The 55362-nt window shown below is 66.6% G+C and carries 56 protein-coding genes (1 of these 56 running past the window's edge); 30 read left to right on the plus strand and 26 right to left on the minus strand.

Annotated features, from left to right (window positions below; translation table 11 throughout):
• The first annotated feature begins 31 nt into the window (after positions 1-31).
• Together AC56LU_RS02155 and AC56LU_RS02160 are read left to right on the plus strand one after the other, a co-directional pair.
• Positions 32-2854 (plus strand): bifunctional diguanylate cyclase/phosphodiesterase, encoded by a 2823-nt coding sequence (locus tag AC56LU_RS02155; protein ID WP_497173947.1) that lies wholly within the window; start codon positions 32-34, stop codon positions 2852-2854.
• Between the two features lie 143 nt (positions 2855-2997).
• Positions 2998-5538: a penicillin-binding protein 1A gene (locus tag AC56LU_RS02160; RefSeq protein WP_497173948.1), complete on the plus strand. Its 2541-nt coding sequence runs from the start codon at positions 2998-3000 to the stop codon at positions 5536-5538.
• On the opposite strand, the gene AC56LU_RS02165 is transcribed toward AC56LU_RS02160, so the two are convergent.
• From AC56LU_RS02165 to AC56LU_RS02175, 3 genes are all read right to left on the minus strand, one after another.
• The gene (locus AC56LU_RS02165; protein WP_497173949.1) at positions 5531-6049 is read right to left on the minus strand and encodes a M23 family metallopeptidase; all 519 of its coding nucleotides are present in this window, start codon (positions 6047-6049) and stop codon (positions 5531-5533) included. The two genes, AC56LU_RS02160 and AC56LU_RS02165, sit on opposite strands and share 8 nt — an antisense overlap.
• A 73-nt stretch (positions 6050-6122) precedes the next feature.
• Entirely contained in the window at positions 6123-7994 is a 1872-nt protein-coding gene (locus AC56LU_RS02170) for a sensor histidine kinase (protein ID WP_497173950.1), read from the minus strand.
• A gap of 187 nt (positions 7995-8181) precedes the next feature.
• Entirely contained in the window at positions 8182-8361 is a 180-nt protein-coding gene (locus AC56LU_RS02175) for a DUF3606 domain-containing protein (RefSeq protein WP_497173951.1), read from the minus strand.
• Between the two features lie 186 nt (positions 8362-8547).
• On the opposite strand from AC56LU_RS02175, the gene AC56LU_RS02180 reads away from it, so the two are divergent.
• Together AC56LU_RS02180 and AC56LU_RS02185 are read left to right on the plus strand one after the other, a co-directional pair.
• Entirely contained in the window at positions 8548-8907 is a 360-nt protein-coding gene (locus AC56LU_RS02180; RefSeq protein ID WP_497173952.1) for a thioredoxin family protein, read from the plus strand.
• The gene (locus AC56LU_RS02185; protein WP_497173953.1) at positions 8904-10190 is read left to right on the plus strand and encodes an MFS transporter; all 1287 of its coding nucleotides are present in this window, start codon (positions 8904-8906) and stop codon (positions 10188-10190) included. Before AC56LU_RS02180 ends, AC56LU_RS02185 begins: the two co-directional genes overlap by 4 nt.
• Before the next feature lie 58 nt (positions 10191-10248).
• Here the strand turns inward: AC56LU_RS02185 and AC56LU_RS02190 are convergent, their stop codons facing one another.
• Both AC56LU_RS02190 and AC56LU_RS02195 read right to left on the minus strand, forming a co-directional pair.
• A complete protein-coding gene (locus AC56LU_RS02190; RefSeq protein ID WP_497173954.1) occupies positions 10249-11058 on the minus strand; it encodes a DUF481 domain-containing protein in 810 nt (269 codons plus the stop codon).
• 98 nt (positions 11059-11156) lie between these two features.
• Positions 11157-12449 carry an NCS2 family permease gene (locus AC56LU_RS02195; RefSeq protein ID WP_497173955.1) on the minus strand — a complete coding sequence of 431 codons (1293 nt, stop codon included), beginning with the start codon at positions 12447-12449 and terminating at the stop codon, positions 11157-11159.
• A 111-nt stretch (positions 12450-12560) separates the two neighbouring features.
• Between AC56LU_RS02195 and AC56LU_RS02200 the strand changes: the two genes are divergently transcribed.
• Both AC56LU_RS02200 and AC56LU_RS02205 read left to right on the plus strand, forming a co-directional pair.
• Complete coding sequence (locus AC56LU_RS02200) at positions 12561-13802, plus strand: hypothetical protein (RefSeq protein WP_497173956.1); 1242 nt, start codon at positions 12561-12563, stop codon at positions 13800-13802.
• Positions 13803-14252: 450 nt separating this feature from the next.
• Positions 14253-15434: a glycosyltransferase family 1 protein gene (locus AC56LU_RS02205; protein ID WP_497173957.1), complete on the plus strand. Its 1182-nt coding sequence runs from the start codon at positions 14253-14255 to the stop codon at positions 15432-15434.
• A 188-nt stretch (positions 15435-15622) separates the two neighbouring features.
• On the opposite strand, the gene AC56LU_RS02210 is transcribed toward AC56LU_RS02205, so the two are convergent.
• Together AC56LU_RS02210 and AC56LU_RS02215 are read right to left on the minus strand one after the other, a co-directional pair.
• Positions 15623-15943, minus strand: coding sequence for a KGG domain-containing protein (locus AC56LU_RS02210; protein WP_497173958.1), 321 nt, complete (start codon positions 15941-15943; stop codon positions 15623-15625).
• Positions 15944-16030: 87 nt separating this feature from the next.
• Complete coding sequence (locus tag AC56LU_RS02215; RefSeq protein ID WP_497173959.1) at positions 16031-17125, minus strand: mechanosensitive ion channel family protein; 1095 nt, start codon at positions 17123-17125, stop codon at positions 16031-16033.
• A 287-nt stretch (positions 17126-17412) separates the two neighbouring features.
• On the opposite strand from AC56LU_RS02215, the gene AC56LU_RS02220 reads away from it, so the two are divergent.
• A complete protein-coding gene (locus AC56LU_RS02220) occupies positions 17413-18273 on the plus strand; it encodes a phytanoyl-CoA dioxygenase family protein (protein WP_497173960.1) in 861 nt (286 codons plus the stop codon).
• Positions 18274-18333: 60 nt separating this feature from the next.
• On the opposite strand, the gene AC56LU_RS02225 is transcribed toward AC56LU_RS02220, so the two are convergent.
• The 4 genes from AC56LU_RS02225 to AC56LU_RS02240 form a co-directional block, all read right to left on the minus strand.
• Positions 18334-18606: a hypothetical protein gene (locus tag AC56LU_RS02225; RefSeq protein WP_497173961.1), complete on the minus strand. Its 273-nt coding sequence runs from the start codon at positions 18604-18606 to the stop codon at positions 18334-18336.
• 79 nt (positions 18607-18685) lie between these two features.
• The gene (locus AC56LU_RS02230; RefSeq protein ID WP_497173962.1) at positions 18686-18955 is read right to left on the minus strand and encodes a DUF5985 family protein; all 270 of its coding nucleotides are present in this window, start codon (positions 18953-18955) and stop codon (positions 18686-18688) included.
• A gap of 4 nt (positions 18956-18959) precedes the next feature.
• On the minus strand, positions 18960-19217 hold the full coding sequence (locus AC56LU_RS02235; protein WP_497173963.1) for a DUF5985 family protein: 258 nt from the start codon (positions 19215-19217) through the stop codon (positions 18960-18962).
• The gene (locus tag AC56LU_RS02240) at positions 19217-19609 is read right to left on the minus strand and encodes a hypothetical protein (protein WP_497173964.1); all 393 of its coding nucleotides are present in this window, start codon (positions 19607-19609) and stop codon (positions 19217-19219) included. Before AC56LU_RS02240 ends, AC56LU_RS02235 begins: the two co-directional genes overlap by 1 nt.
• Before the next feature lie 171 nt (positions 19610-19780).
• Here AC56LU_RS02240 and AC56LU_RS02245 point away from each other — a divergent pair, with 171 nt between their 5' ends.
• The 5 genes from AC56LU_RS02245 to AC56LU_RS02265 all read left to right on the plus strand — a co-directional run bounded on the left by AC56LU_RS02245 (position 19781) and on the right by AC56LU_RS02265 (position 24468).
• Entirely contained in the window at positions 19781-20563 is a 783-nt protein-coding gene (locus AC56LU_RS02245) for a DNA/RNA non-specific endonuclease (RefSeq protein WP_497173965.1), read from the plus strand.
• 25 nt (positions 20564-20588) lie between these two features.
• Complete coding sequence (locus AC56LU_RS02250; protein ID WP_497173966.1) at positions 20589-20846, plus strand: hypothetical protein; 258 nt, start codon at positions 20589-20591, stop codon at positions 20844-20846.
• A 134-nt stretch (positions 20847-20980) separates the two neighbouring features.
• Positions 20981-21415, plus strand: coding sequence for a DUF2382 domain-containing protein (locus tag AC56LU_RS02255; protein ID WP_497173967.1), 435 nt, complete (start codon positions 20981-20983; stop codon positions 21413-21415).
• A 16-nt stretch (positions 21416-21431) separates the two neighbouring features.
• A complete protein-coding gene (locus AC56LU_RS02260; protein WP_497173968.1) occupies positions 21432-22589 on the plus strand; it encodes a YsnF/AvaK domain-containing protein in 1158 nt (385 codons plus the stop codon).
• Positions 22590-22818: 229 nt separating this feature from the next.
• Positions 22819-24468 (plus strand): hypothetical protein, encoded by a 1650-nt coding sequence (locus tag AC56LU_RS02265; RefSeq protein ID WP_497173969.1) that lies wholly within the window; start codon positions 22819-22821, stop codon positions 24466-24468.
• A gap of 64 nt (positions 24469-24532) precedes the next feature.
• Here the strand turns inward: AC56LU_RS02265 and AC56LU_RS02270 are convergent, their stop codons facing one another.
• Entirely contained in the window at positions 24533-25525 is a 993-nt protein-coding gene (locus AC56LU_RS02270; protein ID WP_497173970.1) for a sensor domain-containing diguanylate cyclase, read from the minus strand.
• Between the two features lie 130 nt (positions 25526-25655).
• Complete coding sequence (locus AC56LU_RS02275) at positions 25656-26618, minus strand: sensor histidine kinase (protein ID WP_497173971.1); 963 nt, start codon at positions 26616-26618, stop codon at positions 25656-25658.
• 134 nt (positions 26619-26752) lie between these two features.
• Between AC56LU_RS02275 and queE the strand changes: the two genes are divergently transcribed.
• The 9 genes from queE (at position 26753) to AC56LU_RS02320 (ending at position 34617) form a co-directional block, all read left to right on the plus strand.
• Entirely contained in the window at positions 26753-27388 is a 636-nt protein-coding gene (queE, locus tag AC56LU_RS02280) for a 7-carboxy-7-deazaguanine synthase (RefSeq protein ID WP_497173972.1), read from the plus strand.
• 11 nt (positions 27389-27399) lie between these two features.
• Entirely contained in the window at positions 27400-27846 is a 447-nt protein-coding gene (gene queD / locus AC56LU_RS02285) for a 6-carboxytetrahydropterin synthase QueD (protein ID WP_497173973.1), read from the plus strand.
• The gene (gene tadA, locus AC56LU_RS02290) at positions 27839-28339 is read left to right on the plus strand and encodes a tRNA adenosine(34) deaminase TadA (RefSeq protein WP_497173974.1); all 501 of its coding nucleotides are present in this window, start codon (positions 27839-27841) and stop codon (positions 28337-28339) included. The genes queD and tadA overlap by 8 nt, the downstream gene beginning before the upstream one ends.
• A 142-nt stretch (positions 28340-28481) precedes the next feature.
• Positions 28482-29408: an alpha/beta fold hydrolase gene (locus AC56LU_RS02295; RefSeq protein ID WP_497173975.1), complete on the plus strand. Its 927-nt coding sequence runs from the start codon at positions 28482-28484 to the stop codon at positions 29406-29408.
• Positions 29405-30355: a muramoyltetrapeptide carboxypeptidase gene (gene ldcA / locus AC56LU_RS02300; RefSeq protein WP_497173976.1), complete on the plus strand. Its 951-nt coding sequence runs from the start codon at positions 29405-29407 to the stop codon at positions 30353-30355. Before AC56LU_RS02295 ends, ldcA begins: the two co-directional genes overlap by 4 nt.
• A 139-nt stretch (positions 30356-30494) precedes the next feature.
• Positions 30495-32096, plus strand: a complete 1602-nt coding sequence (locus AC56LU_RS02305; RefSeq protein ID WP_497173977.1) for an ABC-F family ATPase — start codon at positions 30495-30497, stop codon at positions 32094-32096.
• A 159-nt stretch (positions 32097-32255) separates the two neighbouring features.
• Entirely contained in the window at positions 32256-33401 is a 1146-nt protein-coding gene (gene nadA, locus AC56LU_RS02310) for a quinolinate synthase NadA (protein ID WP_497173978.1), read from the plus strand.
• Positions 33398-34297, plus strand: coding sequence for a carboxylating nicotinate-nucleotide diphosphorylase (gene nadC / locus AC56LU_RS02315; protein ID WP_497173979.1), 900 nt, complete (start codon positions 33398-33400; stop codon positions 34295-34297). Before nadA ends, nadC begins: the two co-directional genes overlap by 4 nt.
• Positions 34294-34617: a hypothetical protein gene (locus tag AC56LU_RS02320; RefSeq protein WP_497173980.1), complete on the plus strand. Its 324-nt coding sequence runs from the start codon at positions 34294-34296 to the stop codon at positions 34615-34617. The genes nadC and AC56LU_RS02320 overlap by 4 nt, the downstream gene beginning before the upstream one ends.
• A 32-nt stretch (positions 34618-34649) precedes the next feature.
• Here the strand turns inward: AC56LU_RS02320 and AC56LU_RS02325 are convergent, their stop codons facing one another.
• The 4 genes from AC56LU_RS02325 to nadB form a co-directional block, all read right to left on the minus strand.
• Positions 34650-35708, minus strand: a complete 1059-nt coding sequence (locus AC56LU_RS02325) for an alpha/beta fold hydrolase (protein ID WP_497173981.1) — start codon at positions 35706-35708, stop codon at positions 34650-34652.
• Positions 35705-36598 (minus strand): NAD-dependent protein deacetylase, encoded by an 894-nt coding sequence (locus tag AC56LU_RS02330; RefSeq protein WP_497173982.1) that lies wholly within the window; start codon positions 36596-36598, stop codon positions 35705-35707. The genes AC56LU_RS02325 and AC56LU_RS02330 overlap by 4 nt, the downstream gene beginning before the upstream one ends.
• Before the next feature lie 85 nt (positions 36599-36683).
• The gene (locus AC56LU_RS02335) at positions 36684-37583 is read right to left on the minus strand and encodes a DMT family transporter (protein ID WP_497173983.1); all 900 of its coding nucleotides are present in this window, start codon (positions 37581-37583) and stop codon (positions 36684-36686) included.
• Positions 37584-37644: 61 nt separating this feature from the next.
• Entirely contained in the window at positions 37645-39285 is a 1641-nt protein-coding gene (gene nadB / locus AC56LU_RS02340; protein ID WP_497173984.1) for an L-aspartate oxidase, read from the minus strand.
• A gap of 159 nt (positions 39286-39444) precedes the next feature.
• Here nadB and AC56LU_RS02345 point away from each other — a divergent pair, with 159 nt between their 5' ends.
• On the plus strand, positions 39445-39945 hold the full coding sequence (locus tag AC56LU_RS02345) for a pyridoxamine 5'-phosphate oxidase family protein (RefSeq protein WP_497173985.1): 501 nt from the start codon (positions 39445-39447) through the stop codon (positions 39943-39945).
• 68 nt (positions 39946-40013) lie between these two features.
• The gene (gene pnuC / locus AC56LU_RS02350) at positions 40014-40622 is read left to right on the plus strand and encodes a nicotinamide riboside transporter PnuC (protein WP_497173986.1); all 609 of its coding nucleotides are present in this window, start codon (positions 40014-40016) and stop codon (positions 40620-40622) included.
• On the opposite strand, the gene AC56LU_RS02355 is transcribed toward pnuC, so the two are convergent.
• Positions 40619-40957 (minus strand): hypothetical protein, encoded by a 339-nt coding sequence (locus AC56LU_RS02355; protein WP_497173987.1) that lies wholly within the window; start codon positions 40955-40957, stop codon positions 40619-40621. The two genes, pnuC and AC56LU_RS02355, sit on opposite strands and share 4 nt — an antisense overlap.
• Before the next feature lie 62 nt (positions 40958-41019).
• A complete protein-coding gene (locus AC56LU_RS02360; RefSeq protein ID WP_497173988.1) occupies positions 41020-41463 on the minus strand; it encodes a DUF411 domain-containing protein in 444 nt (147 codons plus the stop codon).
• A gap of 120 nt (positions 41464-41583) precedes the next feature.
• Here AC56LU_RS02360 and AC56LU_RS02365 point away from each other — a divergent pair, with 120 nt between their 5' ends.
• The gene (locus tag AC56LU_RS02365) at positions 41584-42747 is read left to right on the plus strand and encodes a tyrosine-type recombinase/integrase (protein ID WP_497173989.1); all 1164 of its coding nucleotides are present in this window, start codon (positions 41584-41586) and stop codon (positions 42745-42747) included.
• A gap of 21 nt (positions 42748-42768) precedes the next feature.
• On the opposite strand, the gene AC56LU_RS02370 is transcribed toward AC56LU_RS02365, so the two are convergent.
• Entirely contained in the window at positions 42769-43047 is a 279-nt protein-coding gene (locus AC56LU_RS02370; RefSeq protein WP_497173990.1) for a hypothetical protein, read from the minus strand.
• A 170-nt stretch (positions 43048-43217) separates the two neighbouring features.
• Between AC56LU_RS02370 and AC56LU_RS02375 the strand changes: the two genes are divergently transcribed.
• Positions 43218-44099 carry a hypothetical protein gene (locus AC56LU_RS02375; RefSeq protein ID WP_497173991.1) on the plus strand — a complete coding sequence of 294 codons (882 nt, stop codon included), beginning with the start codon at positions 43218-43220 and terminating at the stop codon, positions 44097-44099.
• Between the two features lie 15 nt (positions 44100-44114).
• On the opposite strand, the gene AC56LU_RS02380 is transcribed toward AC56LU_RS02375, so the two are convergent.
• A complete protein-coding gene (locus AC56LU_RS02380; protein WP_497173992.1) occupies positions 44115-44720 on the minus strand; it encodes a lipid-binding SYLF domain-containing protein in 606 nt (201 codons plus the stop codon).
• Between the two features lie 191 nt (positions 44721-44911).
• A complete protein-coding gene (locus AC56LU_RS02385) occupies positions 44912-45634 on the minus strand; it encodes a DUF3313 domain-containing protein (RefSeq protein ID WP_497173993.1) in 723 nt (240 codons plus the stop codon).
• Between the two features lie 127 nt (positions 45635-45761).
• Here AC56LU_RS02385 and AC56LU_RS02390 point away from each other — a divergent pair, with 127 nt between their 5' ends.
• From AC56LU_RS02390 to aqpZ, 5 genes are all read left to right on the plus strand, one after another.
• Entirely contained in the window at positions 45762-47945 is a 2184-nt protein-coding gene (locus AC56LU_RS02390) for a patatin-like phospholipase family protein (RefSeq protein ID WP_497173994.1), read from the plus strand.
• 227 nt (positions 47946-48172) lie between these two features.
• Positions 48173-50230, plus strand: a complete 2058-nt coding sequence (locus AC56LU_RS02395; RefSeq protein ID WP_497173995.1) for an MASE1 domain-containing protein — start codon at positions 48173-48175, stop codon at positions 50228-50230.
• Positions 50227-50865 carry a response regulator transcription factor gene (locus AC56LU_RS02400; protein WP_497173996.1) on the plus strand — a complete coding sequence of 213 codons (639 nt, stop codon included), beginning with the start codon at positions 50227-50229 and terminating at the stop codon, positions 50863-50865. The genes AC56LU_RS02395 and AC56LU_RS02400 overlap by 4 nt, the downstream gene beginning before the upstream one ends.
• 63 nt (positions 50866-50928) lie before the next feature.
• Entirely contained in the window at positions 50929-51330 is a 402-nt protein-coding gene (locus AC56LU_RS02405; protein WP_497173997.1) for a response regulator transcription factor, read from the plus strand.
• 124 nt (positions 51331-51454) lie between these two features.
• Positions 51455-52201: an aquaporin Z gene (aqpZ, locus tag AC56LU_RS02410; RefSeq protein ID WP_497173998.1), complete on the plus strand. Its 747-nt coding sequence runs from the start codon at positions 51455-51457 to the stop codon at positions 52199-52201.
• Positions 52202-52238: 37 nt separating this feature from the next.
• Here the strand turns inward: aqpZ and AC56LU_RS02415 are convergent, their stop codons facing one another.
• The 4 genes from AC56LU_RS02415 to AC56LU_RS02430 form a co-directional block, all read right to left on the minus strand.
• A complete protein-coding gene (locus AC56LU_RS02415; protein ID WP_497173999.1) occupies positions 52239-53735 on the minus strand; it encodes a patatin-like phospholipase family protein in 1497 nt (498 codons plus the stop codon).
• Positions 53720-54112 (minus strand): hypothetical protein, encoded by a 393-nt coding sequence (locus AC56LU_RS02420; RefSeq protein ID WP_497174000.1) that lies wholly within the window; start codon positions 54110-54112, stop codon positions 53720-53722. The genes AC56LU_RS02415 and AC56LU_RS02420 overlap by 16 nt, the downstream gene beginning before the upstream one ends.
• 19 nt (positions 54113-54131) lie before the next feature.
• Positions 54132-54599, minus strand: a complete 468-nt coding sequence (locus tag AC56LU_RS02425; protein WP_497174001.1) for a glycine zipper domain-containing protein — start codon at positions 54597-54599, stop codon at positions 54132-54134.
• 198 nt (positions 54600-54797) lie between these two features.
• Positions 54798-55362 carry the 3' portion of a MipA/OmpV family protein gene (locus AC56LU_RS02430; protein ID WP_497174002.1) on the minus strand. It continues 284 nt past the right edge of the window, so only the last 565 of its 849 coding nucleotides appear in the window; its start codon lies beyond the right edge, outside the window; the stop codon is at positions 54798-54800.

Below are 55362 nucleotides of genomic sequence, written 5' to 3' on the forward strand. Positions count from 1 at the left end.
GAGTGCACCGGCTTTTGCTAGGATAGGCCGCATGAACCCCCGCGGCATGCATCGGCTGCTCGCCCCTCCGCTTCGACGTCGGCGCACCGTCTCGCGCGCCGCCGTGGCAACCCTGCTGGCCGGCATCGCGTTGACGTCGATCCTGTTTGGCGTGGCGCGCGAGCTTGAAGCCGACAGTGCGCGCGCCGATTTCGAGCAGCGCGCCGCCATGCGCACGGCGGCGGTCACGCGCGCGTTCGCCAACGCCGTGCACGACCTGCGCGCGCTGAACCTGCTGTTCACGGCCAGCGGCGGCGAGGTCTCGCGCGCGTCCTTCGAGGCGTTTGCCCTGCCGCTGACAGCCAGCGACGGCTACGTCCAGGCGCTCGAGTATCAGCGCTTCGTCAGCGCGGCCGAGCGTCCGGCCTTCGAGGCCGAGCGTCGCGGATTCTGGCCCGGTTTTGTCATCCGCGAGCGCGACCCTGCCGGCCGGTTGGTCGCGGCGGGCCCGCGAGCGCGCTATCTCGTCAACGACTATGTCGTGCCGGGCGCCGGCAATGCGGCCGTGATCGGCCTCGACGTCTGGTCACGGCCAGACCTGCGCTCGTATATTCAGCGGGCCATCGACACGGGCCAGCCGACCGGCAGTCCGGTGTTGCGCCTGGTCCAGGGCGACGGCGCGCTGCGCGGGATGGTGGTGGCGATGACGGTCTACCGTGCCGGCGCCAACCTCGCGAGCGTACCGGCACGGCGCGCGGCCGCGCTCGGCAACACGGTCGTGGTGATCGACGCCGGGCTACTGGTCGGCGGCAGCCTGCATGCCGCCCACCTCCTGACCGAGACCGACTATGCATTCACGCTCCACGGCCGCAGCTTCGATGGCGAGCGTGTGGCCGTGTTCAGTCATCCCGGCGCACCGGAACCCCAGGCTGCATGGGAGCGCTGGCTCGGCGGCGGCCCGGCACGGCTCACCCACAGCTTCGACGTGGCCGGTTCGCAATGGGACCTCACCGCGGTGCGCCTGGCGCGCCGGCTCGACGGCCAGGCGGGGTCGCTGTCGATCCTGGGTTACGGCTTCGTCCTGAGCCTGGCCGCCGCCGCCCTGGTCCAGCAGCGCAGCGCGCGCACGCGGCGCATCGAGTCGCTGGTGGAGCGCCGCACCGCCGACCTGGCCCTGACCGCTGGCGCACTGCGCCTGCATCAGCGCGCCATCCAGGCCGCCGCCAACCCGATCCTCCTGATCAGCGCAACCCGCCACGGCTACCCCATCGAATACGCCAACCCGGCCTGCGAACGCACGCTCGGCTACGGGCCGGGCGAACTCAACGGCAAGCCGCTGGCCACCCTGGCGCGCGCCGACAGCGACGCGCCGGGGCTGGAAGAGCTGCGCCAGGCGCTCTACGAGTGCCGCAAGGGCCACGCGCTGGTGCGCCAGGCAGCGCGCGACGGGCGCGAGCTGGTCAGCGAGGTGTACATCGCACCGGTCAAGGACGCGAACGGCGCCACCGAGCACTTCGTGGTCACCACCTACGACGTCACGGTCGCCAAGCGCTACGAGGCCGAGCTGGCGCACCGGGCGCGCTACGACACCCTCACCGGCCTGGCCAACCGCGCGCTGCTGGCCGACCGCATCGAGCGCGCCATCGCCACCGCCAACGGGATGCCGGTGTGGGCGGTCGCCTTCGACATCGACCACTTCAAGCTGGTCAACGACACCCTCGGGCGCCGCCTGGGCGACGAAGCGCTGCGCGCCATCGCGGCGCGGATCGCGGGCGCCATCCGCCAGGCCGACACTGCCGCGCGCACCGGCGGCGACGACTTCATGCTGGTACTCACCGGCTGCACCGACGAGCGCCAGGCCGCGGCCCAGGTGCAGGCGGTGCGCGATGCGGTGGCTGAGCCGCTCAAGGTCGAGGGCCACACACTGGTGTTCGGTTCGAGCGCCGGAGTGGCCGGCTATCCGACCGACGGGCAAGACCCTGAAACCCTGGTCAAGCACGCCGAGGTCGCCATGTACCGCGCCAAGCAGACCGGGCGCAACGCGGTGCAGTTCTACGCGCCGCACATGAATGCGCACGCCGTCGACCGCCTGGCCCTGGAGAGTGCGCTGCGCGGCGCGCTGCGCGACGACCAGTTCGAGCTCTACTTCCAACCCCAGGTAGACCTCGGCAGCGGGCGGGTGGTGGGCACCGAGGCCCTGATCCGCTGGCGCCACCCGCTGTTCGGCACGGTGCGCCCGGAACGCTTCATCGCGCTGGCCGAGGAGACCGGCCTGATCGTGCCGATCGGCGCCTGGGTGCTGCGCGCGGCGTGCCGCCAGAACCACGACTGGCAGCGCTCCGGGCTGGGGCCGCTGCGCATCGCCGTCAACCTGTCGGCGCGCCAGTTCTCCGAGCCCGACCTGGCGCAGATGGTGCGCGAGGTCCTCGACGAGACCGGCCTGCCCGCCGACTCGCTCGAGATCGAACTCACCGAGAGCATGATGATGGCCGATGTCGAAGCGGCGATCGACACCATGCGCTGCCTGAAGGCGATGGGCGTCAAACTGTCCATCGACGATTTCGGAACCGGCTATTCCAGCCTGGCCTACCTGAAGCGCTTCCCGGTCGACGTACTCAAGATCGACCGTTCGTTCGTGCGCGACATGGTCAGCCCGGATGGCGCCGCGATGGTCGATGCGATCATCTCGCTGGCGCACGGCCTGCGCATGCAGGTGATCGCCGAAGGCGTCGAAACCCTCGAACAGCTCGACTACCTGCGCGGTCGCGGCTGCGACGAGGTGCAGGGCCATATCTACAGCCGTCCCGAACCGGTTCAGACGGTCGAGGTGTTGCTGCGCAAGGGCAGGGTGGAGCCCAGTCCCGAGCACGCCTGAGTGCCGGCCCAGGACGGGCCCGGCGCTTGATGCGAACCCGGCCTTGTGCGCCGGTCAGCTATACTCATTGCAAACGCAAGGCGCGCGGCACCGCACGCTTCACCGGCATTCGCAGCAAGGCTTTCGCAGCAAGGACGCATATAGTGGATCAGGACGAACACACCAAACCCCGCGACGGGGCCAGTAGTAACACCCCCGGTGACGCCCAGGGCAACTCGCGCCGCGCCGCGCTCGGCCAGCACGGCAAGCGCCTGTACGAAGGCGCACGGGGACGCGCCCGGGCCGGGTATTCGATGGCCAGGTCACGCCTGCGCGACCGCCCACGCACCGAGCAGGCCCTGCTCATCGGCCTGTGGGCCCTGGCCGCCGGCCTGACCGCCTTCTTCCTGTACCTGGTGCTCCTGATTCCGCTCACGCCCGGCATCGACGACCTGCGCCAGGCCAGCACCGCGCGCCCGAGCATCATCCTGTCCGCCGACGGCAAGGAGCTCGGTACGTTTGAAAAAGGCCTGCAGGAGCGGGTCAAACTCTCGCAGATCTCGCCGCACGTGATCAAGGCGCTGATCTCGACCGAGGACCACCGCTTCTACGACCACCATGGTGTGGATTTCCGGCGCGTCGCCGGCGCCCTGGTCGCCACCCTGAAGGGCGATGCCCAGGGTGGCTCGACCATCACCCAGCAGCTGGCGCGCAATATGTTCCCCGACGAGATCGGGCGGGCGCGCAGCCTGAACCGCAAGATGAAGGAACTGATCACCGCGATCAAGATCGAGAATACCTACAGCAAGACCGAGATCCTCGAGGCCTACCTGAACACGGTGCCCTTCCTGTACAACGCCTACGGCATCGAAATGGCGGCGCGCACCTATTTCGGCAAATCGGCCGCCAGACTGGAGGTGCTGGAAGCGGCCACCCTGGTCGGCATGCTCAAGGGCACGCATTACTACAATCCGGTGGCCAACCCGGAGCGCTCCAAGGCGCGCCGCAACGTGGTGCTGTCGCAGATGGCCAAGCACGGGGCCTTCAGCGAAGAGCGCTACCGCGCGCTCGCCAAGCGTCCCTTGCGGGTGCGCTTCGCACGCCTGAACGACCGCAGCGGCAAGGACAACCATTTCACCACCCACGTGCGCAAATGGCTGCTCGACTGGGCCGAGCAGAACGACTACGACCTGCAGCTCGACGGCCTGGTGGTCCATACCACGCTGGACATGCAACTGCAGGAAGCCGCCCTGCGCGCCGTCGAACGCCAGGCCAACACCTTGCAGGCGGTCGCCGACGTCGAATGGGCGTGGTCAAGCATGCCGCGCTCGACCTCGACCGGCATGTATACGTCGATGCGCGGCGACGTCGATCCTTTCGCCTACTACTGGAGCTCGCATCCGCGCCAGCTCGACGCCTTCGTGCGCGAAAGTGCCGAGTACCGTCGCGCCGTCGAAGATGGCGAAGCCCCGGCCGCCGCGCTCAAGCGCTTCAAGGGCGACCGTGCCTTCATGCGTGAGCTCAAGAGCGCCAAGTCGCGCCTGGAGGCAGGCTTCGTGGCGATGGACCCGCATACCGGCGAGGTGCGCGCCTGGGTCGGCAGCCGCAGCTTCGAGCGCGACCAGTTCGACCACGTGGCCCAGGCCGCGCGCCAGCCCGGCTCCACCTTCAAGCCGATCGTCTACGCCGCCGCGCTCGAAAGCGGGATATCGCCGGACCAGACCTACCGCGACGTAGTGCAGGACATCCGCGTCGGCGGCACGGTCTGGCGCCCGACCGACATGTCGGGCAACAGCGGCGCCACGATGACCATGCGCGACGGCCTGGTGTTTTCCAAGAACACCATTACCGCGCAGGTGATGCAGCAGGTCGGCCTGAGCCCGATCGTGCGCCTGGCCCAGGGCATGGGCATCCGCCAGAGCAAGCTGGAGTCGGTGCCTTCGCTGGCATTGGGCACCAGCCCGGTGACCCTGCTCGAGATGGTCAGCACCTACAGCACGATCGCCGCGCAGGGCGACTACCGCAAGCCGGTGTTCGTGCGCCGCATCACCGACCGCGAAGGCAGGACGGTCGCCGATTTCGCCCCCGAGGCGCCGCAACGGGCGCTGTCGCAGGACGCCGCCCTGACGCTCATCGACATGCTGCGCGGCGTGGTCAACCGCGGCACCGGCGGCGGCGTGCGCTACCGCTTCGGCGTCAACGGCGACCTGGCCGGCAAGACCGGCACGACCCAGAACAACACCGACGGCTGGTTCATCCTGATGCATCCGAACCTGGTGGCCGGCGCCTGGGTGGGCTTCAACGACAACCGCGTGGCGATGCGCAGCAGCTACTGGGGGCAGGGTGGCCACAATGCCTTGCTGCTGGTGGGCGACTTCATGCGCGGCGCACTCGACAGCGGCAAGCTCGACCCGAACGCGCTGCTGCCGGGTGGCCGCATGGCGCCGCCGCCGCGCCGGGAAGAAGAACCCGAATACATCGAAGAGGGACCGGGCGAACTCGAGATCGAAGACGCCATGCCGGAGGAGGGAGAAGTGCCCGACCCGGCCCCGATCGAGGATGAGGGCGAGCCGGTCGAGCAGGATCCGGTCGAGCCGACCCGGCCGTTCCAGCCGCCGCTCCAGACCGCGCCCCCGCCAGCCCAGGTGCCGGATATACCGCCGCCGCCCCCGCCGCCGGCTTCCGGCGACGAAGAAATCATCTAGCGGTCAGCAGCGGGTAAGGATTGACCGGCCCGCCCGCGCCGTACACGCCGTAGTGCAGGTGCGGCGGCGTGGTCTTTGCGTTTCCCGTATTCCCGACATAGCCCAGCACCCGGCCCGCATCGACCCGCATCCCCGGGGCCACGTCCGCAAAGCCGTCGAGATGGGCATAGTAATGGCGTTGCCCGCCCGGCCCCAGCACCCACACCACCTGGCCGCCAAGGCGGTTGCTTCCGACTCGCAGCACGATGCCTTCGGTGGCGGCGCGCACCGCCGTTCCGCGCCTGGCGAAGATGTCGATGCCCTCGTGCTTGCGGCCTTCGCTGCGGCTCGCATGCCAGGTGTCGCGCAGGGCCTTGGGGCGTACGCCGCTCACCGGCATGGCCAGCACACTGGGCGCCGGCATCGCGGCCAGGCGCATCGCGTAAACGGCATGGCGCAGCCAGGGCTCGAGCAGGCCCCAGGCGGCAAGCAGGACGACGGCCAGGATCAGGCTGCGCAGGAAGGTTCGCATGTCGGATGGTCCATGAAGCGTCCGGATCGGAACGATACTGGACAACTATGGGCGAAATCGGTTTTTTACAGGCTCAGGCCGGATCGAGCGTGGCGCGGACCGCCGCGGTCTGGCCCTGGGCCGGAACGGGATCTGTTGCCGGGTCATGGTGCAGCGGAAACACCAGGGTGAAGGTGCAGCCCTGCCCATGGCCGGCGCTGTGCACCGAGACCCGCCCGCCGTGCAGCGCAGTGAGCTCCTTGACCAGTGCCAGTCCCAGCCCCAGGCCGCCCTGGGCCCGGTCTATGCTGGTCGGACCTTGCACCAGCACATCGAAAATGACTGGCAACAACTCGGGCGCGAGGCCGACGCCGGTGTCGCACACCTCCACCACGACGTCCTTGCCTGCGCCCTGGCAGCGCACCGTGATGGTGCCGCCGGCAGGGGTGTACTTGATGGCATTGTGCAGCAGGTTGTCGACGATTTGTTCCAGGCGGGTGCGGTCGCCATCGACCCAGCCAGGTGCGAGCTCGATCTGCCAGCGGTGGCTGCCGGCGTCGACCAGGCGCTTGGCCTCGGCGCAGGAGCGCAGCACCTCGCCCAGGTCGACCGGCGTCCGCTGCAGCACGATCTTGCCCGACAAGATGCGCTGGACGTCGAGCAGATCGTCCACGATGCGGGTCAGGTGGCGCATCTGGCGGCGGCTGATCTCGCGCGCATTGGCCGCCACTTCGGGCTTTAGGGCCGGCATGTCGAGCACGCTCATGGCGCCCGAGATTGCCGCCAGCGGATTGCGCAGTTCGTGCCCGAGCATGGCCAGGAAATTGTCTTTGGCCCGGCTCTGCGCTTCGGCCACCCGGCGCGCCCGCTGTTCGCTCACGAGAAGCTGTTCGCGTTCGTGCTGCAGCGCCTGGCGCGCCGCGCTTTCGCGCGACAAGGCCTCGCTGGTGTAGTGCAGCCCGTCGAGCAGGGCGTCGACTTCGTCCACCCTGGTGGGACGTGGGCGCGCAATGGCGCCGCGCGCGAGCGAATTGGCGACGCTTCCGGCCTGCTGCAAGGCGTTCGACAGCTTGTTGCCGAAGTAGACGGCGAGCAGCACCGCGAATCCCATCAGCACGATCAGCGCGAGCGTGGCATAGGTGGCCGCGGTGCGGGCCGCCGATTCGATCTCGGCGACCGGCACGCCGATCACGACGGTCCAGCCGCTGGCAGCCGCACGGGTGTATACACCGTAGACCTCGGTGCCGTCGTGCGTGACGTGACGCAGCACGCCGCTGCCTGCGTGCAGGGCGGCCGCACGCACCTCCGGATGCATCGTCTCGCCGGCCGCCTGCCCGGCATCGCGCTTGCGCACCGCGTTGTCGGCAATCGTGACGCCATTCGGGTCGAAGATGCCGACCCGCCAGCTCGGCTCGAGCGTGCCGTTGGCGAACACGCGCTCGAAGTAGCGCGCGTCGAAGATCTGGCTGACCACGTAGCGCGGCCCCGGGCCGGGCGGCGTGGGCACGTCCACCGATACCACCGAGCGCTGCGAGGTCGTGCCCCTGAAGTAACCTGAGATCCGTGTCTTGTTTTTATGGAGCACATCGGCGGCGTAGGGGCGGCTGCTGCCTTTCAGTTCGGTTCCGAAGGGCTTCAGGGTATTGAAGATGGGCCGCGTCCGCGCGTCGATCAGAATGGTCCAGGATAGGGGATCGCTGGCGTTCATGCGCGCGGCCAGCCGGTACACGCGCGCAAAATTTTGTTCTCCAAGCGCTTCGGAATTGGCGAGGACGTTCAGCAGCGCTTCCTTGACGGCGATCTCGCGTTCCACCAGCAGGGCGGTGGAGCGCGCTGTTTCCTGCACCCGCTGGATGCGCGACTCGCGTTCCCAGTCGAGCAGCATGGACACCCCGATCCAGAACGCCAGGGCGACCGGGATCAGGATGGCGGCCGCCATCAGGAACAGGGTAGTGCGTGTCTTCATGCAGGCATGCGGTTGGGGGTGGTGCTGGAAGTAGGTGCCGGCATTGTAAAAATGCAATGCCGGCAAGCTTAACAGAAGCCACTCCTCCATGCCCGGCTTTTGTTCTGCCGTGGCGTGGTTGCCGCATGCGCCGGCCCTGTTGAATCGACGTGGCGCCGGTAGGCGCGATGCGCGCCCGCTATGAGGATCAGTGGCGCTTCAAGTGCTCGCGCACGGTTTCGGCAACCGGGCCGACCTGCTTCACGGCGCGTTCGAGCTCTTCCTTGCTCACGCCCAGCGCTTGGGTCCAATGGCGTACTTCCCACTCTTCGTTGACGTTGATGCGGGCGCGGTCTTGGGCACCACGGTTTTGCAGGTTGTCGGACATGATTGTCTCCTTGATCACATTTGCCTGGGCCCAATTTGCCATTCCCACCGGACGCGTTCCGTACGCTGTTTCACCTAGTGCGCCACGCGCGCCCCGGAATCGTCCCGCGGGACCGTGCCAATGGCAACTTTTTGAGGTACGCTTGCCGTATCAACACCACTACCGCACCAGAAGGAGGAAGCCAGCATGTCCGCACCCTATGAAACCGCCCAGCCCGAGCGCAGCGCCGTCGACGCCATGCCGGGCACGGTAATGCTCGATTTCGGCGCCAACTGGTGCGGCTATTGCCGCGCGGCCGAGCCGCTGATCGACGAGGCCCTGGCCGGCAGTACAGAGGGGAGCAAGGGAGGGAGCAAAGCAGGGAGCAACGTCGTGCGCCACCTGAAGGTCGAGGACGGCCCGGGGCGCCCATTGGGCCGCTCGTTCCGCATCAAGCTGTGGCCGACCGTGGTCGTACTCAAGGATGGCAAGGAAGTGGCACGGGTAGTCCGGCCGGTGTCCGCCGACGAAGTGCGGGTCGCGCTGGCTCAGGCCGGTGCAGCATGAGCGCTGCCAACAAGCCACGCACCGTCCTGTTCGCGAGCCTGATCGGCACCACCATCGAGTTCTACGACTTCTACATCTACGCCACCGCCGCGGTGCTGGTCTTCCCGCGCCTGTTCTTCCCGGCCGCCGACCCGGCGGCCGCCACCCTGCAATCGCTGGCCACCTTCGCCATCGCCTTTTTCGCGCGTCCGGTAGGCTCGGCCGTGTTCGGCCACTTCGGCGACCGGGTCGGGCGCAAGGCCACCCTGGTGGCGGCGCTGCTGACCATGGGCATCTCGACCGTGCTGATCGGCCTGCTGCCCACGTACGCCTCGATCGGCACCCTGGCTCCGCTGCTGCTGGCCCTGTGCCGCTTCGGCCAGGGGCTCGGCCTGGGCGGAGAATGGGGCGGGGCGGTGCTGCTTGCCACCGAGAACGCGCCGCCCGGCAAGCGCGCCTGGTATGGCATGTTCCCGCAGCTGGGCGCACCGATCGGCTTCTTCCTGTCGGGGGGCACGTTCCTGCTGCTGGGCACCCTGATGACGGACGAGGACTTCTTCAGCTGGGGCTGGCGGATTCCCTTCCTGGCCAGCGCGCTGCTGGTGCTGGTCGGGCTGTACGTGCGCCTGAAGATCACCGAGACGCCCGATTTCCAGAAGGTGCTCGACCGTAACGAACGGGTCAAGGTGCCGGTGGTGGCGGTGTTCAAGGACCATACCCGCTCGCTGGTGCTGGGCACGGTCATCGCGCTGGCGACCTTTGTCGTGTTCTACCTGATGACGGTATTCGCCCTGAGTTGGGGCACGACGACACTGGGCTTTTCGCGCCAGGAATTCCTGACCGTGCAACTGGTCGCGGTGGTGTTCTTCGGCTTGACGATTCCGCCCTCGGCGCTGCTGGCCGACCGCTACGGGCGGCGCGCGGCGATGATCCTGGTCAGCGCGGCGATTGCCCTGTTCGGCCTGCTGTTCGGGCCACTGTTCGGCGCCGGCACGCTGGTGGCCGTAAGCAGCTTCATGGTGCTGGGGATGTGCCTGGTCGGCTTCACCTACGGACCGCTCGGCACCTTGCTGTCCGAGCTGTTCCCGGCCGAGGTGCGCTACACCGGCGCCTCGCTCACCTTCAACCTGGCCGGCATCCTGGGGGCGTCGCTGGCTCCGTACGTCGCGACCTGGCTGGCCACCAATTACGGGCTGGCCTTTGTCGGCTATTACCTGAGCGCGGCGGCACTGCTCAGCCTGCTTGCCCTGGTGGCGATCGGGGCCAAGCACGCTGCCGGTCCCTTGCACTCGGCTACACGCTGAGGGAATACCTGCGGCGGAAAGCAGGAATGGCCCCGCGAAGGGGCCATTCTTTCAGGCCTCAGAACGAATAGACCATCGTTAACGAAGTCTGGGTGTCGGTGTTCTTCTTGCCGTCCGGGACGCTGCTGTCGTTGCGCGCGCTGAATCCGGCCTTCATCTGCATGGTCGAGTTGATCTTGGTGCTGAGCGAGGTTTCAGCGACCGAGCGGGTGTTCGAGGTGCCTTTCTCGACACTGACCGTCTGGGCAAAGAAGGCCGATGGGCTGACGCGCCAGCGGAACTGCGCCGCGCCGCGCACGGTCACGCCGCTTTCGTCCTCGCCGGTAGCGCGTTCGCCGGTGAAATAGCCGGGACCGACTTCCACGTCGAGGGTCTGGTCGTCCGAATTCAGCCAGCGCGAACCGTGACCGACCGCGAGCGAGGAATAGCGGGTGTAGGCGCCGAATTTATCGTTCACGTGCGAACCGAGGATGAAGGCGCGTTTTCCTTCGCCCAGCAGCTTGAGCGAGGCCTTGGCCGACGCGGCGAAGCGCTCGGCCGACTTGCTGCGTACGGTATTGCCGTCCTCGTCCTCGTGCTCGTCTTCCTTGAAAAAGCCGCTGACGATGAATTCGTGGCTCCAGTTGGCGGTCTCGTGGCGCGCGTCGATCTTGCCGGTGACCGAGGTGCCGGTGGTATTGCCCGAGGTCGTGATCGCACCCAGTTCAGCCGAGGTGAACCAGCCGCCTTCGGGAATCTGGGGCTTTGCGATGGTGAGCGGCGCGTGGACATTGCCCACGGGTGGAAGGTCGATCTCCGCCCTGGCCGCGCCGTGGGAGACGAGCAGGAAGAGTGTCAGGGTGTATGCAGGGAATGGTGCGTGTCTCATGGGTACCGTATTGCCAGCAAGATGCCCGACATTGTATCCCAAAGCACGCAGGAAGCGATGCTTTGAGACACATTTTAAGCGGGTGGATCAGGTGCCGATCAGGTGCCAACGACCACGATCTTGAAAGTGAACAGCGCGGCGATCACCCACACCACCGGCGCCACTTCGCGCGCTCGTCCAGTCAGCAGCTTGAGCACGGCGTAGGTGATGAAGCCGAAGGCGATGCCTTCGGCAATCGAGAAGGTGAAGGGCATGGTGAGGGCGGTCACGGCCGCCGGGATGCTCTCGGTGGAGTCGCCCCATTCGACCTCGCCCAGGTCGGACAGCATCAGGCAGGCGACGAACAGCAGCGCCGGCGCGGTGGCGTAGGCCGGCACCACGCCAGCCAGCGGCGCGATGAACAGGCAGGCCAGGAACAGCACCGCCACCGTGAGCGCGGTCAGGCCGGTGCGGCCGCCGGCCTGCACCCCGGAGGCGCTCTCGAGGTAGGCGGTGGTGCTGGAGGTGCCCAGGATGCTGCCGGCGACGATGGCGCCGCTGTCGGCCAGCAGGGCCTTGTTGAGGCGGTCCATCTTGCCCTCGACCAGCAGGCCGGCGCGGCGCGCCACCCCCATCAGGGTGCCGGTGGCGTCGAACAGCTCGACCAGGAAGAACACCAGCACGATGTTCAGGATGCCGCTCGAGATGGCGCCCGGGATGTCGAGCTGGAACAGGGTCGGCTCGATCGAGGGCGGGGCCGAGAAGATGCCCTTGTAGGTATTCCCGCCGAAGAAAAAGGAAAGCACCGTCACCAGCACGATGCCGATCAGGATGGCACCCTTCACGCGCAGGCGGTCGAGCGCGACGATGGCGAAGAAGCCGACCACGGCCATGATCGCCGGCGGCGCGTGCAGGTCGCCGGCCTTGACCAGGGTCGCCTCGTTGGCCACGACGATGCCGGCGTTCTTCAGCGCGATCAGGGCCAGGAACATGCCGAGGCCCACCGTGATCGCGACCCGCATCGATTTCGGGATGCCGTTGACGATCATGCCGCGCAGGCCCAGCACCGACACCAGGATGAACAGGCAGCCGGAGATGAACACCGCGCCGAGCGCGGCCTGCCATGCGATGCCCATGCCCAGCACCACCGCATACGCGAAATAGGCGTTCAGGCCCATTCCGGGCGCCATCGCGATCGGGTAGTTCGCGTACAAGCCCATCACCGCCGTGCCGAGCGCCGCCACCAGGCAAGTGGCCACGAACACCGACTCCTTCGGCATGCCCGCGTCGCCCAGGATCGACGGGTTGACGAAGATGATGTACACCATCGTCAGGAAGGTGGTCAGGCCGGCCAGCAGTTCGGTGCGGACGTCGGTGCCGCTGTGGGTGAGCTTGAAGAATCTGTCGAGCATTACTGCACTCCTCCGTTGTTTTGGCTGAAGCATAACACCTGGGCGCATTCGGGCCGCGCGCCGCCATGCCAATGCGCTAACATGGCGACTCGTTCATTACCGACCATCGCCATGCCCAAGAATAAGCGCCCGCTGCCCCGCACTTCCAACAACCCGCGCGAGCCGGACAACGGCTCCGTGGCCCAGGAACTGGCCGACCTGGCCCTGGCCATCGCCGAGCGCGAGGAAGCGCCGGGCTTCGGCTCCTCCTCCGAGCGCGAAGAGGAACTGCTGGGGGCGGTGCGCAAGCTGCTGCGCAAGAAGCGCGACGAGGCGCTGTACGAGGCGATCGAGCTTGCGCGCTATACCGATCCCGAGGCCTGCCGCCTCCTGCGCGGCCGCATCGAAGAGGAAGCGGCCAGCCTGCGTCTGCGCCGATCAGCAGGGAACGGCAACGGCGGCCACGAAGGCAAGGAGGGCACGGAATACGAGATCGACGCCTTCCTGATTCCGCTCTTCGTGCGGACCACCGGCGGCCTGCGGGCCGAGGAGAGCTTCCAGGACGAGGAGGCCTTCGAAACACTGGCCAACAGCTTCCACCCGGCCGGGCTGGAAAGCGCGGACGGCAAGCTCGTGCTGGTCCAGCATGCCTACGACCTGGCCGAGATCGACCATGTCTCCTACTCGACCCTGCAAGAGATGCTGCGCGAGGCCGCCGCCTCGTTGCTCGAGAAGAAGCTGCAGCCGGCGCCGACCATCGAGGCCAGCATCCGCGGCTGGACCGGCGAGCGCTTCGCGCCGGACGATCCGGCGCTGGAACTGCGCTTCCTGCTCGGCTTTTCGCTCAAGCGCGCGGACGACCCGTTCTATGCGGTGCCGGGCGACGAAGCCGGTTCCGATGCCTGGTACGCAGGCCGCGAGGAACGCTACCGCGCCTGGAGCTTCCAGGTCGCTCCGCTGGTGCGGCGCCTGCTGGCGCGCGAGCCGGACGGCGTCCACGTCGACTTCCTTTACCAGGACCTGTTCTACGGCGCCAAGGAACAGGGCGTCAGCGAGCTGACCACCCTGGGCATCCTGTCCGACGTGGCGCGCACGCTGTCCGCCAAGGACCTGGAACCGGACCGCGTGCATGCGGCGGTCGCACCGCTCGACGGCGGCGAGCACATCGTCCTGCGCATCAACCTGTATGCCCTGGATGGCGGCACGCCCTGGGGCAGCGTCGAAATGCCGGTCGACCTGGCTGCCGACCTCGGGGCGGAGCTCGACAACCTGTGCGATGCGCTGCTGTCGCTCGGGCTCGAGGGCGTGTCGGTGGCGACCGGATTCAGCGAAGACGGCCACGCCGAAGGCGCCGAGCCCTACCAGCCGGGTTGATGGCCGGCGCGGCCCGTCGCGGCTTTTCCGCGTCCTCGGCAGCAGTTTCCGCGGCCGCCGTACAACCCCGGCGACCGTTTTCCCGAATGAAAAATGGTGCCTGACCGTGCCAGGGACCCCTGTTCGCCCATACAGGGTAGCAAGCATGATGACTTTTCGTAGTGGATTTTCTTGTATCGCTGTAGGAGGCGCCCTACATGCCCGCGCTCGGCCGTCGATTGCCTACTATGAGAGGGCTTTGTAACATCTGCTTGCAACATTTCTAAATAACAATGTTGCACTGCATAAATGAAAATATTAGGAAATTTGCATGATACGATTCGGGGGTCCGGTGCGTTGTGAACCGCTGTTCTCACTCGCGATTCGTCGTACCCGGGGACTGGCACAGAGAGAAAAACCTGCCGGGCTTTGCCAACAACTATAGCGCCACGAAGGCGAAAGGAATTGAATATGCCGACCTTGATCGTGTTTTGCCACCTGCGCTGGGATTTCGTCTTCCAGCGTCCACAGCACCTGATGACCCGACTGGCGGAACATTACGATATCGTGTTTGTAGAGGAACCGGTGTATAGCGAGGGGCAGGCATACCTGAAGAAGACGGCGGTCGCGACGAACATCACGGTGTGCCAGCCGCATACCGCCATCCATGCACCAGGCTTCCACGACGACCAGCTCCCGACCCTGCAAACCCTGCTGGCCGACCTCGTCCCGGGCGACGAGCAGCCGGTGGTCTGGTTCTATACCCCGATGGCGCTGCCGCTGCTGCAGGGCCTCAACCCGTCCAAGATCGTCTATGACTGCATGGACGAGCTGGCGATGTTCAAGAACGCGCCGAAACAGCTGCTGCAGCGCGAGAGCGCACTGCTGAACATGGCCGATGTCGTCTTCACCGGCGGCCCCAGCCTGTACCAGTCGAAGCGCGACCGCCACGCCAATGCACACTGCTTCTCGAGCAGCGTCGACGCCAGGCATTTCCGCCAGGCCCAGGACCGCGAGATCTCGCACCCTGACCAGGCCCATATTCCGTACCCGCGTCTCGGCTTCTACGGCGTCATCGACGAACGCCTGGATGTCGAGCTCGTGTCGAAGATGGCCGACGCCCATCCGGAATGGCAGATCGTCATGGTCGGCCCGGTCGTGAAAATCGACCCGGCCACGCTGCCGAAGCAGCCGAACGTCCACTACATGGGCCAGCGCAGCTACGACCAGCTGCCCCAGTTCCTGGCCGGCTGGGACGTCTGCCTGCTGCCGTTCGCGATGAACGATTCGACCAAGTTCATCTCGCCGACCAAGGTGCTCGAGTACATGGCGGCCGAGCTGCCGGCGGTCTCGACGCCGATCACCGACGTCAAGGTGCCTTACGGCGACGTGGTGGCGGTTGCCGACACCCCGGACCAGTTCATCGCGGCCTGCGAACGCCAGCTGGCCCTGGCCGACGACGAACGCCAGGCCATGGCCAAGCGCATGCGCGAAGTTGTCGCCAACACCTCGTGGGACCTGACCGCGTCGCGCATGCACGAGCTGATTACCAATGCCGTCCCGGGCCGCCACGCGCGCCTGCCGGCGAACCAGGAAGCCGCCAAGGCCATGCCGCTCAAGGCTGCCCAGGTGCCGGTGGCAAAGAGCGCCTGACAGGGTAAGCGGCCAGCGCACCGGTGACGTGGCGCTGGCTGGCGACGGCACGGCGGCGAACCTTCACGGGTCCGCCGCCGTGTTCTATTTGGCGCCGGTTTTTTCGGGAAGCGAGCGCAATAAAGCCGGCGGGCCATCCCTCAGGATGCCCGCCGCCCGTTGCCGTTGTGCGAAGCTGGAAGCCGCGCCTAGCGCTTGTCCCCGCCTTGCGAATTGCCGCGCTTGCCGCTTTGCTGGTTGCCGTCGTTCTTGTGGCTCATGCGGCCGGCCTCGCGCGCCTCTGCCGAGGTAAACTCGTGGGCGTTGCCGGACGCATGGGCCGCACGGCCACCCTGCGAGGCGATCTCGCGCTGGCGTTGCGGGTCCATGGAGGCAAAGCCGCGCTTGCCGTTGCCCTGCTTGTTCGATGCCATGATGATCTCCTTGATCGATGACAGGCTTGATAAAGTCTCGTCCGGTTTCCAGCGCCGCGTCCTGCGGGACAGGTATTCCGGACGATGTGACTCCATCTTACGACGCCGATCTCTGCTGCGGAATAGGACTGTCCGGCCCATCGGCGTAGGACCGGTCCGGCGCATACCGTCGCGTCATCTTCCTCAGTGCTTCATCATGTTGCCGGCAACCGCATTCGGCGGCGGCCAGCCACCCGCCGGATCGTCGGCGCCGGCCACCCGCACGACCGAGAGCGGATGCGCGAACTGAATGCCCTCGCGCTGGAAGCTCCGGTAGACCTGCAACAGGATGTCTTGCTGGGCATCCATGTGCAGGACATAGTCCGGACTCTTGAAGTGGTACACCACCTCGACATCGAGCGACCAGTCGCCATAGCGGAAGAAGTGGGCGCGCTCGAAGTCGACGTCGGGGCGGGCCGCGATGATGTCGCGGATCATCGCCGGGATGGCCGTCAGCTGTGTTTCGGCGGTGCCGTAGGCAATGCGCAGGATGAACGCGACACGGCGCGACAGCATGCGCTTGTGATTGTGGATCCGGCTCCTGAGCAGTTCGCTGTTCGAGAACACGATCTGCTCGCCGCCCAGGCCGCGCAGGCGGGTGGTCTTCAGGCCGATGTACTCGACCGCGCCGAGCGCATCGCCGACGATGATGAAGTCGCCGACCTCGAACGGCTTGTCGAGCATGATGGAGAGCGACGCGAACAGATCCCCGAGGATATTCTGGGTGGCCAGGGCCACGGCGATGCCGCCGATGCCAAGGCTGGCGACCAGGGTGGTGATGTTGAACCCGAAATTATCGAGCATCATCAGGAAGGCCACCGTCCAGACCACCAGCCGCATCAAGAAGAACAGGATGGTGCTCGAGGCCCTGCGTGCGCCGTCGCCCGGCACCGCGAGCAGCTGGCTGCGCCAGCCGCGCAGGCCGGTATCGCCCCAGATGCCGAGCTGCAGGATCAGGGCGGCGACCGCCACCCGCGATATCACCAGGCGCCAGCTGTCCGGCATCGCCAGGAAGATGCTTCCGAGGTAGACGCCAATCGCGAGCAACAGCACCAGGAAGGTGCGGTTCAGCATCGTGACGGCCAGGTCGTCGATCCGGGTCAGGGTGCGGCGCGACAGGTCGCCCAGCCGGTGCATGACCAGCATCTTGAGAAAGAACATCGCGGCCGTCGTGCCGACGCAAACCCCGAGGGCCAGCAGCCAGCTTTCCAGCTCGTTGTTATACAACAAAAAATCCATCCGCAGCTCCGTCGCATGCGTGAAACAAGGCACAGTGTGCGGTCGGCGCCGCATGCGGCGCGCACAATTGACAGTTGTCCGGGCCGCCCGATAGATTGAATCCAGGGCAAAACGCAGCGTTTCGTGCGGCACCCTGATCGTCAATCCGCGGCGCGAGCTGCTGCTGTCGATCGCATGGTGAACCGGCGGGGCTCGCGCCGCGCTCACGGAATTGCCAGTAGTATCTGTGCGAGCAAACCAGGCAGGCCATGCCTGGCACACGCTCAGGCACAAGGAAGGAGTAAGGCATGGACAGTGCAGCAAATACGGCAGCAAATACCGCAGCGCGCAACACGGAATTCGAGGTGGCCGACATCATGCGCGGCCTGTACGGGGACGGCATCATCGCCTGCCGCGGCGCCTACAGCCGCGAATTGATCGCGGAACTGCGCGCCGACATCGACATGCTGTTTCAGGAAGCGCTGGCGCGCGAGGGCGGGGCGCTCAACCGCGGCCCGAACCGCTATTACGTCGAGGTGCATCCGGAGCGCCTGCGCTCCTTCGTCGCCATCGCCAGCCACCCCTGGGTGCGCGCCGTGTGCAGCGCGGTGCTGGGCCCGGACTGGCGCATCGTCGAAGTCGGCTTCGACGTCCCCGGGCCGGGCGCCATGCACCAGCCGTGGCACCGCGACTTCAAGGCGCCGCCCGAGACGGTGGAGGGCAGGCGCCTCAGTTCGCTTGCCTTCAACCTCACCACCGTCGACGTTACCGAGGACATGGGTCCGTTCGAGATCGCGCCGGGCACGCAGTGGGATGTGTTCGACGGCGACCCGATGTTCCCCGATAAGTCGCTGTATCCGCGCTACGAGGCGCTGGCCCAGCGCAAGCTGCCGAAAGTGGGGGATATCTCGGCGCGGTCGGCCCTGACCATCCACCGCGGCACCGCCAACCGCTCGGCGCTATCGCGCCCGGTGCTGGTGCTGGGCGCCGACGCGCCCGATGCGACCAACGCCATCAAGCACGACCTGCAGATGTCGCGCGCTTATTACGACGGCCTGCCGGAAGCGGTGCGCCGGCACCTGAACTGCCGCGTGGTCGAGCAGCTCGAGCCGATCCGGCAGGCGCACACGATCGAGGGCCTGAAGATGGGTGTGACGATGGGCGGCTGAACGGAATTGAAGCGAAAGAGGGGGAAAACGACAGGCCGCCGGCGGCGGCCTGGAGCCTGCTTACTCTTTTTCGGGGACGCGCTGCGAGGGCACCGGAGTCTTCAGCGCATCCGGCACGGCATCGGCGATGCCGTTCTCCGGCATCTGGCCGACCCGGCGCGCTTCGTCCGAATGCTGGTCGAGGCTGACTTCTTCGGCGACGTCGAAGCGGCCGTCCTCGGCGCCTTCGTCACCGGGCAGCAGCTTGTCGGAACGCTGGTCCTGGCCGCCCCCGGCGACGGGATTGGCCTGCGGTCCGGCTCGGCTTTGCTCTGGTTGGATGGGTGGAACCATGTCGTCCTCCTGTTGACGGTTTTTCATGACCCATTATCGCGCCGCCCCCGGCTGCCGGGCGCACGCTAAGCCAACGCCTTCAATCGCGCCTGTCCCTGCGTGGCAGGTTCTTCTCGACGATTGCCCACACGATCATGCCGTATGCCAATACCCGGATCAGGTAATGCAATGGAGAATCCTCGCCCGCCTCGTTCAGCACCGCCGAATACACCCTGTGCAGGCCTTCGATGAAAAAGGACAGGGCGAAATACAAGAAGAAGCGATCGCCGGTGTTGCGCCAGAAGCGCAGGAAAAACAGGGCGATGGTCAGCGAAGCCATCGAAATCGCGCCGTACATCAACTGGACCATGGCTTCACTCCTTCTCGTAGATGAGGCCGTACAGCAGAAGCAGACAGGCCACCAGGGCGCTGATCACGCGCATGGGCATGAAATCGACAGTCGGAAACACGATCTTGTCGAAAATCAGGAACAGGTTATTAGCGGTCATCACCGCGAAGCACAGCCCGCTCCAGAACAGGAGGCGGTAGCGGGTGCGCCGGTAGCTGGCGAACAGCAGCCAGGTACAGGCCAGCGAGGTCAGCATGCACAGGGTATAGATGAGTTCGGCCATTAGGAATCCTTGCGCAGCCGGAATGCGTCGGCGAACTGTTGCGCCTTCCGGTCGAGTGTGGAATGGATCAGATTCGTGATGTCTACCAGGTGGCGCGCGTAGTGCTCGGCAAGCTCGTCGACACGCTCACGCAATGCTTCCGACGCCGGCGCATAGCAAAAGCAGAGCTCGTCCGGCACGGGGCAGGGACTGGCCATGCCGGACCGGTGCAGCTCGTCGAGCAGGCCGGCAGCCGTACGCTCGCTGGTGTACAGCCGGCGCGCAAGCATCTCGCCCGTCCATTGCTGGTCGGGATTGGCGCGCAGCAGCAGCAGCGCCTCGAGGAAAGGCACGGACGGTACGCTCGTGAGGACAAAACGGCGTAAATCCTCTGGGATCGGCGGACGGTTCATTCGCTTCGGGTTGGATTTCCCAAAAGGAATCTTTTGTTGAGAAAGCAGAAAGTTTAGCTCATTCTCGCCGGAAAGGACATTCCAATCGTGCGCGTCCTTACAGCCTGACGTTTGACGCCGCTCAACGGCGCTCGGCTACAATGCGTGCTATCGATGTCCCCGTCCACCGTCATGCTCCATTCCATTTTCGCCCGCGTCGCGCGCGTGTTCGCTCTTGCCGCGCTGCTGGCCGCAGGCGCGGTGCAGGCTGCCTGTCCCGACCACTATCTCGACGGCCGCGCGCCTGAAATCCGCAACCAGAAGCTGGGCACCGCCACCCGCGAACTGTGCTACCGCGAGTTCGGCGTCATGCATTCGGGCGTGACCCGTACCGCACTGTGGTCGGCCGAACACCTGGCGCCTGACCAGCTCGCCGCCGCCGAAGGACTGGACCGCGACAATGCCTTCCATCCCGAATCGCGCCTGCCGCGCGGGCAGCGGGCCGAACTGTCCGATTATGCGCGTAGCGGCTTCGACCGCGGCCACCTGGCGCCGAACGGCGACATGCCGGACCGGCGCGCTCAGCGCGAAAGTTTTTCACTCGCAAACATGGTGCCGCAGGATAGCGAGCACAACCGCCACATCTGGGCCCCGATCGAAGGCGCGGTCCGCAAGATGGCCAAGCGCGAAGGATCCCTGTACGTGATCACGGGCCCGGCCTTCCTCGGCAGCAGCCTGCGCAAGGTCGGCAACGTGATCGTGCCGAGCCACCTGTACAAGGTGGTGTACAGCCCGCGCCAGAAGGCCGCCGCCGCGTGGTTCGTCGAGAACCGCGGCGACGCGCCGATCCACGTGATTCCGGTCGCCGAGCTCGAACGCATCGTCGGCATCGAACTACTGCCTTCGCTCACGGGGCGGCAGAAGGAACGCATGCTTGCATTGCCGAAGATCCGGCAACGGAAGTCACGCAACTGACCGCATCGCCAGAGAGGAGCACACCATGCCAGCGAAGAAACCGTTCAAGCCCTTTGCCAACGAGGCCGACGTCCTCGAGATCGGCAACATGATGCTGGAAAACCGGCTCGACCGCGTCACCCTGTCGGGCGACATCGACCTGACCGCCGACCAGGCGGGACTGGCGGCCGCGCGCCGCCTGCATGAAGCGCTGGGTGTGGTGCTCGCCGCATTGGAGGCGCGCGACCTGCCCGAGCGGCTCCCGCCGCCCGCCGTCAGGCAGGTCGACAATCCCTTCGCCTGAGCCTTCGCCCCGGTTCGCCGCGGGCAACCGCCGGCAGCAGCGCGCTCATCATTCCAGGAGTCAAGGGTGTGCATGCCTCGCCGTGAATCGGGTACTCTCGTTTGCTCTGAAACAGCGACGCGAGGATGCCTCCGATGCCAAGCAAACTCTCCGACAACAAGCAACAGGAAGGGCTGCGCATTCCCTTGCTCGAAGAGCAGTTGGCGGTCGGCACCCGCGTCGTGGAAACCGGGCGCGGCGTACGCATCCACAAGACGGTCTCGGAACAGCCGGTCACGATCGACGAGCGCCTCTCGCGCGACGAGGTGAACGTCCGGCATGTCCCCATCGACCGTATCGTCGCGCTGGAAGAGGCACCAGCAACCCGCTACGAAGGCGACACCCTGGTGGTGCCGGTTCTCGAGGAAGTGCTGGTGGTCGAACGCCGCCTGCGCATCAAGGAAGAACTGCACATCACCCGCACCCGGCACGAGGAGCACTACCACGACACCGTTCCGCTCAAGGCCGAGCGGATCGAGGTAGAGCGCTTCGACGAGGCCGGATCGTCGCCCGAACCCGATACCCAATGATGATGGAGGAATGACCATGCAACATACTTTGGTAGCCGTATTCGACAACAACGCCGACGCTCAGAGCGCCATGGATGAACTGCTCGCTTCGGGCTTCTCGCGCAGCGATGTGCGCATGTCCAGCGGCAGCTCGGCAAGCGGCCTCTCCGGCAGCTCCGCTTCCACCACCACGACCACCACCAGGACCGACACCGACACCGGGATCGGCACCAGCATCAAGAATTTCTTCAGCGACCTGTTCAACGACGACGACGACGCCCGCCGCGTCAACCGTTACGAAGGCGCCGTTTCGGGCGGCAAGTGCGTGGTGACCCTGACTGCCGATTCGCTGCCGGAAGTCGAGCGCGCCGCCGACATCGTCGAGCGCTTCGGCCCGATCGACATCGACGAGCATTCGGACGCCACCGGCATGTCCGCGGGCGCCATGAACTTGAACAGCGGAGTCCAGAAGTCGGCCCCGTTGTCTGCCCAGTCCGCCAACCTGCAGGGCAGCACCGCGCGCACCGACTCGCTGCAGCGCGACACGGCAACCCAGCCTGACGCGGCCCGATCCATTCCGGTGGTCGAAGAACAGCTCAAGGTCGGCAAGCGCGAAGTCCAGCGCGGCGGCGTGCGCATCTTCTCGCGCATCGTCGAGACCCCGGTCAACGAGAGCGTCAGCCTGCGCGAAGAGCATGTGGACGTGCAGCGCCGTACCGTCGACCAGCCGATCAACCCGGCCGACGCCACCGCGTTCAAGGAGCAGACCATCGAGATGCGCGAGACCTCCGAGGAAGCCGTGGTGCAGAAATCCGCCCGCGTCGTCGAAGAGGTGACCGTCGGCAAGCAGGTCAGCCAGCGCCAGGAACAGATCCAGGACACCGTGCGCCACACCGAGGTCGACGTCGAGCGCCTGGGCGGCAGGGACGACGACAGCTACTACCGCAACCACTACCAGAGCAATTTCGCCTCGAGCGGCGCGGCCTATGACGACTACGCCCCGGCCTACACCTACGGTTCGCAGATGCGCAGCCAGTATGCCGGCCGCCAGTGGGACGACGTCGAAACCGACCTGCGCACCAACTGGGAATCGCGCAGCGCCGGCGGCGCCTCGACCTGGGAGAAGATGAAGGCCGCGGTGCGTCATGGCTGGGATCGCATGACCGACGACGACAGCAGCAAGCGCGGCTACTGATTCCTGTCCTGCTCATCCGCTCCGGCGGACCAAAAAACGGCGCTGCGGCGCCGTTTTACATTGCCGTTTGTGTGTCTGCGCACGGTCGGCTTCACCCGACGGTATCCGATGGACGCGCCTGCCGCACCGGTCCGGCAGGCGCGCGCGCACCCATCCGCAAATGGAGTACGCTCGACACACTAGCCTGACGGCCACGAGGCCTTTGATTCACCATTACGGAGGAACGACCATGCAACATACGCTTGTAGCCGTGTTCGACAACCACACCGATGCGCAGAACGCGATGAACGAACTCCTGTCGTCGAACTTTTCCCGTCAGGACGTGCGCCTGTCCAATGGCGACCCGACCGGCATGACCGACAGCGTGAGCGGCGCCAGTGCCGCCACGACCGCCCGCACGACCGATTCCGACGACGGCCCAGGCATCGGCGCCAGCATCAAGCACTTCTTCAGCGACCTGTTCGGCTCCGATGACAGCGAGTACGCCAGCCGCTACGAGGGCGCGGTAACCCGTGGCCACCACGTCCTGACCCTCACCGCCGATTCGCTGCCGGAAGTCGAGCGCGCGGCCGACATCATCGAGCGCTACGGCCCGACCGACATCGACGAACAGGCATCGGGCACGGGAGCAATGCACGCTGGCGCTGCCGAATCGATGCGCATGAGCGGCGCCGGCGGCATGCAACAGAACGGCGGCATGTCGATGCAGTCCAGCGGCGGCGTCAACCAGCAGCTCGAGAACGCGGGCGACCGCAAGCTGTTCGCCCAGCAGTCGCTGAACCAGGCCGAGCCGATGGGGCAAACCTACCAGGAACCGATGGGCAAGAGCGGCCTGAGCGCCACCGGCGGCACCTCGCTCCAGGGTTCGACCCTGCAGGAAAACAATGTGCAGGGTTCCGCGCTCGACGGCACCCAGAACAGCGGCTCGCTCGGATCGCAGCAGTTCGACACTGGATACCAGTCGGCGACCAGCAGTGCGGCGCTGCGCGAAGCCCAGCGCGGCCGCTCGCGTATCTACTCACGGATGGGCGAGACCGGCGCGACGTCGGGCACCATGGCGGGCGCGATGTCCGGCAAGCTCGACGACGACGGCTATTACCGCAAGCACTACGACAGCACCTACGGCATGAACGGCACCGGCGCCGAATCGTACGACGACTACGCGCCGGCCTACAGCTACGGCTCCGAGATGGCGCGCAGCAGCAAGTACAGCGGCCGCCGGTGGGACCAGGTCGAGCACGACCTGCGCAGCGACTGGGACACCCGCGGCAGCGGCGGCCCCTCGACCTGGGAAAAGATGAAGGCCGCCGTGCGTCATGGCTGGGACCGCATGACCCTGGACGACGACGACGACAGCTACTACCGCAGCCACTACGACAGCAACATGAGCAGCACCGGCGTCGACTACGACAGCGCCAAGCCGGCCTACTCGTATGGTTCCGAGATGCGCAAGAGCGAGCTCTACCGTAACCGTCCCTGGGACGACATCGAGGGCGACATGCGCAAGGGCTGGGATTCGCGCATCAGCACCGCGACCCATGGCGACACCTCCGCCGGCGCCTGGGACCGCATGAAGGCCGCCGTCCGCCACGGCTGGGACCGCGTGACGGACGACGATGACGACGACCGCGAGTACCGCAGCCACTGGAACGCCACCTACAGCAGCGCGACCGACGCCGGCAGCTACGATGACTACAAGCCTGCCTATTCCTACGGCTCGTCGATGGCCCGGGATCCGAAATACCGCGGCCGCCAGTGGGGCGAGGTCGAGAACGACCTGCGCACCGACTGGGATACCCGCTACGGCAGCGACGGGCAGTCGACCTGGGAGAAAATGAAGTCGGCAGTGCGCCACGGTTGGGACCGGATGACCTCGTAATGCCGTTCCGGCTTTACTAGCGCAGTCCGAATCGGCGCCCTGGCGGGCGCCGATTTGTTTCAGGCTAGGCCGCTTCGCTCAGGGGCAGGCTGATACGGTTGCGGCCCAGATGCTTGGCGCGGTACAGCGCGGCGTCGGCGGTGGCGACCAGCTGGCTCGCATTGGTGTCCGGTCCCGCGACCGCGGTGGCGGCGCCGATCGACACCGTCACGTGACGGGTGGGCGCGCTCGACGGCAACTGGAGCTGTTCGACCCGGCAGCGGATGCGTTCGGCGACGATGGCCGCGCCCTTGAGCGACTGGTTCGGCAGGATCACCGCGAATTCCTCGCCGCCGTAGCGCGCCACCAGGTCGTTGGCGCGCATCTCGCTCGCGACCGCCCGCGCGATCCGTTTCAGGCATTCGTCGCCGCCCAGATGGCCGTTGGCGTCGTTGTAGGCCTTGAAGTTGTCGACGTCGACCATCAGCAGCGACAGCGGCTGCGACTGACGCAGGGCGCGCGCCCACTCGGCGTGCAGGGTGTCGTCGAAGCAGCGGCGGTTGGCCAGGCCAGTCAGCCCGTCGCGGGTGGCCAGTTGTTCCAGGGCGACCTGGGCCATCTTTTCGTCGGTCAGGTCGCGCAAGGTCTCGACCACGGCCGCCAGCTCGCCGTCGGCGCCGAAGATCGGGCTGGCATCGGCCGCCAGGTAGCGGCGGCGGCCGGCGCGCGGCATGTCGAACCAGCTTTCGATGCACAGGCTCGACGGCGATCCTTCCGGGGCGCAGCGCGGCAGGATGCGCCGCACGTCGTCGGTACGGTCCTGCAGCACCAGGTCGGCCAGGGTAGGGCGGCGCTGCTCGTAGAAGCTGCGCCAATGGTCGCTCGTGCCCAAGACCTCGTGGGCCGGCACGCCGGTGAGGTTCTCGCAGGCACGGTTCCAGATCATCACCCGGGCATCGGTGTCGAGCACGAAGACCGGGATCGACAGGGAGGCCACCAGCTGTCCGACGAATGCCCCGTCCTTCACGATTGCGGCGGGGGCAGGTGTGCTGGCGCTGGCGCTGTGTGGGCTGATCATGGTCGTCCTCTACGGTTCCGGTGCGGCAGCCGGATTGACTGCCAACAGGAAACGATTTTGCTACCGCGCAGGGACCAACCTATTGATTTTCAGCAAGTCTGCGTCTTCGGCGCGCAGTCCGCACGTCGATTCACGCGAGGGCCGGTGTCCGGGCCCGGGGAAGGGTGGCGCGCACCACCGTCCCGCCGCGGCGCCCCGGCAACACCGTCAGGCTCCCGCCGAAGGCTTCGGCACGCTCGCGCATTCCTTCAATGCCGCAGCCGCGCCCGTCCAGGTGGTCCAGTGCCGCCGGGCCGATGCCGTCGTCCTCGATCTTCAGCACCGCGTCCCCGGCCGATTCGACCAGGGTGACGCTGACCAGGGTAGCCTGGGCATGACGGGCGACGTTCGACAGCGATTCCTGCAGCACCCGGAACAGCACCGTCTCCAGTTCCGGGTCGCGCCTCTCATCATCAATGCCCTCCTTGCCGGCGTCGAAACGGTAGTCCAGTCCGTGCAGACGGGAGAAGTCGGCCAGATGCCGTTCGGCGGCCTGGCGCAGGCTCAGGCCCTTGGCAAGCGGACGCAATCCGGCGACGATCGCGCGCACCGAACGGATCGTGGCGTCGAGGTTGGCGATCGCGGTGCTCAGCTTGTCGTGCACGGCGGGGGAGGTGCCCCGCACCGCGGCCTGTTGCAGTGCCAGTTCCACCCGCAGCGACAGCAGGCGGTGGCCGAGCTCGTCGTGCAGGTCACGCGCGATCCGGGCACGTTCGGCTTCACGCACGCTTTCCTGCTGGCGCACCAGCCGGAACAGCACCTCATGGCTGCCTGCCAGCGCATTCTCGACGTCGGCGTGGGCGCCGCGTTCGGCCTCGAGTAGGTGTTCGAGCGCAAGCGTGCGCTCCTGGGCAGCCTGGAAACGGCGCTCCAGCAGCAGGGCCAGGGCAATCGCGGCCATCGTCACCATCGCCGCCACCATCATTTCCGGCGGGGCGTTGCGCAGCGACAAGGGCATCAGCATGGCAGCCTGGGCCGGTGCGCTGGCAGCCAGCAGCGCACACACCACGGTAAATGCTGAAATTCGAACTAGGAATAATGTCGGGTTGTTCATGGCATCCTTCTGACTCGCATTCGGAAGATTCCGTATGAAGGTACACCTGAGTCCTACAAGCAATATTGCTCATCCTCAATGCATGACCCCGAGCCGGCGGCGGGTTATAATGGAAGGTTGACGAGAGGCTTACCGTGACTTACAGCATCAAAGAGATCTTCTATACCCTGCAGGGCGAAGGCGCCCATGCGGGGCGCCCGGCCGTGTTTTGCCGTTTTTCGGGGTGCAACCTGTGGACTGGCCGCGAACTCGACCGCGCCAGCGCGGTCTGCACCTTCTGCGATACCGATTTCGTCGGCACCGACGGCGAACGCGGCGGCAAGTTCCGCGAACCAGGCCTGCTTGCGGCAGAGATCGACGGCCTGTGGCCGTCCACCCACAGCGCCGGTAAATATGTGGTCTTCACCGGCGGCGAACCCCTGCTGCAGCTGGACCGCCCGCTGATCGACGCGATGCACGCGCGCGGCTTCACCATCGCCATCGAGACCAACGGCACGCTGCCGGTGCCGGAAGGCGTGGACTGGGTGTGCGTCAGCCCCAAGATGGGCGCCGAGCTGGTGGTGGCGAAGGGCAACGAGATCAAGGTGGTGATCCCGCAGGCCGGCCAGGACTTGTCCGCCTACGAACACCTCGACTTCGAGAATTTCTATGTCCAGCCGATGGACGGCCCGCTCGCCGCGCACAACACCCGCCTGGCGATCGAGACCTGCCGCAGCAACCCCAAGTGGAAGCTGAGCATCCAGACCCACAAACTGCTCCAAATCCCCTGATTGATTCAAGTATGCTGACCATTACCCGCAAGCTGGAATTCGATGCCGGCCATCGTATTCCCGACCACAAGAGCCAGTGCCGCAACCTGCACGGCCACCGTTACACCCTCGAGATCACCCTGACCGGCGAAGTCATCGATGTTGAAGGAAATTCCGACAACGGCATGATCATGGATTTTTCCGACATCAAGACGCTGGCCAAGCAGCACCTGGTCGACGTGTGGGACCATGCTTTTCTAGTGTACGAAAAAGACGACAAAGTGCGCGAATTCCTCGCCTCGCTGCCGGGCCACAAGACCGTGGTCATCGACTGCATCCCGACGGTGGAAAACCTGGCGCGCGTCGCCTTCAAGCTCCTGAAAACCGTCTTCACCGACCGTTATGGAACCGGCCTGCGCCTCCAGAAGCTGGTGCTGCACGAAACCCCGAACTGCTGGGCCGAAGTGACGAATGACTGAGTTGCCGCTGCCCGAGCCTGGCGCCGCCCGGTACATGCAGCTGGCCCTGGAACAGGCCAGGCTGGCCTGGGCCGAGGGCGAGGTGCCGGTGGGCGCGGTCGTGGTCAAGGACGGCGAAGTGATCGCCACCGGCTACAACCAGCCGATCGGGCGCCACGACCCTACCGCGCATGCCGAGATCGTCGCGCTGCGCGCCGCGGCCGAAAAACTGGGCAACTACCGCCTGCCGGGCTGCGAACTGTATGTCACCCTGGAGCCCTGCATCATGTGCTCGGGCGCCATGATGCATGCCCGTCTGGCGCGCGTGGTCTACGCGGCGCGCGATCCGAAGACCGGCGCCTGCGGTTCGGTCGTGAACCTGTTTGAGCAGGAAATGCTCAATCACCATACCGACGTGGCGGGCGGCGTCATGGCCGAGGAGTCGAGCAGCCTGCTCAGGGCCTTCTTTGCCGAGCGGCGCGCCGCGTCCCGCAAGCTGCCGGCGGCCGGTTAGGCGCGTAAGAGGATTCGTACGTCGGCACGCGCGCCCCGGCCGTGTCGAAAGTGCTATGCTGGCCGCATGCCGCTCGACCAGCGAGCCAACCCTGTAGCTGACACAAGCGCCACGCTGCTCCCCGCACAGCCGACATCTTGCCATGCCCACGCTGAACGCCAACGGAATCCGCATCGCCTTCGACACCGCGGGCGACCCCAAGGCCCCACCGCTGCTGCTGGTGCACGGCCTGGGCATGCAGCTGACCGCCTGGCCCGACGAATTCGTCGAAGGCCTGGTCGAGCTCGGGTTCTACGTGATCCGCTTCGACAACCGCGATTGTGGCCTGTCCACCAAATTCGACCAGGCCGGGGTACCCCACCTGGGCTTGGCATGGATCAAATCCAGACTCGGCTGGCCGCTGCGCGCCGCCTACCGGCTCGACGACATGGCAGAAGACGCCATCGGCGTGCTGTCGGCCCTCGGCGTGGCGCGCGCCCACGTGGTCGGGGTATCGATGGGCGGCATGATCGCCCAGCTGTTGGCCGCCCGTTACCCGCAGCGGATCCTCAGCCTGACCTCGATCATGTCGAGCAGCTGCCGGCGCGGCCTTCCCGGCCCCGAGAAGAAGCTGGGCAAGCTGCTGGCCCGGCGCCTGCCCGGCGCGTCCGACATCGACGGCATCATCGACCATGGCGTCACGCTGCTGCAGGCGATCGGCAGCCCGTCCTACCCGACCCCGGAGAAAGTGCTGCGCAAGCGTGTCGCGCGCTCGGTGCGCCGCAGCTATTGCCCGGGCGGGGCGGCGCGGCAAATGATGGCGATCGCCGCCTCCGGCGACCGGTGCGCGCAGCTGTCCACCATCACCGCGCCCTCGCTGGTGATTCACGGCGCCGCCGATCCGCTGGTGCCGTCCGCCTGCGGCGAAGACACCGCCAGCCGGATCCCCGGCGCCCGCCTCGAGATCATCGAGGGCATGGGGCACGACCTCCCGCCGCAGCTGGTCGAGCGGCTGCTCGCCTTGATCGACGCCCACGCCAGGGGTAAGATGTTGCCAGACTCAACACCCAAGCTCTTCGTCAAACAGTGATCACCCAACAAATCGGCATCGCCATCGTGGCCCCGGCCGGCCAGGCGCTCGACCCCTGCGCGGTCGACCGCGGCATCGCCCGCCTCGAAGACCAGGGCTGCCTGGTCCACAACTACTACGACCACAACAGCATCCACGAGCGTTTCGGCGGCACCGAGGCCGGCCGCCTGGCCCAGCTGCAGGCGGCGGTGCAGGATCCCGACGTGCAGCTCATCATGGCCCTGCGCGGCGGTTACGGCACCACCCGCCTGTTGCCGCACATCGATTTCGAAGCGATCGCCGCCAGCGGCAAGCTGGTCGTGGGATTTTCCGACGTCACGGCCATCCACATGGGCCTGATGGCCAAGACCGGCGCGCTCAGCTATGCCGGACCGATGATCGCCGGCGATTTCGGCGCCCGCGAGCCGGAGCAATTCACGCTCGACGACTTCTGGCAATGCCTGCGCGGCCCGACCCATACCATCCATGAGTGCGTCGAAGGCAACCCCTGCATCCAGGAAGAGGGCAGGGTCTGGGGCGGCAACCTGGCGATGATCGTGTCGTTGCTGGGCACGCCTTACTTCCCCGCGGTCGCGCTGATCGATGGCGGCATCCTGTATCTCGAAGACATCGGCGAGCACCCGTACCGGGTCGAACGCATGCTGCTGCAGCTGCACCAGGCCGGCGTGCTCGAACGCCAGCGTGCCGTGGTGCTGGGTGATTTCTCAGGCTACAAGCTCGGCGCCAACGACAACGGCTACGATTTCGACCCCATGCTGGCCCACCTGCGCGCCACCTTGCCGGTTCCGATCCTGCATGGCCTGAGCTTCGGCCACATCCCGCGCCGGGTAACCATTCCCTTCGGCGCCCAGGGCCAGCTGGCTTCAACGGCGGACGGCTTCAGCCTGAGCCTCTCCGACTACCCGACGCTGCGCCTGGCGGTCCAGGAAGCGCGGCGCTGCGGCTGAAGCTGCCACGGACCGACCGGCGCCGTCGCTGCGGTGCCATTGCCGACATCGAGCCTGGTCTCGCCCTGTCGACCCTGCGATGGTAGAATCGCGGGTTATCCGGCAACACCGTTGCTAACTCGCTTCTAAAGGTTTCCTAGTGCTATCCACTGCCAATATCACGATGCAATTCGGCGCCAAGCCGCTATTCGAGAACATCTCCGTCAAGTTCGGTGACGGCAACCGTTACGGCCTGATCGGCGCGAACGGCTGCGGCAAGTCGACCTTCATGAAGATCCTTGGCGGCGACCTGGAGCCGTCGGCCGGCAACGTCAGCCTCGACCCGGGCGAGCGTCTGGGTAAACTTCGCCAGGACCAGTTCGCCTACGAAGACGTGCGCGTGCTCGACGTCGTCATGATGGGCCACACCGAGCTGTGGAACGCCATCTCCGAGCGCGACGCCGTCTATGCGAACCCGGACGCGACCGACGAAGACTACATGCGCGCCGCCGACCTGGAAGGCAAGGTCGCTGAATACGACGGCTACTCGGCCGAAGCGCGTGCCGGCGAGCTGCTGCTCGGCCTGGACATCGCGGGCGAGCTGCACCAGGGCCCGATGAGTGCCGTGGCGCCCGGCTGGAAGCTGCGCGTGCTGCTGGCCCAGGCGCTGTTCTCGAACCCGGACATCCTGCTGCTCGACGAACCGACCAACAACCTGGACATCAACACGATCCGCTGGCTGGAAGACATCCTCAACCAGCGCAACTCGACGATGATCATCATCTCGCACGATCGTCACTTCCTGAACCAGGTCTGCACCCACGTGGCCGACATGGACTACGGCACCCTGAAGGTGTATCCGGGCAATTACGACGAGTACATGCTGGCCTCGACCCAGGCGCGTAACCAGCAGCTGGCGAACAACGCCAAGGCCAAGGAAAAGGTCGCGGAACTGCAGGACTTCGTGCGTCGCTTCTCGGCCAACAAGTCCAAGGCGCGCCAGGCGACGTCGCGCGCCAAGCAGATCGACAAGATCAAGATCGAGGAATTCAAGCCATCCTCGCGCGCCTACCCGTTCGTGCGCTTCGAAGGCGAGAAGAAGCTGCACCGCCTGGCGGTGGAGACCGAGGGCCTCACCAAGGCCTATGACCGCCAGCTGTTCAAGAACTTCTCGATCATGGTCGAGGCGGGCGAGCGTGTCGCCATCATCGGCGCCAACGGCGCCGGCAAGACCACGCTGCTGCGCTGCATCGGCAGCCAGGACATCACCGGCCTGTCCGCCGACCACGGCCGCGTGAAGTGGGCCGAGAATGCGAACGTCGGCTACATGCCCCAGGATCCGACCGAAGAATTCGCCAGCGGCGAGAACCTGACCGACTGGATGAGCCGCTGGACCCAGGAAGGCGACGACGACCAGGCCGTGCGTTCGATCCTGGGCCGCCTGCTGTTCGGCGGCGACGAGGTGAAGAAATCGGTGAAAGTGCTGTCCGGCGGCGAGAAGGGCCGCATGATGTACGGCAAGTTGATGCTGGGCCGTCACAACGTGATGCTGCTCGACGAGCCGACCAACCACATGGACATGGAGTCGATCGAGGCGCTCAACATCGCGCTCGACAAATACGCAGGCACCCTGATCTTCGTGTCGCACGACCGCGAGTTCGTGTCTTCGCTGGCGACCCGTGTGCTCGAGATCCGCGAAAACGAGATCATCGACTTCCGCGGCAACTACGAAGAGTACCTGACCAGCCAGGGTATCGATTGATTTTGCAGGGTTGGCGGCTTGTGATCCGGGCCACTGGCCCGGATCACCCCACCCGTTCAATTCATGTTTGCCGTCCCGCTCCGTGGCTTTCAACCGTATGTTGAACGCGTGGGCGGGAGACCCGCCCACCCTACGACAACCTGTGAGAGCACATTTCGCATGATTACCGTACCCATCAAGACCTACGAGTACGACCGCCCGCAATCCGGCCTGGCCTGCACCGCCGAGGCCTGGGCCCGCACCCCGGCCACGCCCACGGCCGCCGAGAAAGCGGAGCTGAAAGAACGCATCAAACGCCTGCTGAAAGAGCGCAATGCCGTGCTGGTCGCCCACTACTACGTGGACGCCGACCTGCAGGACCTGGCCGAGGAGACCGGCGGCTGCGTGTCGGATTCGCTGGAGATGGCGCGTTTCGGGCGCGATCACCCGGCCCAGACCCTGGTGGTGGCGGGGGTGCGCTTCATGGGCGAATCGGCCAAGATCCTGAGTCCGGAAAAGACCATCCTGATGCCGGACCTGGACGCGACCTGCTCGCTCGACCTGGGCTGCCCGGCCGACGAATTCGCGGCCTTCTGCGACCAGCATCCGGACCGCACCGTGGTGGTGTACGCCAATACCAGCGCCGCCGTGAAGGCGCGCGCCGACTGGATGGTGACCTCGTCGATCGGCCTGGACATCGTCAAGCACCTGCACGAGCAGGGCAAGAAGATCCTGTGGGCGCCGGACCGTCACCTGGGCGCCTACATTCAGAAACAGACCGGCGCCGACATGCTGCTGTGGCAGGGCTCCTGCCTGGTGCACGACGAATTCAAGGGCGTCGAACTCGACCTGTTGAAGGCCGAGCACCCGGATGCGAAAGTGCTGGTGCACCCGGAGTCGCCCGCCGCCGTGGTGGCCCAGGCCGACGTGGTCGGCTCGACCACCCAGCTGATCAACGCCGCCGTCAGCCTGCCGGCGACCACCTTCATCGTCGCCACCGACAACGGCATCCTGCACAAGATGCGCGCGGCTGCCCCGGGCAAGCATTTCATCGAAGCGCCGACCGCCGGCAACAGCGCCACCTGCAAGAGCTGCGCGCACTGCCCGTGGATGGCGATGAACGGCCTGAAGAACCTGGCCGAGGTCCTGGAGGCCGGCGCGGGAGCGAGCAAGAACGAGGTCCACGTCGATCCGGAAATCGGCCGCCAGGCCAAGCGCGCGATCGACCGCATGCTCGATTTCGCCGCCGCCAGGAAGGCCCAAGCCCTGCCGAGCGGTGCGCTCGAGCAGAACGCGACACTGTTCAACGGAGTAGGCCCGGCATGACGACCCTGCGCAATCCTTTCATTTCGGACGGCCAGTTCGACGAAAAACTGCAATCGAGCTTTGAAGCCAACATCCTGGCCGCGCTGCTGGAAGACGTCGGCACCGGCGACCTGACCGGCATGCTGGTGCCAGTCGAACCCCGGGTGCGGGCCCGCGTCATCGTGCGCGAAGCGGCGGTGCTGTGCGGCGCGCCCTGGTTCGAGGGCGTGATGCTGGCGGTCGACCAGGACATCGAGATCGACTGGCAATACGCCGAAGGTGACCTGATGGCGAAAGACTCGACCGTCTGCACCATCGAAGGCTGCCCGCGTTCGTTGCTGACGGCAGAACGCGCGGCGCTGAACTTCATGCAGCTGCTCTCGGGCGTGGCAAGCGCCACGCGCAAGTACGTGGACGTCATCGCCGGCACCAAGGCGGCGATCCTCGACACCCGCAAGACCCTGCCGGGCCTGCGCCTGGCGCAAAAGTACGCGGTACGGGTCGGCGGCGGCAAGAACCAGCGCATGGCCCTGTACGACGGCATCCTGATCAAGGAAAACCACATCGCGGCCGCCGGCGGCGTGACCAGGGCCCTGCTGGCCGCCGACGCCTTGAATTCGGGCGCGCCGGTGCAGATCGAGGTGGAGACCATCGCCCAGCTCGAGGAAGCGCTGCTCGCGGGCGTGAAGTCGGTCCTGCTGGACAACTTCGATCTGGCGATGATGCGTGAGGCCGTGCGCGTGAACGCCGGCCGCGCGCTGCTGGAAGCCTCGGGCGGCATCAACATGGACACGGTGCGGGCCATTGCCGAGACCGGGGTCGACCGCATCTCGATCGGCAGCCTGACCAAGGACGTGCGCGCGACCGACTATTCCCTGCGCATTGTAACGGCGGTCGGCACGGTGGAGGCGGCATGATGGACTGGAGCAGACTGCGCCTTTCGACCGGCGCGCGGGCCCTGTGGCTGGCCTTCGGGCTGCTGCTCGGGCTGCCGACGCTGGCGAACGGCTTGAATACCAACAACACGGCCGACTTGTGCTTCGGTATCGGCATGGTGCTGGTCGGGGTCCGCGGCTTCCTGCGGCCAGTCATGTTCGGCAAAGCCGTACGCATGGAGATGGATCCGCGCACGGCGCAGGTCTCGATCGGCTCGCCGATGCTGCACGGCGGCCTGTCGCTGGTGATCTTCGTGACGCTCGTCGCGGGGATCGTGATCAAGTACGTCCTCAAGGGCTAGTACGCTTGGCCTGGCCGCGGCCAGGCCTTTCCTCACACGCCACTCTCGCTTGCCCTGGCCAGTGCCTCCGCCTCCGGTGTGCGCATGTGCAGCGGCTCGCCGACCTGGGCCGCGATCTCGTCGATCGCCGCCATCACCTTGTCGGGGTCCGCATAGTGCGTCATGTGACCCACACCCGGCTCCAGTTCCAGGGTACTGAGCGCCAGGCGCTCATACAAGCGCTCGGAGTTATGCCCGGCATCGGCGATCCGGTCCTTCGTGCCCGCCACGACCACGGACGGCACTTTCAGCTCCGCATAACGCTTGGCCAGCATCGCGGCGGACGGGATCATCATCGCCGTTTCCGCCGCCGACGCGCGTAGCTGCTTTGGCCGCAATGCCATCCACACCGGGAAGGCGTCGAAGCGCTTGTCGATCGGTTTCGGCGCGAACATCCGCTTCGTCAGTGGCCGCCACAGCGCCCGCGCCACCAGCGGCGACACGGTATAGCGCAGGACGTCGCCCACGATCGGGATCGCCGGCTGGGTGCTCGTTGCCCAGTCCAGCCGCAGGCTCGGGTAGTAGTAACCCGACAGCAGCACCAGTCCGCGCACGAAGCCTGGCTGCTGCAGGCCCATCGCCAACGCGACCATGGTGCCCCACGAATGGCCGGCGACGATGGCCGACTTCACGCCGATCTGCTCCAGCGCGCGGTGCAGCAGGGCAGCCTGCTTGTCCGGCGTCCAGATCGTGCTGCGCGGGCGCTCGCTGTAGCCGAAACCGGGACGGTCGAAGGCGATCACGCGGTAGTGCTGCGCCGCCTGCTGCAGCAGTCCGCTGGTCTGGAAATCCTTCGAGTACACGCCGTTGCCGTGCAGGAGCACGAGGGTCGGGCCGCTGCCCTGGTCCAGGTAATGCAGGCGCACGCCATCGACCTCGACGAACTTGCCTTCGGGCGGATTGTCGCGCTCGGCCTGCCTGGTTTTGGAGCGGACGTAGAAGAACGAGGCGAGCAGGCCGATGCCGGCCAGGACCGCGCCGGTGCGCAAGCCGCTCGAGTGCGACGCTGATGCTGGTATCGATGCTGCGGTAGTGCGATAGCTCTTGGTCACAAAATTCCCCTATGATCGGTTATTGGTTGTGACTCCTCCGGCTCCTCTGCGTGGAGCAGGTCGGCGACGCGCGGCAACAGCCGCTCGGCCGACTCTTCTATTTTGAGCGCCAACAGGTGGTCGGCGCGGGTCAGGCCCAGGTTGACCGCGGCAATTGGCTTGCCGGATTCATGCGCCATCCGGCAGAAACGGAATCCCGAGTACACCATCAGCGACGAACCCACCACCAGCAGCGCATCGGCAGCCTCCATCTGCGCCAGCGCGCGGGCGGTGCGCGGCGCCGGGATGCCGTCGCCAAAGAATACGACATCCGGAGATAATGTGCCGCGGCAATGAACGCAGAATGGCGGGTAGAACTCCTGCAGCGCGTCCGGCTCGATCGCGGCGTCGCCATCGGGCAGGGGTGTGGCGACGGCGTTTGCCAGTTCGGGATTCGCCTCGTCCAGCAAGGTCTGGACGAAAGCCCGCGAGAACCGGGCCTGGCAATGCAGGCAGACCACGCCGTGCACGTTCCCGTGCAGCTCGAGCACGGCATGGCTGCCCGCCTGCTGGTGCAGGCCGTCGACGTTCTGGGTCAGCAGGGAAGCGAAGTGGCCGTGCCGTTCGAGCCGGGCCAGCGCGCGGTGGCCGGCGTTCGGCCTGGCTTGCGCCATGATCGGCCAGCCGACCATGCTGCGCGCCCAGTAGCGCCGCTGGATGTCGCTTGATCGCCGGAACTCAGGGCCCTGGATCGGCTGGCGGCCGCGCCGGATGCCGTCGCGGTCGCGGTAATCGGGAATGCCCGAGGCGGTGGACAGGCCCGCGCCCGTCAGGACCAGTGCACGCGGATACCGTTCCAGGAATTCCGCCAGCGCCTCGGCCCCGTCTTGAACGGTCAAAACTGCTGCCATGTCGAACGATCCTCCATTGGATGGGATCGTAGCATCCCGCAAGCTGCTACCGACACACGATTCCGGGCCGAACCATCCGCGTGGATCAGCGTGCGGAAATGGCGATGCCGCCCACGATCAGGCCGAAGGCCAGCACGTGATACAGGTGGGGCGCCTCGCCGAGAAAGCTTGAGGACAGCAGCGCGGTGAACAGTGGCGTCAGGTTGATGAAGAAGGCCGCGATGCTCGGCCCGGCGCGCTGCACGCCGGCGCCCCAGCAGCGCATTGCCAGGATCGCCGGACCGATCGCCACGTACAGCAGGGCCGCCCCGAGCGACCAGCTCCAGTGGACCTGCACATCCTGCAGCGCCCATTCGCCGCCGGCCAGGGCGGCCGACCACAGCACCCCGTAGCCCACCTGGGCCAGCAAAAAGGCCGCCCAGTCCGCGCGCAGGCCAGGCACGTCCTTCTGCTGCATCAGCATCCAGCTGTAGAAGGACCAGGCAATGGTGGCCAGGATCATGTACAGGTCGCCTACAACCAGCCGCAAGCCGAGCAGCTGGTGGATGTCGCCGCGGCACAGCACCACCAGCACCCCGAGAATCGACAGCACGGCGCCCACGACCTGCTTGCGCTTGACCGGCACGCCGTAGAACAGGCGCCCCACCAGCAGCATCCATACCGGCACGCCGGAGGCCACCAGGGTGACGTTGATCGGGGTCGACGTCTGCAGGGCGAGGTATTGCAGCGAGTTGTACAGGCCCACGCCCAGCAGGCCGAGCATGGCATAGCGGCGCCAGTTGGCCAGCACGCCGCTACCCTGGCGCAGCGCGGCGCGCCCGAGCGGCACCAGTACCGCCAGTGCGATCGTCCAGCGGATCAGGTTGAGCGTCATCGGCGGTACCGCGTCGCGCACCAGGCGGCCGACGATGGCGTTGCCGGCCCAAAGGACAGGCGGCACGGTCAGGAGCAGTGCGGTGGACGGGGTGAGGGCGGGGCGGTTCATCGTTCGGGGACCGGACCGCGCGCAGCGGTCCGGGAGGTTCAGCAAAAAGATTCGGCGAAGATCACGGCCGCTGCGGCGTCAGTACGCTCGGCAGCGCCTTGGGCAGGGTGTCCGGGAAATCACGGGAATAATGCAGGCCGCGGCTTTCGTGGCGCGACAGTGCGCTGTTGACGATCAGCGAGGCCACCTCGACCAGGTTGCGCAGCTCCAGCAGGTCGTGCGTGATACGGAAGTTGCGGTAGTACTCGTCGATCTCTTCCTTCAGCAGCTTGATGCGGTGCTGGGCGCGCTCGAGACGTTTCGTCGTGCGCACGATGCCGACATAGTTCCACATGAAGCGGCGCAGCTCGTCCCAGTTGTGGGCGATCACCACTTCTTCGTCGGCATTGGTCACGCGCGACTCGTCCCAGGGCGGCAGCACCGGATTCTCGATGGCGGGGGCGGCTGCGATCTGGTGCGCGCAGGCGCGGCCGATCACGACACACTCGAGCAGCGAGTTGCTCGCCAGGCGATTCGCGCCGTGCAGGCCGGTGCAGGCGGTCTCGCCGACCGCATACAGGCCAGGGATGTCCGTCCGGCCGGCCAGGTCGGTCACGATGCCGCCGCAGGTGAAGTGCACCGCCGGCACGACGGGAATAGGTTCTTTAGTGATGTCGATGCCCAATTCAAGGCAGCGGGCATGGATGGTCGGGAAGTGCTCCTTGAGGAACTCCGGATCCTGGTGGCTGATATCGAGATGGACGTAGTCGAGGCCGCGCTTCTTCATCTCGAAGTCGATCGCGCGCGCCACCACGTCGCGCGGGGCCAGCTCGCCGCGCTCGTCGTGCGCCGGCATGAAACGGGTGCCGGCGGCCACCCCGGCTTCGGGCGGCAACTTGAGCAGGCCGCCTTCGCCGCGGATCGCCTCGGTAATCAGGAAGGACTTCGCATACGGGTGGTACAGGCAGGTCGGGTGGAACTGGATGAATTCCATGTTCGACACCCGGCAGCCGGCGCGCCAGGCCATCGCGATGCCGTCGCCGGTGGCGGTGTCGGGATTGGTGGTGTACAGGTAGACCTTGCCGGCGCCGCCGGTGGCCAGTACCGTGTGCTCGGCCTCGAAGGTCAGCACCTGGCCGCTCTGTTCGTCCTGCACGTACAGGCCGTAGCAGCGCGGCTGGCCCACCAGGTGCGGAATGCCGCCGTGGACCGCGCCGTTCGGGCCCTTGCCGGCGAGCTTGTCCGAGGTGATGACGTCGATCGCGCAGTGGTGCTCGAACAGGGCAATGTTCGGGTGCGCGCGCACCTTCTGCTCCAGCGTCACCTGCACCGCGTGGCCGGTGGCGTCGGCCGCATGGATGATGCGGCGCTGGCTGTGGCCGCCCTCGCGGGTCAGGTGGAAGCCCAGTTCCGCCGTTTCGTCGCGGGTGAAGGGCACGCCCTGTTCGATCAGCCATTCGATCGCGGCACGGCCATTCTCGACGATGTAGCGGGTCGCCGCTTCCTCGCACAGGCCGGCGCCGGCCACCAGGGTGTCGGCGATGTGCTGGTCGTGGCTGTCGCCCGAGTCGAGCACCGCGGCGATGCCGCCCTGGGCCCAGTTGCTCGCGCCATCCAGCAAGGCGCGTTTGGAGATGATCGCAACCGTGCGCGTTTGCGCCAGGTGCAGGGCCACCGACAGGCCGGCAAGACCACTGCCGACAATAGCGACGTCAAATTTCATGGGGATGTCATGTTTGTACAGAAGCATCACTATAGTCGATTTGCGCTTGCCGCGTCAGGGATGGAGCACGGGGTCATAGCCGGGTCAGTGTACGCAGCCGCACGGAGCAGCCGGCGCGGCGGCGCTAGGATCGGCTTTCCACACTCTGCGAGGAATGCCATGTACAACAATGACGCCCGGGCGCACGCGGCCGCCCTGTCCGACAAGATCGGCGCGATGCGCTTCGCCATGTTCACCACCTGCGACCAGAACGGCCACCTGGTCAGCCAGCCGATGACCAACCAGGAGGTCGACGACGACGGCAGCCTGTGGTTCTACACCCGCACCACCACCGAGCTGTGGGACAACATCGCCCACCAGCCGGAGGTGAACGTCAGCTTCGCCGATCCCGACAACAGCACCTGGGTCTCGGTCAGCGGCCGCGCCGAGCGCGTGGTCGAACGCGCCCGCATCCACGCCCTGTGGAACCCCATGGTGCAGGCCTGGTTCCCGGCCGGCCCCGAAGACGAGCACGTGGTGCTGGTGCGGGTGATGCCGCATGCGGCCGAATACTGGGACGCGAACGACAGCAAGATGGTGCGCATGTTCGCCATGGCCAAGGCCGCCGTCACCGGCTCGACCCCTGACCTGGACGCCGACCACGGCACCATCCGCATGTAGGCAGCCATCAGGCATTGCCGGCGCCGGCCGGAGGGCTTACCCTGCTCGCTTCTCATGGAGGAGTGCGCATGACGCCGCTCGAAATTGCCGCCAATGCCTTTACCGCGCTGGCGATCGTGCTTGCCGGGCGCAACAGCGTCCATACCTGGTGGAGCGGGATCATCGGCTGCACGCTGTTCGGCCTGCTGTTCGCCCGGAACAGGCTGTATGCCGACGTGGTGCTGCAGGTGTTTTTTGTGGCGACCAGCCTGCTCGGCTGGTGGCGCTGGCTGCGCGGCCGCCACGGTGCGCCTCTGCCGGTGACCCACGCCGGCGCGGGCACGCTGCTGTGGATGGTGCCGGCCGGCGTGGCCGCCACCGCGGTCTACGGCGCGCTGCTCCATCATTACACCGATGCCTACGCGCCCTTCGTGGATTCCGCCGTGCTGGTGTTCAGTGTCATCGCGCAGCTCCTGATGATGGGAAGGCGGATCGAGAACTGGCCGGTCTGGCTGCTGGTAAACACGGTCGCCGTGCCGCTCTACGCCAGCCGCGGCCTCTACCTGACCGCGGTGCTGTACGCCGGCTTCTGGGTCAATGCGATCGTGTCGTGGGTCTGGTGGCGCAAGCTGGCCGCACAGGATGCGGCCGCCAGTGCGGCGGCTGCAAGCCGGGCGTCCGCCAGAGAAATCGCCTAGCGCGGGCGTGGAAGGTCGCCTGCGTCCTGGTTGCCGCCGGTTTCAGGCGCGCCCAGGCCGGTGCCGGTCGGACTGGCCTGGTCGGGCCGCGTATCCTGCGGTCCCCGGTTGATGTTGGTCATCGCGCTGTCTTCGGGCTCGACATGCGTGCCGGCGGCCGGAACGCCGCCCGGCGCATTGATGGTCTCGCCGGACTGGTTGCGGGTGAGTCCGTCGCCGCCGCTGCCGCCGGTTTCCTGCTGGGTTTCATGGGTGGGGGTGGCGCCTTGCTGGCCGCTGGTCGTGCCGCCGACGCCAAGGGTCGTCGACGGGTCTTGCGCATTCGGATTGTTCATGCTGGGCTCCCTCGAAACTGGACCCACCATTATGCCCATCATCCCCACCGGGCAGCGCCCGCTTATTCGTAACGCTTGTACACGCTGGTCTTGCCGCCATCCTTCACCAGCAGCACCGCGTACGGATCCTTGCGCGAACCCTCCATGCCCGGCGAACCCGCCGGCATGCCGGGGACGGCCAGGCCCCGCGCCTTCGGCTTTTCGGCCAGCAGGCGCTTGATGTCGCTTGCGGGGACGTGGCCTTCGACGGCGTAGGCGCCCACGCGGCCGGTGTGACAGGAGCCATGTTCGGCCGGGATGCCGAACTTCTCACGGTAGTCGCCGGGGTTGGCCACATCCTGCGCCTTGACCGTGAAGCCGTTCGCTTCGAGGTGCTTGATCCACTCCTTGCAGCAGCCGCAATACTCGGTCTTGTAGACCTCGATCACGGGCTGCGCGGCCGCGGCGAAGAGTGGCGAGGAAAGCAGGGCGGCGGCACCCACGTGACGCAGGAAGGACAGGGACATGATGACTCCGTAATCGAAGAACAATCGTGCATTATGCCGCACTTGCAGGCTTGGCCACACGGCCTTGCGCTGCTATACTGTATAAACATACAGTACGCGCATTGCGCAATGCACCGCACCATGCCCAGCTTCCTCCCGATCAACCTCGACCCGCTTCCCGAAGATTCACCGCTGCGGCTGGCGGCCAGCGCGCGCGGCGCCGTATTCCGCAACATCGCGGACGAACCGGTGACCGACGCCCGCAGCGATGCCGAACTAGCGCGCGAATACATCGGCCAGGGCGAACTGAGCCCGAAGTCGGTCGCGAACACCCAGAAAGAACTGTACCGATTCCTGACCTGGTGCCGCGAAGAAGCGCGCAAGACCTTCCAGGGGCTGACGGTAGCCGACCTGAACGCCTACAAGGAATTCATCCGCAATCCGCCGCCGGAGTGGATCTCCACCACCAAGTGGCCCCGCAACGACCCGCGCTACCGGCCGTTTTCCGGCCCGCTGTCCGATGCCAGCCGGCGCCAGGCGATGATCGCCGTGAAGGGCCTGCTGGGCTACGCCGAGCAGACCGGGTACCTGCGCCGCAACCCGGCCAGATTGGTGCGCAACGTGCGCACCAGCCATGCCGGCCGCATCACGCGCTACCTGAGCCCGCAGGCGATCGCGCATGCGCTCGAGGCCGTCGCGTCGCGCGTGGCGGATACGCCGGCGGCGATCCGCCAGCGCGAGCGCGACCGCTTCCTGCTGGTCGCCTTCGCCCAGACCGGCGCGCGCCTGAACGAGATCGTCGGCGCCCACATGGGCGCCATCTACTGCGAGGGCGACGGGCGCTGGTGGCTGGATGTCATGGGCAAGGGCGCCAGGCCGCGCCGCTTGCCGGTGCCGCCGGCGATGCTGGCCGCCTTCAGCGGCTACCGCCAGGCCTTCGGCTTGTCGCCCCAGGCCAGCCGCGCCGACCGGACGCCGCTGGTGCTGTCCAGCCGCCGGGAAGAGCCGGTGCGCATCACCGACGAAGCGGCCTCCGAGGCGCTCAAGGCCGTGTTCGCGGCTGGCGCCGGGCGCGCGGCAAGCCAGGGCGACGGCGACAGCGCGAGCGCGCTGCGCCAGGCCTCGACCCACTGGCTGCGCCACAGCATGCTGACCAATCACGCCAACAGCGGCGTGCAGCTCAAGACCCTCCAAGACACGGCCGGCCACGCCAGCATCACGACCACGGCGGCCTATCTGCACAAACAGGATCACGAACGCCACGACGAGATCGTGGGTTCGAAGGGGAATGGGCTGCTGCCTTGAATTGCCGGCCCTCGCGGGCGCTCAGATCGGTAGTTCGGAGCTGCCGCCGTCCGAGCTGCCGAACTCCTGCAGGGCGTCGAGCGACAACCGGCGCTCGTTGAGCGCGGCGACGATGGCCTGCAGCTGTTCCGGGTCCGGGTGCAGGTAGATGATGCGCTGCTCCAGTTCGTTGTCCCAGTACTTCGTGTACGGCACGTCGGTCTCCGCCATGACCCTGGCGTCGAAGCTGCCGTCCATCATTTCGCCGACCAGCGTGATCCTGGTCGTGTCCGGCGTCGTGTTCTTCACAGTGATGCCCATGCTCGTCCTTTCGGTTGATCAGTTCGCATAGCGCATTCTTACCCACGTCGGCACAGTGACGCAAACGGCGGGTCGCCTGCCGTGCGCGCCTTGACGAATGTGTGTCGGCCACCTCAACAGGGCCCGGATATTCGGTATGATGCCGGCCATCGGGGTCTAAAAGATTGGAAATGCGCATCGAAACAGTTTCATCCGGCGCCACAGCGCTGCACAACGAAGACTGGGCCGGGAGTTTCAGTACGCCCGAGGGTATCGATCTGGTGGTCATCGATGGCGGCACGTCCGTGGCCGATCGCGACTACATCGACCCCGTAAATGGCGACGTGGTCTGGTTCGTCTCCCGGGTCAGGGCCGCACTCGGCATGGTGCTTGCAGGCGGGCCTGCAGCCGGGCTCGACCAGCATGCCGCCCTGCATGCCGCGGTCGATGCGGTGTACCGCGAATTCCGCGAAGCCAGCGCCGGCCAGGAGATGCCCTTGTACGCCTGGCCGATCGCGGCCTTGAGCTGGGTGCGTGCACGCAGGGTGGGCGATGGCTACCGTCTCGACCTGTACTGCCTGGGCGACTGCAAGTTCCTGATGTGCACGCCGCAGGGCGAGGTCCTGGACCTCGATCCCTTCATCAATCCACAGGAAGCAATTTTGCGCGCTGAAATCGCGAAGCTCCAGGCGGAAGGCGTCGGCGACACCGCCGCCAGGCAGGCGCGCCTGTTGCCCATGCTGCGCGCGCGGCGCGAATACCAGAACACGGTCGCCGGCACCAATTCACTGTGCCTGCGGCCGAACGGCGCGTTCGGCGCGCGCAGCTTCAGCGTCGATGCGCCGGCCGGTTCCATCCTGCTCGGCATGACCGACGGCTTCTACCGGTTGGTGGATACCTACGGCCTGCACACGCCCGCGAGCCTGTTCTCGTTATGCGCCGCAGAAGGCTTGCAGCCGGCGCTCGACCAGTTGCGGCGCTACGAGGCTGCGGCGCAGGCCGCGGCCTCGACCTCGGTGAAGCGGGCGGACGACGCGTCGGCGATCCTGTGGCGTGCAGGGAGCGGGGCTTGATGACCTGGCTGTACTTCAGCGCGACTGCGCGCCCGCCGTCGCCACTTGGCCGAGCGTGATGGCATACGGGCTGCTTACCGTGCCCTTGACCAGGATGTCGACCGGCGTCACCGCTTGGCCGTAGAGCGTGTGGTTGCGGCTCTCGTCAATCGTAAAGACGGTGCCGTCGAGGTTCAGCCCCCCGTAGAGCCCTTTGGCGCGCGTGTAAGCGACCATGTCGGCCGTGACCGGAGCGCTGGTCCCGGCTCCGATCGGGCCGGCAGCGACACTGACGTCGCCGCCGAGCTTGAAGGAGGTCGAGAGCAGGGAATTCACGGCCTTATCGGTCATGATCAGGGCCACCATCTCGGACGACTGCGCGCCGGCCTGCAGGCCGACGCTGCCGGTAGTCATCCGGTAGAAGGCGGGCCCGTTCCATCCGGCGCCGCCCGGCTTGCGGGTGATCACGATGGCCTGTCCACCGGAAGCACCGATCACGAACCCGGCCTGAAGGATGCGGGGACTGATCAGGACGGCCTTGGCCTCGGGCATGTGCTGCTTCAGCCAGGTCATATCGGGATCGTTCATGAAGGTGCTGAGCGTGGCCTGGGCGGCGTCGATGCTGGCCCGGGTTTCGTCCATCGGGGGAGCCGAGGCACAGCCGCCCAGTGCGAGGGCAAGCAGGGCCACGAGGCTGGCAGGACGAACGTGGTCTCGCAGGTATCTGGACATGGCTGACCCTTCGTTGTTGTTTGTTCCGGCAGCCTACACGCGCGTCAGGGCGCCGGATATCGGACCTTCGGGCAGGTGTGGCGGGGACACATCGCGTCGGCTCAACGCGCCGCGCCCTGCGGGACACCGCGCAATTCGTCCAGCCGGGCGCGGAAGCCCCGGGCCCAGTAATCGCTGATCGACTGCATCGCCGCCCAGGTAATCTGCTCGCCCTGGGGCAGGGTCTGGTCGCCGCGCCGGGTAGTGGTGCCCGCCATTACGCGCTTGTTGGCTGGGTCGAGCACCTCGATCTCGGCGCTCATTTCGACCAGACGCGGCGAATTGCCGGCCACGGCCCGTCCGGCGTTGTATAACGCCTTGATCGGCAGGAAGTCACTGACCCCTGTTGGCGGCTTGACCGGCTGCACATTGGTGATCGCGCTGCGCACCCGCAACACGTCCGGCCCGGGCGTGGTGACGATCTGGTAGGTCGGCTCCAGCGTGCTGCGCAGGGATGCATGCAGGTTGTCCGACATGCGGGCGACGACATCCGGCGCCAGCCCCTGCTCGGAACCGGGCGTGACCAACACCTGTACCGGCTCCAGCATCAGCTTGGTGTACTGGCCGTAGTTTCCCGACCGGTCCATGTACAGATTGAGGCCCTCCGCATCCGGCGCCGGCTGCAGCTGCGAATAGTCGCCGAGGAAACCGGAATGTGCGGACTGAGCCGACTGCCCGGATTGCGCAGCGCCACTGTCTGCAGCGGAGGTCGAATCCCCGCCGGTCGATTGGCAACCGACCAGAAGGGCTAGAACGCCGATTGCTATCCCGAGCGAAGTTTTCATGGCAGTCGCCTCAGATCCGTTGATGGTGACCCAATCTAGCGCCGGCCGAACTGCTCCGCCATTGACCTTTGGTCGTATCGTTCAGTATCGAAGAGCCGCGTATAACCGTCGCCAGGGAACTCGACCTATGGCGACCAGACGACTACGACGCGCAATTGCCGGCATGCTTCTGGCCGCCTGCGCCTTGCCCGCGCTATCCGATCCGCCGCGGCCGCGGATCGGCCTGGTGCTGGGGGGCGGCGGTGCGCGCGGCACCGCACACATCGGCGTGCTCGAGGTACTCGACCGGCTGCGCATACCGGTCGACTGCGTTGCCGGGACCAGCATGGGCGCACTCATCGCTGGGGCCTACCTCAGCGGCCTGGCGCCCGACCAGATGACTGCGCGGCTGGCAAAGGTCGACTGGAACGACCTGTTCAAGGACGAGTCGGCGCGTGCCCAGACCAATATCCGCGAGCGCCGCCTGGCCCAGAGCTATTTCCCCGGGCTGGAGATGGGCGCCAAGGGCGACGGCGTGCGGATGGCGCAAGGCGTGGTCGGCGGGCAGAAGATCAAGCTCTTTTTCAATACCCTGGTCGGCGCCGACCGCGGCGACCGCAGCATCGAGAGCTTGCCCTTGCCGCTCTCGATCATCGCCACCGACATCGGCACCGGCGAGAAGATCGTGTTCCGCGACGGCGAGCTGGCGGCGGCCATGCGCGCCAGCATGTCGGTGCCGGCGGTCCTCGCGCCGGTAGCCTACCGGGGGCGCTACCTGGTCGACGGCGGCCTGGTCGACAACCTGCCGGTGGGCGAAGCACGGGCACGCTGCGATGCCGACGTCGTGATCGCGGTCGATGTCGGCTCCCCGCTGCGCAAACCGGAAGACGTGAACTCGGTGTTCGCCGTCAGCGGGCAGATGATCAGTATTCTCACCGAGCAGAATGCGGTCGCCTCGCGCGCCTCGCTCAAACCCGACGACGTCTATATCGAGCCGCAGCTCGAGGGAATCACCGCGACTGACTTCGCGAAGTTCCGCGAGGGAGCCGCGCGCGGCCGCGATGCCGCCGAGGCCCAGGCCACCAGGCTGCGCCGCTACGCGGTGCCGGAAACCGACTACCTGGCCTGGCGCGCGCGGCTGCGCAGCCCACCTGGACCGATGCCGCGCATCGACGTGGTACAGATTGCGGCCATGCCGCATGTGAACCCGGCCGCCATTGCGGGCGGCATGCGGGTGCACCCCGGCCAGCCGCTCGACACCAAGCTGCTCGAACGCGACCTGGCCGACATCTACGGCGAGGGCGACTTCGAGAGCGTCGACTACGCGCTGTTGGGCAGCCGCGAACGCCGCATCCTGCGCATCACCCCGACCGAAAAGCCGTGGGGGCCGGACTACCTGCGCTTCGGCGTCGAGCTGCAGGCCTCGGACCAGGAGAATACGTTCGCGCTGCGCGCCGCCTACCACCGCAAATGGCTCAACGCGCTCGGGGGCGAATGGCTCTCGGGCGCCCAGGTGGGTGAACGCGCCACCCTGTTCACCGAGTTCTACCAGCCGCTCGAGGCGCAGCGCCGCTTCTTCGTCGAGCCCAGCTTCGGCCTGTTTCGCGACAAGCTCGGCATCTACCAGGACGACGCCCGCATCGCGCAGTACGAACTGCGCGGCCGCCGTGGCGCTTTCAGCCTGGGCGCCAATATCGGCCGGGTCGGGTCGGTCCGGGTCGGACGCTTGTGGCGCAAGGTCGATGCGACCATCGAGACCGGGGCGCCGACGCTGCCGACCGGGGAATCCCACCTCAAAGGCTGGAACGTGGCGTTTGATTTCGACCAGTTGAACCGTCCATTCTTTCCCTCGTCCGGCTGGGCGCTGCGCGCCACGTATTACAAGGACGACGATCTGCGCTACAGCCGTCTCGCGGCCGACCTGCGTGCCGCCCGTGCATGGGGCAACTACGTGGTGAACGGCAAGCTTTCCTACGTCGGCGCGCCGCAAGGGCGCCTGCCCGTGGCCGACCTCGGCGCGCTGGGCGGCTTCCTGAACCTGTCGGGCTACTCGCGCGACCAGATCCTGGCCGGCGACACCCGCTTCGCCAGCATCCGCGCTGAAAAGATCATCGGCAGGATGCCGCTCGGGCTGTCCGGCGACCTGCGCATCGGCCTCTCGCTGGAAGCCGGCCGGGCCGGCGACCGGCGTACCGAGACCCGGGTCGACGGCTGGCAGCGCGCAGCAGCAATCTACGTCGGTGGCGAAACCCCGGTCGGCCCGGCCTTTGTGGGAGTTGGCCGAGCGGAGGGAGGATACGCGACTTTCTATGTGTTCATTGGCCTGCCCTGAAGCTTGTTTCTGCCGTGTAGTTGCCCCTCGGCCCTTATCTACAATAAAGAATGTTTGATCCATGAACCCTTTGAAGTGAAGAATTGTCTTAACGAAGAGCCGGGTAATTGTCATTGTCAGCCCGGCGTTCGCACCCTAGAATGGAATGGACATCTCTTGGCGGATTGACGCGATCCGGGTGCCCGGTGAGGGTACCGTAATGACTCTTCGGCTGCAGAGGAAGCTTCATGGAGCTCGGCTCAACGTCAGGCAGCACGGCAGTGGCAAAGTCGCTGACGGACACGGCACTGCCGGCGGTCGGGGTGGCGCTCGGGTATTTCATTGGTGCCAAGATCGGTTTTGCGCTGACGCCCGCGTCAAGCCCAGTCTCGGTGCTGTGGCCGGCCAATGCCATCCTGCTGGGCGGACTGCTCAGGTCCCCCCGACGCCGATGGTGGTGCATATTGCTCGCGGTGATCCCAGCGCACCTGGCGGCGCAGGCGCAGTCCGGGGTGCCGGCGCCGCTCATCCTCGGCTGGCTGATCAGCAACAGCGCCGAGGCACTGCTTGGTGCGGCAGTGACCATGCGCATGCTCCGCCGTCACCCGAAGCTTGGGTCCCTGCGCGATGCCGGCGCCTTCCTGGCCGGCTGCGTGCTGGCCGCCCCCTGCCTGGCCAGTTTCCTCGACATCGGCATCGTCCAGCTGGCCACGGGCGCCAGGCACGAATACTGGGCGCTGTGGCGGCTGCGCTTTTTCTCCGATACGCTCGCCATGCTGGCCTTCACGCCAGTAGTACTGAGCTGGCCGGCCTCGCTGCGTGACTGGCTGCGCGGCGAGGCCGGGTCTCGCCACATCGAAGCGGGCGTGCTCACGCTGCTCGTGTTTGCCGCCTGCATGGGAGCGCTGCTCCACGTGCCGGCCTGTTCCGGCTGCTATCCGGCGCTCCTCCTGTATGCGCCGCTGCCGCTCCTGTGCTGGGCAGCGGTCCGCTTCGCCCCGTTCCTCACCGCAGTGTTCTACCTGGCGTTCGTGCTGGCCACGGTCACCAGTGCGCTGGCCGCAATGGCGCCGTTCGCCTCCGTCTCGAGCCCGGCCGGGCTGCTCCCGCTCCAGGTCTACCTGATCGTCACCGGGATCGCGCTGCTGCTGCTGTCGGTGTCGACCCGCGAACGCCGGGCGGCGCAGGAATCGCTCTCGCGCAACGAACAGGCCCTGGGCCAGGCGGCAATAGCGGTGCGCAATGCCGAGGAACGCTTCGCCCAGGTGTTCCGGCTCAGTCCGGATGCGATGTCGGTCAGTGCGCCCGCGACCGGCATCCTGCTCGACGTGAACAAACGGTGGGAAGAACTGTTCGGCTACCGGCGCGACGAAGCGCGCGGGCGCACGCCAAGCGAGCTGGGGCTGTATCAGGGCGAAGGAGACTACGCGGGCCGTCACGTCGATGTCGACATGCGTAACCGCGCGGGCGCCGTGCTGCACACCAGCCTGTCGGGTGCCGAGATCGGCGGTGGAGCGAAGCGCTGCTGCATCACCATCATCCGCGACATGACGGCGCTGCGGCAGGCGGAAGCGGAGGCCGGGCGCCAACGCGAACAGCTGACCTACCTGAGCCGGGTGGTGGTGCTGGGGGAACTGTCCGGCGCCTTCGCGCACGAGCTGAACCAGCCGCTGGCCGCCATCCTTACCAATGCCCAGGCCGCCCAACGTTTCCTGGCACGGAAGCCGCCGGACCTGCGAGAAGTCGGCGCCATCCTTGAAGACGTCGTCGCCGAAGACAAGCGGGCGAGGGAAGTGATCCGGCGCCTGCGCGCGCTGTTCCTGAAGGGCGACCCGGTGTTCCAGCCACTCGATATGAACGAAATGGTGCGCGACTCCATCGCCCTTGCACGCGGCAACCTCGACGAGCGCCAGGTCAGGGTCCAACTCGATTTGGCGGCGCAGCCGGCCGTGGTGCGCGGCGACCGGGTGCAGTTGCAGCAAGTCTTGCTCAACCTGGTAATCAACGCCGGCGAGGCCATGAGCGAGCGTGAGCCGGAGCAGCGCACCCTGCGGCTCGAGTCCTCCAGCTGGCCGGGCAGCCTGCGGATCCTGGTCACCGACAGCGGCAAGGGCATCGCCCCGGCGCTGCTGGACCGGATATTCGAGCCCTTCTTTACAACCAAGCGCCACGGACTTGGATTCGGCTTATCGATCTCGCGCGCGATCGTCGACCAGCATGGCGGCCGGCTCGATGCGTACAACAACGAAGCGGGGGGCTGTACCTTCCGGGTCAACCTGCCGGAATATCGTGAGGGAATACCATGATTGAAGAACCAGTTGTCTATGTCGTCGACGACGACGCCGGCGTGCGACGCGCGCTGACCCGCCTGCTGAGCGAAGCCGGGATCGCAGTGCGCGGGTTCGCCACCGCCTGCGAATTCCTGCAACAGCACGATCCCTGCGTGCACGGCTGCGCCTTGCTCGACCTGCGGCTGCCGGACCTGGACGGCCTGAGCGTGCAGCACGCCTTGCTCGAACAGGGCTGCTGCCGCCCGGTGATTTTCATGAGTGGCTATGGCGAAGTCGGCGCGAGCGTGCGCGCAATGAAAGCGGGCGCCGCCGATTTCCTGGTCAAGCCATTCGATGAGCAGGAATTGCTGCTCGCCGTGAACGCGGCCATGGAACGGGACCGGCATGCCCGCAGCGTGGCCCACCAGCTCGGCACCATCCGGGCGCGGCTGGCCACCCTGACGCCGCGCGAGGAAGAAGTGATGAGGCATGTCGTCGACGGCCGCCTGAACAAGCAGATCGCTTCAGATCTCGGAATTGCCGAAAAGACCATCAAGGTACACCGCGCCCGTGCGATGGAAAAGATGGGAGCGAAATCCCTGGCCCACCTGGTGCGCCAGGCCGTCGAAGTGACGCTCGGTTCGGTCTCGCAGGACAACGACGCCCATTGACCCGGCGGCGGTCAGACCATCGGCCAATGCAAAGTCCTCCTGCCTGCGTGTATATCAATAGGCATGGGAGCATTGCCGATATGGAGCGTTGCTGTCGTCGACGACGAGCCGTCCGTCCGGAAGGCGCTCGCGCGCCTGCTGCGCTCGGCCGGATTCCAGGCCACAGAATTCGCGTCGGGTCACGACTTCGTCCGCGCGCTCGGGCGTGGCGGCTACCCCTGCGTGATCATCGACCTCCAGATGCCGGGGATGTCGGGCGCCGATGTGCTGGCCCACGAACTGGTGCGCGGTACGGGCGTCGCGGTCATCATCATTACCGCGCACGACGATGCGGGTAGCCGGACGGGCTGCTTGACGGCTGGGGCCGCTGCCTATTTGTGCAAGCCCTTCGACGACCTGGCCCTGCTCGGGGCGGTGAAGGAGGCCTGCCTCGCCAGCCTGGGGCCGCGAGACCTGAGGACCTGAGGACCTGACACCGATGGTAGGTTCTAAGTCCAATAGCACTTTCACCGCCAGCTAAGACAATGAATGCTGACAGCGACGCCCAGCCGGGCGCCATCCTCTTCCTCTTTACCTGGCGAGGCATGCGATGTATAGCAAACTTTTGGCGGAGTTCATAGGCACCTTCTGGCTCGTACTCGGCGGCTGTGGCAGCGCCGTTCTTGCCGCCAAGTTTCCAGAAGTGGGAATCGGCCTGACCGGCGTATCGCTCGCCTTCGGCCTGACGGTGCTGACGGCGGCCTATGCGCTGGGGCCCATCTCCGGCGGCCACTTCAACCCGGCCGTGTCGCTGGGACTGTGGGCCGGCGGGCGCTTTTCCGCGAAACTGCTGCTGCCGTACATGACGGTCCAGGTACTCGGGGCGGTCGTGGCAGCCGGCCTGCTGTACCTGATCGCCAGCGGCCAGGCCGGCTTCGATCCGGCGGCAGGATTCGCCGCCAACGGCTACGGCGAGCACTCGCCGGGCGGCTTCTCGCTGGAGGCGGCACTGGTGTGCGAACTCGTCATGACCTTCATGTTCGTGCTGATCGTGCTGGGAGCGACCCATGCGCGCGCACCGGTGGGTTTCGCCGGCCTGGCGATCGGCCTCGCGCTGACCCTGGTCCACCTGATCAGCATCCCGGTCACGAATACCTCGGTCAACCCGGCGCGCAGCACCGGGCCGGCGTTGTTCACGGAAGGCTGGGCGCTTGCGCAGCTGTGGCTGTTCTGGGTAGCGCCCCTGCTGGGCGGTGCACTGGCTGGTGTTGTCTACCGTACCTTGCTGCAGCGGGATACGGCGGAGCCGGACGTCACCGGCCTGCCGGCGCGCGATGGCATACCCAGCCATGGCTGAGCCGGTACCCTTGTCGAGATAATGCGGGCCCGCCGTTTCAGCGGGCCTCCGCGTCCTGGCCCGGCGGCGCTGCCGCTGTCGCCGGCGCTGTCGCCGGTGAAGCGGCGGCAGGCGCATCATCGAGGAATGCGAGAATCGCGGCGCGGTTCTGCGCCACCACCTTGGCCGCCGCGGTCGTCAGTAGCTGCGTGTCGCAAACCGATGCAATCTGCAGGCGGGTCGGGATTTCTGCCAGGCGCTGCCGCACTTGCGCCGGTGTTGTCAGCGCCGGGTTTTCATTGCGGCAGGCCGCCGGCAGGTCGCCCAGGTCGGGCTGCCACACTGCGTCGATGTGTCGTAGCAGGATCACCTGGGCGGTGCGTTCGTCGGGGAACACCCCTTGCCACTGCAGGGTCCGGAAGAAGAAGGCGCGGAAGGTCGTCGCGCGCTCCTCCATGATGCTGGGAATCCTGCTGAAGTCGAAGGAAAACAAGCCGAAAGGCTGGGCGCGCCGGTTGAGTCGGACATCGCCAACCGCGAACGGGAAGGAACTATCGAAGGCCAGGATCAGGAAGCGCTTTACCTTCTTCACCTGCAATTGTTTGAGGAACATGAAGAGGATCGTCTCGATCCCCTGGTTCTCGTACAGACCGCCATCCCCGACGTGCCAGTAGGTGGGGTCGCCGGGTACCTGGAAGGTGATTGGCCCGATCACCGGCGGAAACGAAGCGGACGCGCTCACCGCCGCGGACAGTGGGGTCCCGCAGGGATTCATATGGATTTCGTGCGGCGTCATCGGCAGCAGCGTGTGCCAGCGCTCACCCAGGAGTGGCGGCACCTGTGCAGCCTTTCCCCGGGTCGCCAGCGATGCCTGCAGGTCCTGGAAGAAGTCGTAGCGGAAGCTTGCCGAAGGCTGGCCGGTCAGGGCCAAGCTGCGGCCATTGTTATACAGCGTGGTGTTGATGATCAGGCCGGGACTATCCCCGCTTGCCTCGCGCGCTGCGACATCTCCCAGGGTCGCCTTGCCCAGCAGCTGCTCGCCCAGCACCTCGTGCAGGGATACCGCCCCCAGGGCCGGGTTCAGCCAGCGGAACCTGCTGAGCTGGCGCCAGAACACCGGGGGGCCGATGGGCTGGCCGATTGCAGTCCGGTAGCCCGCGAAGAAGTGGCGATAGGCTTGCGTCGGCACGCCCTCGGGTGTCAACATGGGGACGTCGCGGCCGGGTTTCTTGAGCGCATAATAGCTCGCCGCGATACTGCCCCCCGATACGCTGGACAAGTACGATACCTGCTCCAGCACCGATTGCTTGTTGCCGGTCCGGATGCCGGCCAGCCCTTCCAGGCCGGCCGCACCGAACAGGGCGGCGCGGGTGCCGCCTCCGGACATCGCCACGCCGAGCAGCAGGTCGCGCTGAGCGATCGGCACCTCGCAGCTCAGGGGCCCGGGCGCTGCGCGTTTCACCACGAAGGAGCGCGGCGAGGCGCATCCGGCAAGCACAAGCACACCGAGCAGCGCGGCCGGGGTCCTGGAGCTTCGCTTCAGATTGGCGTACATGATCCGGACAGGACGACCGCACCGAAACGGTCGACGAAGGTGAGGGTCATTTCCCCGAGTTCCTGGTCGAGCGCAAGCGACCATCCAAAGCCCAGTTCGGTTCCCTGGAGCAGGATCTGGCCCTCGCTCTTCTCGATGTGCCGGATCGGTGTGACCCGCTTCGGCCCGGCGATCGTCTTGCGGGCAAAGTCCACCCGCAGGAAGCTCGGGGCCCCGATATCGCTCGGGCGCGCGGTGTCCACCTTTTCCCCGGCGCGCACTTCGCTGGCCGCGGCCGGCGCACAGATCAGGGGCCTGGTACCGTCGAAATCCGCAGCCAGTGCCGCCGCCGGTCCCAGGCATGCCGACAAGCACAGTATGTGGATCAGCCCGTTCATGGTGACTCCCAAGCGCTGCTCAACTGACGGTATAACCGCGGCCCGACATGCAGGCACCATAGGCGCGGTAATACGTGTTGATCGCTTCCTGCGACTGCGCCTGTGCCTGTTGTTCGCCGGCCCGCCTGTTCTCGCGCGCGCGCCGGCCTCCCGCCATCGTGCCGACCACCGCACCCACACCCGCGCCTTCGCCGGCATCGCCGGCAATGGCGCCGATGGCGGCGCCGCCAAGCGCGCCGCGCGCCGCCCCCCTGAGCCGCTCGCCGCCACCGACCGCCGGCCCGGACGGCGGCGGGGCCGCGCTGACGGCCGCCGGATCGATGCCGGTCGATTGCCTGGCCCAAGAGAAGCATTCACCCTCGTCCTTGCTCTGCCTGGATGCGCTCTGGCCCTTGGCGGGATAGGCGATCGGCCGCTGCGCGGCCGCCACCAGCACAAATGACAGCAAGCCGATGCCGACCACAAAATGCACCACCATTCGTCGCATGTCAGGTCTCCTTGTGCGCCGGCCGCGGGCAGCCTGCGGCTGGGCTTTATGAGAAGGTATGAGAGCGGAGCCGGATCGGCAATGGGACGATGGACCTACAGAATTCGCGCATGCACGCGGCCGCATTGACGTGGCCAGGCATCCCGCCGCATGGCCGTCACGGCAATGCGGCGGGATTCGCCCGGGGTGAAACGCCTGTCAGAACTGATACGAGGCCGCCACGCCGAGTATCCACTGGTCGGCGTCGCCGCGCCCTTCCACCAGTGGGCTGTCTTTCACTTCGTCCAGCAGACGCTCATAGCGCCCGGCAAACGTCAGCCGCCATTCCCTGTTCAACGGCATGGTCAGGCTAAACGGTACCTTCAGGGAAGTGAGACTGGTATCGGGACGGTAGGGTCGCCCGCCCAGTTCGGGGAAGAGTGCGAGGTCGGAACCGGTGACGCCGAAATACCGGTCGTTGAAATCGCTGCTGGCGAAGAACATGCCGAAGCCGATGCTGCCAATCAGCGGCCGTCCCATCACCGCATTTTCGAAAGGATGGATATAGTTCACCCGCAGGTTGCCGGTTGCGCCGTCGTAGACATTGTTCGTATTGCCCACGATGTCGGCGCTGAAGATCAGCTTGTGGAGTGGCCGGGACGGGTCGAGTGGCATGTGGTAGGCAGCGAAGAGCCCCACCTCGGTCGCACTGGCAACCGGCCGCATTCGTTTGACGATTTCGTCGTCGACGTCGTCATCGCGCCGGGCCCGGACCCTGAGGATG

It is taken from the genome of Telluria sp. PB2R4 (assembly GCF_059685695.1).

Excerpts from the sequence above, each read along its gene's own strand:
- AC56LU_RS02155 (WP_497173947.1), top strand. The coding sequence starts at position 32 with ATGAACCCCCGCGGCATGCATCGGCTGCTCGCCCCTCCGCTTCGACGT.
- AC56LU_RS02165 (WP_497173949.1), bottom strand. The coding sequence starts at position 6,049 with ATGCGAACCTTCCTGCGCAGCCTGATCCTGGCCGTCGTCCTGCTTGCC.
- AC56LU_RS02170 (WP_497173950.1), bottom strand. The coding sequence starts at position 7,994 with ATGAAGACACGCACTACCCTGTTCCTGATGGCGGCCGCCATCCTGATC.
- AC56LU_RS02175 (WP_497173951.1), bottom strand. The coding sequence starts at position 8,361 with ATGTCCGACAACCTGCAAAACCGTGGTGCCCAAGACCGCGCCCGCATC.
- AC56LU_RS02180 (WP_497173952.1), top strand. The coding sequence starts at position 8,548 with ATGTCCGCACCCTATGAAACCGCCCAGCCCGAGCGCAGCGCCGTCGAC.
- AC56LU_RS02185 (WP_497173953.1), top strand. The coding sequence starts at position 8,904 with ATGAGCGCTGCCAACAAGCCACGCACCGTCCTGTTCGCGAGCCTGATC.
- AC56LU_RS02190 (WP_497173954.1), bottom strand. The coding sequence starts at position 11,058 with ATGAGACACGCACCATTCCCTGCATACACCCTGACACTCTTCCTGCTC.
- AC56LU_RS02195 (WP_497173955.1), bottom strand. The coding sequence starts at position 12,449 with ATGCTCGACAGATTCTTCAAGCTCACCCACAGCGGCACCGACGTCCGC.
- AC56LU_RS02200 (WP_497173956.1), top strand. The coding sequence starts at position 12,561 with ATGCCCAAGAATAAGCGCCCGCTGCCCCGCACTTCCAACAACCCGCGC.
- AC56LU_RS02205 (WP_497173957.1), top strand. The coding sequence starts at position 14,253 with ATGCCGACCTTGATCGTGTTTTGCCACCTGCGCTGGGATTTCGTCTTC.
- AC56LU_RS02210 (WP_497173958.1), bottom strand. The coding sequence starts at position 15,943 with ATGGAGTCACATCGTCCGGAATACCTGTCCCGCAGGACGCGGCGCTGG.
- AC56LU_RS02215 (WP_497173959.1), bottom strand. The coding sequence starts at position 17,125 with ATGGATTTTTTGTTGTATAACAACGAGCTGGAAAGCTGGCTGCTGGCC.
- AC56LU_RS02220 (WP_497173960.1), top strand. The coding sequence starts at position 17,413 with ATGGACAGTGCAGCAAATACGGCAGCAAATACCGCAGCGCGCAACACG.
- AC56LU_RS02225 (WP_497173961.1), bottom strand. The coding sequence starts at position 18,606 with ATGGTTCCACCCATCCAACCAGAGCAAAGCCGAGCCGGACCGCAGGCC.
- AC56LU_RS02230 (WP_497173962.1), bottom strand. The coding sequence starts at position 18,955 with ATGGTCCAGTTGATGTACGGCGCGATTTCGATGGCTTCGCTGACCATC.
- AC56LU_RS02235 (WP_497173963.1), bottom strand. The coding sequence starts at position 19,217 with ATGGCCGAACTCATCTATACCCTGTGCATGCTGACCTCGCTGGCCTGT.
- AC56LU_RS02240 (WP_497173964.1), bottom strand. The coding sequence starts at position 19,609 with ATGAACCGTCCGCCGATCCCAGAGGATTTACGCCGTTTTGTCCTCACG.
- AC56LU_RS02245 (WP_497173965.1), top strand. The coding sequence starts at position 19,781 with ATGCTCCATTCCATTTTCGCCCGCGTCGCGCGCGTGTTCGCTCTTGCC.
- AC56LU_RS02250 (WP_497173966.1), top strand. The coding sequence starts at position 20,589 with ATGCCAGCGAAGAAACCGTTCAAGCCCTTTGCCAACGAGGCCGACGTC.
- AC56LU_RS02255 (WP_497173967.1), top strand. The coding sequence starts at position 20,981 with ATGCCAAGCAAACTCTCCGACAACAAGCAACAGGAAGGGCTGCGCATT.
- AC56LU_RS02260 (WP_497173968.1), top strand. The coding sequence starts at position 21,432 with ATGCAACATACTTTGGTAGCCGTATTCGACAACAACGCCGACGCTCAG.
- AC56LU_RS02265 (WP_497173969.1), top strand. The coding sequence starts at position 22,819 with ATGCAACATACGCTTGTAGCCGTGTTCGACAACCACACCGATGCGCAG.
- AC56LU_RS02270 (WP_497173970.1), bottom strand. The coding sequence starts at position 25,525 with ATGATCAGCCCACACAGCGCCAGCGCCAGCACACCTGCCCCCGCCGCA.
- AC56LU_RS02275 (WP_497173971.1), bottom strand. The coding sequence starts at position 26,618 with ATGAACAACCCGACATTATTCCTAGTTCGAATTTCAGCATTTACCGTG.
- queD (WP_497173973.1), top strand. The coding sequence starts at position 27,400 with ATGCTGACCATTACCCGCAAGCTGGAATTCGATGCCGGCCATCGTATT.
- tadA (WP_497173974.1), top strand. The coding sequence starts at position 27,839 with ATGACTGAGTTGCCGCTGCCCGAGCCTGGCGCCGCCCGGTACATGCAG.
- AC56LU_RS02295 (WP_497173975.1), top strand. The coding sequence starts at position 28,482 with ATGCCCACGCTGAACGCCAACGGAATCCGCATCGCCTTCGACACCGCG.
- nadA (WP_497173978.1), top strand. The coding sequence starts at position 32,256 with ATGATTACCGTACCCATCAAGACCTACGAGTACGACCGCCCGCAATCC.
- nadC (WP_497173979.1), top strand. The coding sequence starts at position 33,398 with ATGACGACCCTGCGCAATCCTTTCATTTCGGACGGCCAGTTCGACGAA.
- AC56LU_RS02320 (WP_497173980.1), top strand. The coding sequence starts at position 34,294 with ATGATGGACTGGAGCAGACTGCGCCTTTCGACCGGCGCGCGGGCCCTG.
- AC56LU_RS02330 (WP_497173982.1), bottom strand. The coding sequence starts at position 36,598 with ATGGCAGCAGTTTTGACCGTTCAAGACGGGGCCGAGGCGCTGGCGGAA.
- AC56LU_RS02335 (WP_497173983.1), bottom strand. The coding sequence starts at position 37,583 with ATGAACCGCCCCGCCCTCACCCCGTCCACCGCACTGCTCCTGACCGTG.
- nadB (WP_497173984.1), bottom strand. The coding sequence starts at position 39,285 with ATGAAATTTGACGTCGCTATTGTCGGCAGTGGTCTTGCCGGCCTGTCG.
- AC56LU_RS02345 (WP_497173985.1), top strand. The coding sequence starts at position 39,445 with ATGTACAACAATGACGCCCGGGCGCACGCGGCCGCCCTGTCCGACAAG.
- pnuC (WP_497173986.1), top strand. The coding sequence starts at position 40,014 with ATGACGCCGCTCGAAATTGCCGCCAATGCCTTTACCGCGCTGGCGATC.
- AC56LU_RS02355 (WP_497173987.1), bottom strand. The coding sequence starts at position 40,957 with ATGAACAATCCGAATGCGCAAGACCCGTCGACGACCCTTGGCGTCGGC.
- AC56LU_RS02360 (WP_497173988.1), bottom strand. The coding sequence starts at position 41,463 with ATGTCCCTGTCCTTCCTGCGTCACGTGGGTGCCGCCGCCCTGCTTTCC.
- AC56LU_RS02365 (WP_497173989.1), top strand. The coding sequence starts at position 41,584 with ATGCCCAGCTTCCTCCCGATCAACCTCGACCCGCTTCCCGAAGATTCA.
- AC56LU_RS02370 (WP_497173990.1), bottom strand. The coding sequence starts at position 43,047 with ATGGGCATCACTGTGAAGAACACGACGCCGGACACGACCAGGATCACG.
- AC56LU_RS02375 (WP_497173991.1), top strand. The coding sequence starts at position 43,218 with ATGCGCATCGAAACAGTTTCATCCGGCGCCACAGCGCTGCACAACGAA.
- AC56LU_RS02380 (WP_497173992.1), bottom strand. The coding sequence starts at position 44,720 with ATGGACGAAACCCGGGCCAGCATCGACGCCGCCCAGGCCACGCTCAGC.
- AC56LU_RS02385 (WP_497173993.1), bottom strand. The coding sequence starts at position 45,634 with ATGAAAACTTCGCTCGGGATAGCAATCGGCGTTCTAGCCCTTCTGGTC.
- AC56LU_RS02390 (WP_497173994.1), top strand. The coding sequence starts at position 45,762 with ATGGCGACCAGACGACTACGACGCGCAATTGCCGGCATGCTTCTGGCC.
- AC56LU_RS02395 (WP_497173995.1), top strand. The coding sequence starts at position 48,173 with ATGGAGCTCGGCTCAACGTCAGGCAGCACGGCAGTGGCAAAGTCGCTG.
- AC56LU_RS02400 (WP_497173996.1), top strand. The coding sequence starts at position 50,227 with ATGATTGAAGAACCAGTTGTCTATGTCGTCGACGACGACGCCGGCGTG.
- AC56LU_RS02405 (WP_497173997.1), top strand. The coding sequence starts at position 50,929 with ATGGGAGCATTGCCGATATGGAGCGTTGCTGTCGTCGACGACGAGCCG.
- aqpZ (WP_497173998.1), top strand. The coding sequence starts at position 51,455 with ATGTATAGCAAACTTTTGGCGGAGTTCATAGGCACCTTCTGGCTCGTA.
- AC56LU_RS02415 (WP_497173999.1), bottom strand. The coding sequence starts at position 53,735 with ATGTACGCCAATCTGAAGCGAAGCTCCAGGACCCCGGCCGCGCTGCTC.
- AC56LU_RS02420 (WP_497174000.1), bottom strand. The coding sequence starts at position 54,112 with ATGAACGGGCTGATCCACATACTGTGCTTGTCGGCATGCCTGGGACCG.
- AC56LU_RS02425 (WP_497174001.1), bottom strand. The coding sequence starts at position 54,599 with ATGCGACGAATGGTGGTGCATTTTGTGGTCGGCATCGGCTTGCTGTCA.